We start from the raw sequence: 57,671 nt of genomic DNA on the forward strand, positions 1-57,671 counted from the left end.
CGGACCGTTGGTCCGCACTGCCTTCATATACCTGTGCACCGGCATTGTGCCGACCAACGGTCGGCACCCACCTTGAGAGGATCACCCGAGCCAGCCCTGAAGCGCCTTTGGTGGGTGCGGACCGTTGGTCCGCACTATCCCTCAGGCACCTGAGAACAGCCCCAGGTGAGGTCAGCTCAGCGCTTCCGCCGCTTCCAGGGTGTTCTGCATCAACGTGGCCACGGTCATCGGGCCCACGCCACCCGGCACCGGGGTGATCCAGCTGGCCCGCTGGGCCGCCGCCTCAAACCCGACGTCGCCCACCAGGCGGCCGTCATCCAAGCGATTGATACCCACATCGATCACCACCGCGCCCGGCTTCACCCACTCGCCCGGCACGATGCCCGGGCGACCGACCGCCACCACCAGGATGTCGGCGTTGCGCACGGCCTGTTCCAGCACGTCCTTGGGGGTGAACTTGTGGCAGCTGGTCACGGTGCAGCCGGCGATCAGCAGCTCCAGGCCCATCGGGCGGCCGACGTGGTTGCTGACGCCCACGATGGTGGCGTTGCGGCCGCGCACCGGCTGGTCGGTGTGGCCCAGCAGCGTGGTGATGCCGCGCGGGGTGCACGGGCGCAGGCCGAACTCGCGCAGGGCCAGGTGGCCGACGTTTTCCGGGTGGAAGCCGTCCACGTCCTTGCGCGGGTCGATGCGCTGGATCAGCCGGCGCGCGTCGGGGATGCCCGGCAGGGGCAGCTGGATCAGGATGCCGTTGATCTTCGGATCGGCGTTGAGCTGGTCGATGAGGTCGAGCAGCTCGGCCTCGGTGGTACCGGCCGGCAGATCGTAGTCATGCGCCTCGATGCCGACCTTCTCGGCGGCACGGCGCTTGTTGCGCACGTACACGGTCGAGGCCGGGTCGCCACCGACCAGCACCACGGCCAGGCCCGGACGGCTGCCACCGGCGGCCACGCGGGCGTCGACGCGCACCTTCAGGCTGTCGAGCAGGTCCTCGGCGATACGGCGGCCATCGAGGATGCGGGCAGGATGCGGGGCGGCGGAATCAGTCATCGGAGGCAGGCGTGGGGCGGCGGGGACGCTATTGTCCCTGATTCAGGCCCCCTCGCCCACCGCCACGGCATCGACCGACCCGCCCCTGTAGAGCCGAGCCTGCGCTCGGCTCACGCGCGCAGCGCGGCTTTTTCGCAACCTGACCGAAGAGCGGCCGAGCATGGGCTCGGCTCTACAACCGACCGCCCCGCCCTTGTAGAGCCGAGCCTACGCTCGGCTCTACTCTTCCTCTTCCGGCATATCCTGCGGGTTCAGCGTCTTGCTCTCGCGCTTCGGCGCGGTGAACGGCGTCGGCGTCGGCACGCCCTGGCCGGAGTTGCCGAACACCATCTTGGCCCCGGCATTCAAGCCACCACCGGCAATCTCCAGCTCGAAGCGCTCGGCATCGCGGCGACGGATCTGCTCGGCAATCTCCACCGCATCGTCTTCATCCGCACCCAGTTCCACCAGCGCGGCCTGGCCGAACAGCACCGCCGATTCAAACGTCTCGCGGATCTGGAAATCGACACCGGCATGGATCAGCCGCAGCGAATGCTCGCGGTCGAACGAGCGCACCATCAGCTTGGCCTGCGGGAACTCGTGCGACACCAGCTCAACAATGCGATCAGCCGCCTCGGCCTTGTCCACGCACACCGCAATCGCACGCGCGGTGGCCGCGCCCGAGGCATGCAGCACGTCCAGTCGCGTACCGTCGCCGTAATAGATCTTGAAGCCGAACCGCGCGGCGCTCTGGATCATCTCCACATCGTTGTCGATGATGGTCACGTCCACATCGCGCGCCAGCAGCGACTGGCTGGCAACCTGGCCGAAGCGGCCGAAGCCGATCAGCAGCACACTGCCGGACAGGCCCTCGGCCTCGTCCACGCCGTCCATGTTCACCGTCGGCTTCGGTGCGATGCGCTTGTAGAGCAGCACCACCAGCGGGGTCAGCGCCATCGACAGCACCACCACGGCGGTGAAGTTGGCATTGATCTCCAGGTTGATCACACCGGCCGATGCCGCGGCGGAGAACAGCACGAAGGCGAACTCGCCGCCCTGCGCCATCAGCACGCCGCGGTCCAGCGCCTGTGCGTGGTCGCTGCCCATGATGCGCGCGACCACGTAGATGCACAGCGCCTTGGCCGCCATCAACGCCAGCACCAGGCCAAGGATCAGCTGCCAGTTGCCGGCCACCACGCCCAGGTCCAGCGCCATGCCGACGCTGAGGAAGAACAGGCCGAGCAGGATGCCGCGGAACGGTTCGATGTCCGCTTCGATCTGGTGGCGGAAGGTCGATTCGCTCAGCAGCACGCCGGCCAGGAACGCGCCCATCGCCATCGACAGGCCCGACAGCTGCATCAGCAGCGCCGCACCCAGCACCACCAGCAGCGCGGCGGCGGTCATCACCTCGCGCGCCTTCGATTCGGCCAGCACGCGGAACAACGGGTTGAGCAGGAAGCGGCCGACCAGCACCAGGCCGACGATGGCACCGACGCCGATCGCCACCGACAGCCAGCGCGAACCCTCGCCGTCGGCACTGCCCGCGCTCGGCGCCATCCACGCCACAAGGGCCAGCAACGGCACGATCAGCAGGTCTTCGAAGAGCAGGATCGAAACGATCTTCTGCCCCGACGGCAGCGCGATGTCACCGCGCTCGGCCAGCAGCTGCATCACCACTGCGGTGGAGGTGAGCACGAAGCCGGTGGCACCGATGAAGGCCACCTGCCACGGGAGGCCGAACAGCTTGGCGATGCTGGTCAGCACCAGCGCACAGGTGACGATCTGCAGCGTGCCCAGCCCGAAGATCTCCTTGCGCAGGCTCCACAGGTGCGAGGGCCGCATTTCCAGGCCGATCACGAACAGGAACATCACCACGCCGAGCTCGGCGGTATGCAGGATCGCCTGCGGGTCGGAGAACCAGCCCAGCCCGAACGGTCCGATCGCCAGGCCGGCGGCGAAGTAGCCCAGCACCGAGCCCAGACCGGCCCGGCGGAACAAAGGCACCATCACCACCGCCGCGCCCAGCAGGGCGACGACCTTGACCAGCTCGCTGGTCGCTGCTTCTACCGCCATGCGGTGTTTTCCCCAAGATCCAGAATCGGGTTCAACAATAGAGCAATGCCGATGACGGCAATAGCACGCATGTTGCGTCGGATTGTCTTGGAGGTGGAACGATGCCGGGAGTGAGCCCCGGCATCATCCCGAAACCATGCACATGCTTGGGTGGGCGCCATGACCTGTAGAGCCGAGCCCACGCTCGGCTGCTCTTCGTGCCGAGGCCTGAAGCAGCCGAGCATGGGCTCGGCTCTACAGTAGATCCACGCCATGCGTGGATGACGCACAGCCGCCGCGCCCCGGTAGATCCACGCCATGCGTGGATGAATCCCCGGCCAGCCTCACCCACCCCGGCAGAACGCGGCGTAATCGATATACCCCGGGAACGGCATGCCCGGCGCGCACACCGGGCAGTGCGGGTCCGGCCGGATGCCGGTCTCGCGGAAGCGCATGCCCAGCGCATCGAAGCGCAGCAGCCGACCCACCAGCGGCTCGCCAATGCCCAGCAGCAGCTTCAGCACCTCGGTGGCCTGCAGCACGCCGGCCAGGCCAGGCAGCACGCCCAGCACACCGGCCTCGGAACAGTTCGGCGCAAACTCCGGCGGCGGCGGTTCCGGGAACAGGCAGCGGTAGCACGGCGCCACGCCGCGCTGGCGACCGGCGTCAAACACGCTGACCTGGCCGTCGAAGCGCTCGATGGCGGCATACACCAGCGGCTTGGCGTGCTTGATGCAGGCGTCGTTGAGCAGGTAGCGCAGCGGGAAGTTGTCCGACCCATCCAGCACCACGTCCACGCCCTCGAGCAGCGCATCCACGTTCTCAGAGGTCACCCGCTCCGGCACCGCCTCGACCTCGATGGAGGGATTCAGCGCCAGCAGGCGCTCGCGTGCGGAATCGACCTTGAGCTGGCCGACGCTGGCCTCGGTGTGCACGATCTGCCGGTGAAGGTTGCTGCGCTCCACGCGGTCGTGGTCGGCGAGGCGCAGGTGCCCTACCCCAGCCGCTGCCAGGTAGAAACCAGCCGGTGCGCCCAGCCCGCCCGCGCCCAGTACCAGCACGCGCGCTTGCTGCAGCCGGCGCTGGCCGGCTTCGCCCACCTGCGGCAGCAGCAGGTGCCGCGAATAGCGATCAAAGAAATCGCGGTCGGCGGCGCTGGCGAGCGGCTGCACCAAGGGCAGCGACTGCTCGCGCCAGGCCACGGTACCGCCGGTCACGGAAGCGACCTGGGTGTAGCCGGCCTCCAGCAGGAACTGCGCGGCATCGGCCGAGCGCTTGCCGCTCTGGCAGATCAGCAGGATCTCCTGGTCGCGCCGCGGCAGATGCGCGGCCGGGTCGGCCTGCAGCTCGCCCTTGGCCACGCCGCGCGCGCCCTCGGCCATCCCGCCGGCCCGTTCGTGCGCTTCGCGCACATCGATCAGCACCGCGCCATGGGCCAGGCGCTCACGTGCCTGCGCGGGGGAAAGCTCTTGGATGCTCATGGCGGCATTATCGCGCACGTGGCGGCAGGCCGCGTTGACCAGAATCTGTAGAGGCGAGCCCATGCTCGGCTGGCGCGCGTAGCGCGCCTGCGGCAATGCGCGAAAAGCAGCCGAGCGCAGGCTCGGCTCTACAGGTCCACCGCAAGCCTACGGTAGCGCCAGCCCCGCGCCCGGGATCAGATCCCATTTCCCAACAACGAAAAAGGCGGCCCTGCGGCCGCCTTCCCGTGAATCACTTGCCCTTGACGTGCTTCATCAAGCGCCGCTTGGCCTTGACCTGCCGCTCGGTGAGGACGTTCTTCTTGCCCTCGTACGGGTTGGTACCCTCGCGGAAGATGAAGCTCACTGGCGTGCCGATCAGCTTGAAGCGCTTGCGGAAGAAGTTCTCCAGGTAGCGCTTGTACGACTCCTGCAGTTCCTTCAGGCGGGTGCCGTGCACGATGAAGGTCGGCGGGTTGGAACCGGCCGGATGCACGTAGCGCAGCTTGGAGACATGGCCGCGGATGGTCGGCGGCGGGTTGGTCTCGTAGGCCACTTCCAAGGCCTTGTTCACTTCGCTGGTGGTGAAGGTCTTGTTGGCCGATTCGTGCGCGCGGTGCACCGCACGGAACAGCTCGCGCAGGCCCGAGCCGTGCTTGGCCGAAATGCGCACCGATTCGGCCCAGGGCACGAAGCCCAGCTTGAGCGACAGCATGGTTTCAGCCTGTTCGCGCTGGTACTCGGTCAGGCCATCCCACTTGTTGATGGCGATCACCAGCGCGCGGCCGGCGTCGAGCACGGCACCGAGCACGGTGGCGTCCTGGTCGGTCACGCCTTCGGTGGCGTCGAGCATCAGCACGGCCACCTGGCACTGCTCGATCGACTGCATGGTCTTGACCACCGAGAACTTCTCGACGACCTCGTCCACGCGGGAGCGACGGCGCAGGCCGGCGGTATCGATCAGGCGGTATTCGCGACCGTCGCGCTCCAGGTCCACTGCGATCGAGTCGCGGGTGGTGCCCGGCACGTCGGAGGCGATCATGCGCTCCTCGCCGAGGATGCGGTTGACCAGGGTCGACTTGCCCACGTTCGGGCGGCCGACGAAGGCGATGCGGATGCGGTTCGGATCGTTGTCCAGCTCTTCGCCGCTACCTTCTTCCGGCAGGCGCTGGATCACTTCGTCCAGCAGGTCGTCCAGGCCCTGGCGATGCGCGGCCGAGACGGTCAGCATTTCGCCGAAACCGTAGCGGGCGAACTCGGAGCGGACGCTGTCCTCGTCGGTACCGTCGATCTTGTTGATCAGCAGCAACGTCGGGCGCGACAGCTTGCGCAGCCACGCCAGGATCTCGTCGTCCAGCGCCGAGGTGCCCTCGCGGGCATCGACGACGAACAGGATCAGGTCCGCTTCGGCAGCCGCCGCACGCGCCTGGCGGGTGGTGGCACCGGCCAGGCCTTCGTCCTCACCGGCAATACCGCCGGTATCCACGACGAGGAAATGATTGTCCTCGTCGAGGCGGCAGACGCCGTAGTTGCGATCACGGGTGACGCCGGGCTGGTCATGGACCAGGGCGTCACGGGTGCGGGTCAACGCATTGAAAATGGTCGACTTGCCGACATTCGGCCGTCCAACCAGGGCGACCAAAGGCAGCATCGCGAGTACTCCGTATTAATTTGCCAACCGGAAGGCGGTCAGCTTGCCATCCACGTTCTGCACCAGCAGCACCCCGTCTGCGACGACCGGCTGGGCCAGCAGGGCGTCACCGCCACTCTTTGCCCGTGCCGCCATCGCACCATCGGAGGCCTGCAACCAGTGCACGTATCCCTTGTAGTCGCCGACCACGACGTAGTCGCCATGCAGCGCCGGGCCGGTCAGCGAGCGACGGGCCAGTGCCGTCTGCGACCACATGGCTGCGCCGCTGGCCTTGTCCAGGCCGAACACGCCGCCCTTGTTGTCGGTCACGAACACATTGCCCGACGACACCGCCACGCCACCCGCACCGCCGTGGTCGCGCGCCCACAGCGGGCGACCGGTCGGGCCTTCAATGGCCATCGTCTGGTTCTTGAAGCTGCTCACGAACAGGGTGTTGCCATCCAGCACCGGCGCGCCGTCCACATCGGCCATGCGCTCCAGCTCGGTACGGCCTTCACCGTTGCCCACGTTCTGTTCCCACAGGGTGCGGCCATCCTGCTGGGCCAGGGCGGCAACCGCGCCCTCGTCCTTGCCGATGAACAGCACGCCCGGGCCGGTCACCACCGGTGCGTTGCCACGCACGGTCAGCGCCGGCAGCTCGCTCGGGTTGAACCACTTCTGGGTGCCGTTGCCGGCATCGAACGCAGTGATACGGCCGTCGTTGCTGCGCACGTAGACCGCGCCCTGGGCGATGGCCGGCGCGGCGATGACTTCACCCGGAACACGGGCGCGCCACTTTTCGCTGCCGTCGTTGATGTCCAGCGCGATGACCTGGCCATCGAGCGTGCCGATCACGACCAGGTTCTCACCGACACCCGGGCCACCGGACAGACGCAGCTTGGCCTTCTTCTTTTCCTTCTGCGGCTCCCAGGTCCAGACCTTCTTGCCGGTCTGCAGGTCGATGGCGTGCACGCCACCGGTGATCGCCGCAGCGAACACGTGGCCGTTGGCCACGGCCGGGCCCTGGCGCACGCCGATGCGGCGCTCGCCCTTGCCGAGGTTGACCGACCAGGCCTTGTTGACCTTCAGGGTCGGCTCGAACTTGACCAGCTCAGCCGGTTCCTGTGCCTTCTTCGCGGCCGCGTCCTTGCCGGCGAACCAGCCCTTCATGGTGCTGCAGCCGGTCAGGGCCATGCCCATCAGGAGCACGGTGGCGACGCGGGTGATCATGACCTTCTGACTCATCAAACCGACTCCGCAGGGGCGGCGACGGTGCCGCCGGCGTCCATAACCTTGGTTTCCAGCAGGCGCCGCTGCGGCGCTGCCACGTCCAGCGTCTTCAGCGCCTTCTCGTACTGTGCGCGGGCCTCATCGCGCTTGCCCTGCGCCATCAGCGCATCGCCATGGATTTCCAGGCTGCTGCTGTCGGTGGCGCTGCCCAGCAGCTTGATCGCCTCGTCGCTCTTGCCGGTGGCCACCAGCAGGCGGGCCACGCGCTGGTCGACCACGCGCTGCAGGTCACCTTCAACCTTCACGCCGCGCAGGGTAGCCAGGGCTTCTTCGTTCTTGCCGGCGTCGACCTGGGCCTTGGCCAGCTGCAGCGCCGCCAGGTCGCCGTAGATGCTGGACGGGCCGGCTTCGAGCGCCTTGACCGCCTTGGCGGCGTCGTCGAGCTTGTTCTGCTGCAGGCCAACGAGCGCCTTCTGGTACTCGACATTGGCCGAGGCCAGCTTGCCGCCCTGATCCTTCTGGTACCACTGCCAGCCGGCAATGGCACCGATGGCGATGACCACGCCACCGAGGATGCTGGCGCCATTCTTCCGCAGCCAGCTGCGGACGCGTTCACTTTGTTCGTGCTCGTCGAGCAGATCGTCGATCGCCATGCGTACTCTCGCCCCGCCCATCGGGAGGGACCATTGGAATTAATCGAAGGTGGTGAAACCGCGCCTCAGTGCGAAACCGGGACTACGGAGCCTTCAGAGGATACCTGAAAGCGTGCCACGTTGGCTCGCTGGTAGGGGGTCAGATCGACGATAGCGCCGTTCTGCTGAACCTGGACCGCCGAGGCGTTGCCCAGGGTCACCCGGGTCACCTGGCCCGGCGTGAAGCTGCGGCTCTCGCCGGATTTGATCAGCGCCTTCTCGACAGTGCTGCCGTCCGGGCCGCCGATATCGACCCAGCTGTCGCCACTGAACTGCATGTCCAGCGTATTGGCGGCAGCGGCCGGTGGCGGGGCTGGACGCGGCACCGGGGCCAGCGAGGCCACGTACGGAGTGGCGGCCGGCTTGCTGGCCGGAGCGCTCGCCACGTCCGCCACCGCGGCCGGCTCGACGCCCGCAGCGGACGGGGTTACCGGCACGGCGGCCGGGATGGCGTCCAGCGAGGCGGTATTCGGCGACGGGGTGGCACTGCCATCGAAATGGCCACGGGTGGCAAACCACACCGGCACCGCCAGCACCGCGGTGATGCCGACGTACAGCACGCGACGGCCGAGATTCTCGGCAATGCGGCGCGCACGCGGGGTATGGGTATGGCTGACCAGGGTAGGCGGCACCACCGGGCCGACCTGGGCCTGCTCCAGCAGCTCTCCCACGTCCACGTCCAGAAGCCGCGCATAGCTGCGCAGCTGGCCGCGCACGAACACCGGCGCGCCAAGCTTCTGCCATTGTTCTTCTTCCAGCGACCTGACCACCTGGACCGGCATGCGCAGGCGCGAGCCGACATCTTCGAGGGTCAGTCCGGCCGCCTCGCGGGCCTGGCGCAGGCGGGTGCCGCAGCCGGCCGCAGTCTCGAGAGCGCTCACAGTCTGGTCATCAATCACAATGCATCAACCCTGGAGTTAGGAGCCCGCTTCCTGCGGAAATTCCTGTCGAATCCGCTGAAGATAGCGATCAGATGCCGCCCGATCACCCAGCCGCGCTTCGATTTGAGACGCAAGTTGTAACACGGAACGCGTTGCGGGTGCAGCCGCAATCCTACGTTCGGCGAAGGCCCGCGCCTCCATGAAGCGGCCCTGGCGGAAGCTGAGCTGGGCCATCGCCTCCAGCGCGACCGGGTTTCCCGGCAGCACCGACAGCGCCGCGCGCAGGTCGCCTTCGGCACGTTCAAGTTGGCCAGCGTCCAGTGCACAGCTGCCCGCATTGGCCTGGGATTCGGCCGGTGTGGCGTAGCCCGGCGCCTGCAGCGCTCGATCGAACCACGACAGCGACTCGGCCGGCCGCCCCTGCTGGCACAGCCACGCCCCGTAATTGTTGAGGATGTCACCGCGCTGCGGCGCCTGTTCGGCCGCCCTGCGGAAGCTCTCGCCCGCTTGCTGGCTCCGGCCACGGCGCTCATCGATGCCGGCCAGCAGCACCAGCGCATCCGGCGAGTCGGGCGCCAGCTTCAGCGCCTCGCGCGCCTTGCGTTCGGCCGCATCCAGGTTGCCGACCTGCATGTCACGGGCAGCCAGCGCCAACAGATCCTGCAGGCGCACCTGGCGCCGCACGCTGTCCGGATCGCGCACCGAATAGACCGGCGCTTCGCTGGGGCCCAGCTTGGCCTTGGGTTGGGATTTGCAGCCACCGACCGCAACGGCCAGCACGCCTGCGAGAAGCGCCAGCCAGAGGCGGTCAGGCCGCGGCATCGCTCCCCTTCCCCGCCTGCAGCGTCTTGTTGAACTCCGCCTGGCGGCGGGTGCGGTCCATCACCTGGCCCTTGAGCTGGCCACAGGCGGCGTCGATGTCGTCGCCACGGGTGCGGCGGACCATCGTCAGCACGTTGCTGTCGAGCAGGATCTTCTGGAAGGCGCGGATGTTGGCCTCCTCGGAACGCTCGTAGCGGGTGCCCGGGAACGGATTGAACGGGATCAGGTTGACCTTGCCCGAATCCTTGGCCTGCACCGCGTTGTCGAACTGGCGCATCAGGCGGGCCAGCTCGCGGGCATGCTCGGGCTTGTCGTTGACGCCCTTCATCAGGGTGTATTCAAAGGTGACCGATTCGCGGCGCTTGTTGGCGCGCAGGTAGCGTGCGCACGAGGCCATCAGCTCGGCGATCGGGTACTTCTTGTTGAGCGGCACCAGCGTCTCGCGCAGTGCGTCGTTCGGCGCATGCAGCGACACCGCCAGCGACACGTCGCTTTCGGCAGACAGGCGGTCGATCTGCGGCACCAGGCCGGAGGTCGACAGGGTCACGCGCTTGTTGGCCAGGCCGTAGCCCAGGTCGTCGCGCATCACGCTCATGGCGCGCACGACGTTGTCGAAATTCATCAGCGGCTCGCCCATGCCCATCATCACCACGTTGGTGAGGCGGCGCATCTGGTGCGGCACGTTGCCCAGGTGGCGTGCGGCAACCCACACCTGGCCGATGATCTCGGCGGTGGTCAGGTTACGGTTGAAGCCCTGGGTGGCGGTGGAGCAGAACGTGCAGTTCAGGCCGCAACCGACCTGCGAGGACACGCACAACGTGCCGCGGGTCTTGTCCGGGATGTACACGGTCTCGATGGCGTTCTTGCCATCCACGCCCATCGCCAGCAGCCACTTGTGGGTGCCGTCGGCGGAGGGCTTGTCGAACACGATGTTCGGAACCAGCACCTCGGCATGGGCCTGCAGCTTGGCGCGCAGGACCTTGCCGAGGTCGGTCATTTCATCGAAATCGGTGACGTAGCGATGGTGGATCCACTTCATCACCTGATGGGCACGGAACTTCTTCTCGCCGAGAACCTCGACGAAAAACTTCTCCAGGCCCGCGCGATCGAGGTCGAGCAGGTTCTGCTTGCCAGCCGTGGGTGCCGACTTCGGCAGCGGCTGGATGGCGGGGGACTGTACGACCTCGTTCACGGCATTACTCTCAGCGCGAGACGACTTCGGTGGCGGCGAAGAAGTAGGCGATCTCAATCGCGGCATTCTCGACCGAGTCCGAGCCGTGTGCGGCGTTGGCATCGATGGATTCGGCGAAGTCGGCGCGGATGGTGCCCGGCGCGGCTTCCTTCGGGTTGGTGGCGCCCAGCAGGTCGCGGTGGGCCAGGACGGCGTTCTCGCCTTCCAGGGCCTGGATCATCACCGGGCCGGAGATCATGAACTCGACCAGCGCGTTGAAGAACGGACGCTCGCGGTGCACGGCATAGAAGCCTTCGGCTTCACGGCGCGACAGCTGCTTGTACTTGGCGGCCACGACCTTCAGGCCGGCCTTCTCGAAGCGGGCGTAGATTTCGCCGATGACGTTCTTGGCAACGGCGTCCGGCTTGATGATCGAAAGGGTGCGCTCCAGCGCCATGGGATGTCTCCAATGGAATCGGGCCGCTGATGGCCCGAAGGGTAACATGAAAAAAACCCGCGTCGGGACGCGGGCTTAGCCTGATAAACGTAGGCGAATTGTAAAAGATAACGTGGCCGGGTGGTAGAGGGCCATGTGGCCCTGTTGTAGCGCCGAGCCCATGCTCGGCTGGCCTTTGGGCCGAAGAGCAGCCGAGCGCGGGCTCGGCTCTACAGGTTCAGGTCCACCCATTCACCCACCTGAGTGAAATCTGACCGAGCCCGCCGATTTTGCTGCACTGCAAAATGCCATACGGTACCGTCTGGTCCTAGTATCAAACAATCGTTTGATTAAGGTCTGCCCGCCGATGGCCAAACCCGCCCACTTCTCGACCAAGGACCGGATCCTCGGCGCGGCCGAGGAGCTGTTCGCCCAGCACGGCTTCGCCGGCACCTCGCTGCGCCAGGTGACCAGCCAGGCCGACGTCAACATCGCCGCGGTCAACTACCACTTCGGTTCCAAGGAAAATCTGGTCAATGAGGTCTTCCGCCGCCGCATGGACGAGATGACCGGCGCGCGCCTGGCGCAGCTGGAGCGGGCCCGCAGCGAACACCCCGGCGAACTGCGCCCGGTGCTGGCCGCCTTCGTCGAGCCGGCCCTGGCGCTGGCCCAGGACCGCCAGAACGGCGGCGCCTTCGTGCGCGTGATTGCCCGCGCCTACGCCGAGAAGAACGACAACCTGCGCAAGTTCCTGTCCGACCACTACGGCCACGTGCTGCGTGCGTTCGGCAAGGCCATCGGCGAGTGCGTGCCCGGCCTGAGCAAGGAAGAGCTGTACTGGCGCCTGGACTTCCTGGCCGGCTCGCTCACCTATGCCATGGCCGACTTCGGGCTGATCAAGCGTCCCGCCGGTGTCACCGAAGCGGCGCATCGTGCCCATGCCGCCCACGAACTGATCCATTTCGCCGAAGCCGGGTTCCGCGCCGCCGCACGTGCCAGCGCCCTGCCCGCTTCCCTTTGATTCCACCCAGTAACTGCTGACCAACAAAGGCCCTACACCATGTCCAATTCCCTGCTAGTCCGCCGCGCCGCCGTGCTGGGTGCCGGCGTCATGGGTGCCCAGATCGCCGCCCACCTCACCAACGCCGGCGTCGACACCGTGCTGTTCGACCTGCCTGCGAAGGAAGGTCCGGCCGATGGCATCGTGCTGAAGGCGATCGCCAACCTGGGCAAGCTGAGCCCGGCGCCGCTGGCCAGCAAGTCGCTGGCCGAAGCCATCACCCCGGCCAATTACGACTCCGGCCTGGAGCAGCTGAAGGACTGCGACCTGATCATCGAGGCCATCGCCGAGCGCATGGACTGGAAGCAGGACCTGTACAAGAAGATTGCGCCGTTCGTGGCCGACCACGCGGTGCTGGCCTCCAACACCTCGGGCCTGGGCATCAACAAGCTGGCCGACGTGCTGCCCGAACAGCTGCGCCACCGCTTCTGCGGCGTGCACTTCTTCAACCCGCCGCGCTACATGCACCTGGCCGAGCTGATCCCGGCCACCACCACCGACGCCGCCGTGCTGGAAGGCCTGGAAGCCTTCCTGGTCACCACCCTGGGCAAGGGCGTGGTGTACGCCAAGGACACCCCGAACTTCATCGGCAACCGCATCGGCGTGTTCTCGATCCTGTCCACCATCCACCACACCCAGCAGTTCGGCCTGGGCTTCGATGAAGTGGACGGCCTGACTGGCCCGCTGGTCGGCCGCCCGAAGTCGGCCACCTACCGCACCTCCGACGTGGTCGGCCTGGACACCATGGCCCACGTCATCAAGACCATGGGCGACACCCTGCCGAATGACCCGTGGCATGAATTCTTCAAGTCGCCGAAGTGGCTGGACGCGCTGATTTCCAAGGGCGCGCTGGGCCAGAAGACCGGCGCCGGCATCTTCCGCAAGGTCGGCAAGGACATCGTGGTACTGGATCTGGACAAGCAGGACTACCGTCCGGCCGACCGCACCGCCGCACCGGAAGTGGTGGAGATCCTGAAGATCAAGAACCCGGCCGAGAAGTTCGCCAAGCTGCGCGAGAGCCAGCACCCGCAGGCGCAGTTCCTGTGGGCGACCTTCCGCGACCTGTTCCACTACAGCGCCTACCACCTGGCCGACATCGCCGAGACCGCGCGCGACGTCGATCTGGCCATCCGCTGGGGTTACGGCTGGTCGCTGGGCCCGTTCGAGACCTGGCAGGCTGCCGGCTGGAAGCAGGTGGCACAGTGGATCGCCGATGACATCGTGGCCGGCAAGAGCATGAGCAGCGCCCCGCTGCCGGATTGGGTGTTCGATGGCCGCGACGGCGTGCACGCCGCCGAAGGCAGCTACAGCCCGTCGCGCAACGCCAAGCTGCCGCGTTCGTCGCTGCCGGTGTACCAGCGCCAGCGCTTCCCGGATCCGCTGCTGGGCGAGCAGTTCGCTCCGGGCGAAACCGTGTTCGAGAACGACGGCCTGCGCATGTGGCACGACGGCGATGGCATCGCGGTGGTCAGTTTCAAGACCAAGATGAACACCGTCTCCGACCAGGTGCTGGACGGCCTGCAGGAATGCGTCAGCCGCGCCGAGAAGGACTTCCAGGGCCTGGTGATCTGGCAGCAGAAGGAACCCTTCTCCGCCGGCGCCGACCTGGCCGGTGCGCTCGGCCTGCTGCAGGCCGGCAAGGTCGACCAGTTCGAGGAAATGGTCGCCAACTTCCAGCGCACCAGCCAGCGCATCAAGTACTCGCTGGTGCCGGTGGTGGCAGCGGTGCGTGGCCTGGCCCTGGGCGGCGGCTGCGAGTTCCAGATGCACAGCGCCAAGACCGTGGCCTTCCTGGAAAGCTACATCGGCCTGGTCGAAGCCGGTGTCGGCCTGCTGCCGGCCGGTGGTGGCCTGAAGGAACTGGCCGTGCGTGCCTCGCAGGCCGCGGGCCCGGGCGGCGACGTGTTCGCCGAACTGAAGAAGACCTTCGAGACCGTGGCGATGGCCAAGGTGTCCAACTCGGCGGTCAACGCCAAGGAACTGGGCCTGCTGCGCAGCACCGACAAGGTGGTGTTCAACAGCTACGAGGCCCTGCATATCGCCAAGGCCGAAGCACGCGCCCTGGCAGAAGCGGGCTACCGCCCGCCGCTGCCGGCACGCCGCATCCAGGTCGCCGGTGACGTGGGCATCGCCACCTTCAAGATGATGCTGGTCAACATGCTGGAAGGCCGCTTCATCAGCCCGTACGACTACGAGATCGCCGAGCGCATCGCCACCGTGCTGTGCGGCGGCAAGGTCGACCGCGGCACCCTGGTCGACGAAGAGTGGCTGCTGACCCTGGAGCGCAAGCACTTCGTCGAACTGGCCCAGCAGGAAAAGACCCAGGCCCGCATCGCGCACATGCTGAAGACCGGCAAGCCGCTGCGTAACTGATCGCCCATCCCTGCTTCCGGTGGGTGCCGACCGTTGGTCGGCACTCCGGCTAAAAAATTCAAGAGATCACTGCAATGACCAAGCAAATCCAGGACGCCTACATCGTCGCCGCCACCCGCACCCCGGTGGGCAAGGCGCCCAAGGGCATGTTCCGCAACACCCGCCCCGACGACATGCTTGCGCACGTGCTGCGCAGCGTCGTCGCCCAGGCCCCGGGCGTGGACGTCAACCGCATCGATGACGCGATCATCGGCTGCGCCATGCCGGAAGCCGAGCAGGGCATGAACGTGGCGCGCATCGGCGTGCTGCTGGCTGGCCTGCCAAACACCATCGCCGCGCAGACCGTGAACCGCTTCTGCTCCTCCGGCCTGCAGGCCGTGGCGCAGGCCGCCGACGCGATCCGCCTGGGCAACGCCGACCTGATGCTGGCCGGTGGCACCGAGTCGATGTCGATGGTGCCGATGATGGGCAACAAGATCGCCATGGCGCCGAGCGTGTTCGACAACGACCACGTGGCCATCGCCTACGGCATGGGCATCACTGCCGAGAAGGTCGCCGAAGAGTGGAAGGTCTCGCGCGAAGACCAGGACGCCTTTGCCCTGGCCTCGCACCAGAAGGCCATGGCCGCGATCCAGAACGGCGAGTTCAAGGACGAGATCAGCCCGTACGAGATCGTCTCGCACCTGCCGGACCTGGCCGACGGCCAGCGCATCATCACCCGCAACAAGATCGCCGACACCGACGAAGGCCCGCGCCCGGATTCCTCGGCTGAAGGCCTGGCCAAGCTGCGCCCGGTGTTCCGCAACGGCCAGTTCGGCGGCACCGTCACTGCTGGCAACTCGTCGCAGATGAGCGATGGCGCCGGTGCCGTGCTGCTGGCCTCGGAACAGGCGATCAAGGACTACGGCCTGACCCCGCTGGCCCGTTTCGTCAGCTTCTCGGTGGCCGGGGTGCGCCCGGAAGTGATGGGCATCGGCCCGATCGCCGCGATCCCGAAGGCACTGAAGCAGGCCGGCCTGACCCAGGACCAGCTGGATTGGATCGAGCTCAACGAAGCCTTCGCCGCGCAGTCGCTGGCGGTGATCCGCGATTGCGGCCTGGACCCGGCCAAGGTCAACCCGCTGGGCGGCGCGATTGCCTTGGGCCACCCGCTGGGTGCAACCGGCGCGATCCGTACCGCGACCCTGCTGCACGGCCTGCGTCGTCGCCAGCAGAAGTACGGCATGGTGACCATGTGCATCGGCACCGGCATGGGCGCGGCGGGTATTTTCGAGGCGCTGTAAGGTTCAAAGCGTTGCCGGCGGACGTTTCGGTTTGCTGGGGGGCCCGGGTGGGTGAGGCTGCCCGGGACACGCCGTAAACCCGTCCTGGGGGCTCGATGGCGCCATCCATGGCGCCAACGGTCCCGGTCAGCCTCACCCACCCGCGCCATCCATCATTCCGCGCGGCGGAGGGGTGAGCAAAGGCAGGGCAAGAGCTGGGGTCAGAGCCCTTTGCTACGCAAAGGGATCCGACCCCGACTCGACGCTCGCGGAAACAAAAAAGGCAGCCATCGGCTGCCTTTTTGCTTTTGCTCTTGCCCTTGATTCCGCCCTTCCCGTCCGCGCCCGCAGGAAACCTGACAGGCGGGGCGGGTGGGCCTTTGGCAGGACCGTTCGCCGCATGGATGCGGCGACCGAGCCCCCATGGACGGGTTTACGGCGTGTCCTGCAAAGGCCCGCCCGTCCCGCCCATCACGTATCAATCAAGGCGCTGACGGAGCGCTTGATAAACCCTATTCCGCCAACATCGCCGCCAGCTTCTCCCGCGCCGGCCCTGCCAGCTTCGGGTTATCCAACGCGAAACGGATCGTCGCCTCCACCAGCCCCAGGTGCGTGCCACAGTCGAAGCGGGTGCCCTCGAAACGATAGGCATCGACTTCTTCGGTCTTCAGCAGCTGCGCGATCGCATCGGTCAGCTGGATCTCGCCACCGGCACCGCTGCCGGTCTGCTCCAGCAGCTCGAAGATCTTCGGGCTCAGCACATAGCGGCCGACCACAGCCAGGTCGCTGGGCGCGTCCTCCGGCTTCGGCTTCTCCACGATCTGCGAAATGCGGCCCTTGCGGCCATCGAACGCCTCGGTGGCAACGATGCCGTAGCTGGCGGTCTTGTCATGCGGTACGTCTTCAACAGCGATGACGCTGGCGCCACTGGCCTCGTTGAGGTCGGCCATCTGCTTCAGTGCGCCGTCGCCGCGGTTCCAGATCAGGTCATCCGGCAGCAGCACCGCGAACGGTTCGTCGCCGATCACGGCCTTGGCGCACAGCACCGCGTGGCCCAGGCCCAGTGCTTCGGCCTGGGTCACGAAAATCGCGCGCACGCCATTGGGCAGCACATGACGGATCATCTCCAGCTGCTCCTGCTTGCCGGCGCGCTCGAGCTTCTGCTCCAGCTCGTAAGCCTTGTCGAAGTAGTCGGCCACGGCATGCTTGTAGCGGTTGGTGATGAACACCAGCGTGTCGCAACCAGCTTCGATTGCCTCATCGACCGCGTACTGGATCAGCGGACGATCAATGATCGGCAACATTTCCTTCGGAACCGTCTTGGTTGCCGGCAAGAAGCGCGTCCCGAGCCCTGCCACTGGAAAAACTGCCTTGCGAATTCGCTTGCTCATTGGTGCCTGTTGGCCTCACGTGCCGGAAAGGGCACGACTTTAGCGGATGAAATGTAAGCATCCTGTTCGATTGGCGAGAACTCCGGCATTGTCGCGAATAGGATCTCCTGGATGCTGGTGGTGTCGTAACCAGCCACGGCATCGCGCAGGCGCGGAACATTGCCCAGCACCAGGTCACGTGAGAACGCGCGCACACCGGCCTCGAGAATCTTCGGGTGCGCGGTGGAACGATAGTCCTCGTCCGAATAGAACAGCGTCTCGTGCAGCTTCTCGCCCGGACGCAGCCCGGTGTAGATGATCGGAATGTCCTTGTACGGCTGCTTGCCGGCCAGGCGGATCATCTGCTCGGCCAGTACGCGGATCGGCACCGGCTCGCCCATGTCGAGGGTATAGATCGCACCGTGCGACGCCGAGGCGGCGGCCTGCAGGATCAGCTGGCAGGCCTCCGGGATGGTCATGAAGTAGCGGCTGACTTCCGGGTCGGTGACGGTCACCGGCCCACCCCGCAGGATCTGTTCGCGGAACAGTGGCACCACGCTGCCGGCCGAGGCCAGCACGTTGCCGAAGCGCACCGTGACGAAACGGGTATGCGTGGACTTCTGGTCCAGGCTCTGGCAGATCATTTCCGCATAGCGCTTGCTGGCGCCCAGCGCATTGACCGGGTCGACGGCCTTGTCGGTGGAAATGAACACGAAGTGCTCGACGCGCGCTTCCAGGCAGGCGCGGGCCACGTTCTCTGTGGCCAGGATGTTGTTGCGCACCGCCTCGCGCAGCTGCCGCTCCAGCACCGGTACATGCTTGTAGGCGGCGGCATGGAAGGCGGTGTCGACGGGATGCAGCGACAGCGCATGGCGGATCACCGCCGAGTCGCCGCAATCGCCCAGCACTGCTTCAACCTCGACGTCCGGGAAGCTGCGTCGCAGCTCACCCTCGATGGTCAGCAACAGCAGCTCGCTGATCTCGAGCAGGATGATGCGACCGGCACCGTGACGCGCGCACTGGCGGCACAGCTCGGAGCCGATCGAGCCGCCAGCGCCGGTGACCATCACCGTACGCCCGCCCAACCAGCCACGGATCAGGTTCCAGTCCGGCATGATCGGCTTGCGGCCGAGCAGATCCTCGATCGCCACTTCCTTCAACTGCCCCGGCAGCGACTGGCCCTGCAGGATGTCGCTGAGCTTGGGCACGGTGCGGAACGGCACGCCGGTGCTTTCGCAGATGGCCACGATCCGCTGCATGCCTGCGGCGTCCAGCGAGGGGATGGCGATCACCAGCAGCTTGGCCGCCGTCTCACGGACCACGGTCGGCGCATCGTCCAGGGTGCCGAGGATCGGCAGGCCCTGCAGCTTGGCACCGCGCAGGTGCGGCGCATCGTCCAGCAGGCCGACCGGCTCGAAATTGCCTGAACGGCGCAGGTCACGGACCAGGGTCTCGGCGGCCTGGCCGGCACCCAGGATCAGCACGCGACGCGCGGATGAGTCCGACTGCAGCGCCTGGTAGTCCTTCCAGGCCCGGTACAGCAGGCGCGGCGCGCCCAGCAGCGCCGACAGCGCGAACGGATAGATCACCAGCACCGACATCGGCACGCCATCGAAGCGCTTCCACATCAGCACCAGCACGATGGCCACCATGCCGATGAAGCTGGCCTTGAAGATGTTCAGCAGGTCGCTGACGCTGGCGAACCGCCACAGCCCCCGATAGAGGCCCACGCGCCAGAACACCAGGCCCTGCAGCAGCAGCACCAGCGTGGTGTCGACGTTCCAGAGAGGGAGCTCGGGGGCGTTGGCCAGGATCGAGTACCGCCCTGCATGCAGCAGCTGCCAGCATGCCCAGACCATGAACAGGTCGTGGCAGACGATGGCCGAACGCGGCATCAGGCCGAGGATTCTGTCCCGCCAGGGTGAAGCCATAAGTCAGGTATTTCCTTTTCGGTGGCGCAATCCATTGCGCAGGAGGAGCCAGAGGACGCTCAGCGCAATGAACCACGCGATCGCCACGGCAGCCTCCCACCTCGGCTGCAAGTTGGAGCAGACATTAAGCACTGTAATACTGAACAGGCCCAAAGCAAAGTACATCCCTGTTACCCGGGCGTGACTGGCTCCTGCCTGCACCGCGCGCTGGTAGACATGCTGGGTATGGGGTTCCATCCAGCGTTGTCCTGAAATGATGCGCGCCAGCAGTGTGAAGCCCGCGTCCACAAGGAACGGCGATGCCGACACAAGCAGCAGTATCCAGTTGATGTCGGTCTTGACACTGGCCAGTGCCAGCACCGCCGCAACCGCATAACCCAGCGCGCCACTTCCGACATCGCCCATGAAGATCCGGGCCCGTGGGAAGTTGAACGGCAGGAAGCCCAGGCACGCCAGGCCCAACGCGATGGCCGCCAGCGAGTACGGCCAGGGCAGCAACGGCGCCAGCCCCAGGGCCACCACAACGGCCTGGCTGGCCGCGATGCCGTTGATCCCATCCATGAAATTCCAGATGTTGATCAGAGAGGCAGTGAACAGCAGGACCAACACGGCCAGCAGCCAGCTGCCACCATGCACCCTGACCAGCGCGGCCAGCAGCGCGGCGGCGATGAAATGCACCATCAGGCGGCGCATGGCCGGAAGCGGCCGATGGTCATCCCACCAGCCGATACCCGCCACCAGCGCCAGGCCAAGGGCGGCCACGAGCAGGCTCGGAAGCGCTGCGGGCCAGGCCCACATGGCAACACCGGCGGTCACCAGCAGGCTGATGACGATGGCGATGCCGCCACCTCGAGGGGTCGCTACGCTGTGACTGCGGCGCTCGCCCGGCTGGTCAAACAGTTGCCGGCGCAGCGCATAGCCCCGCGCCGCCCAGGTCAGCGCCGCACTCAGCAGGGCCAGGCCCAGCAGCGCGCCCATCACGAGCCACGGCATGGATCAGAGCACCGCGTAATTCAACAGCGGCTTGACCGTACCCCACTCCTTGCAGCTCGGGCACTGCCAGTGATGGGTGCGCGCCCCGAAACCACAGCGGGTGCAGCGATAGGCCGGGTTGCGTACCAGCAACTGGTCGGTGATGTGCTTGAGGTCGTGCAGGGTCGCCGTGGAATCAGCGCCTTCAGCAAGGGTCAGGTCGATCAGCGCGGACTCGCCACGCACCGACGGGCGGTCCTTGAGCTGGCGGCCCAGGTAGGCACGGGCCGGGGCCACGCCCTCCTGCTCTTCCATCAGGCGGGTCAGCGCCAGCACCGGGGCAATGCCACGGTAATGCTCGGTCATCTCCGACAGGAAAGCGCGCGCGCCTGCCAGATCACCCACCTTGCGGTAGTTCTGCATCAGCGCCGGCAGCAGCTCCGGCAGGTACTCCGGATCATTGCGCGCAGCACGCTCGAACGCGCGTACGGCCGCTTCCGGATTGCCCGCGTCGGTTTCCAGGCGCCCTTCGATGATGCCGGCACGCACCGACATCGCATCGGCCTGGTAGGCCCGGGCGATCGCCGCCCTCGCCTCTTCCAGCTTGCCGGCACCGCGGAAGCGTTCGGCCAGTTCGCACTCGAACTGCCCGATCAGCTTGCCCATCGGCTCGCCGGTGACGTCCTCGAAACGGGTCGCGTTGTCGATCGCCTTTTCCCAGTCACGCTCGGCCTGGTAGATGCCGATCAGGTGCTTGAGTGCCTGCGGGGCACGCTGGTCCAGCTGCGCCAGTTCGGTGAACACGGTCTCGGCACGGTCCAGCAGGCCGGACTTCATGTAGTCCTCGCCCAGCGCCAGCAGCGCCTGCACGCGTTGCGCATCGCTGAGGTCGTGCCGGTTGACCAGGCCCTGGTGCAGGCGGATGGCGCGATCGACTTCGCCGCGGCGGCGGAACAGGTGGCCCAGCGCGACCTGGGTCTCGAAGGTTTCCTTGTCCAGCTCGGCGATGTGCAGGAACAGCTCGATGGCCTTGTCCGGCTGCTCGTTGAGCAGGTAGTTCAGGCCACGGAAGTAGGTGCTGGACAGGCGGCTGACCTGGTTGTCACCGTGGCGTTGACCACCACGCCGTCCGATCACCCACCCGGCCAGTGCGGCCAGCGGAACGAACAGGAAGAACCAGAACCACTCGGTGACGAAATCCATCTTCGATCAGCGTCCATCAAAAGATTGAGGGGAGGCAACCGGTGCCGGCGTGGCGGCAGCGGACTTGCTGGCGCGGCGCAGCTGGCTGTAGAGCGGAATGACCACGCTCACCAGCACCAGGCCAGCACCAACGATGACGCCGATCAGCAACGCGGCAATGATGGCCACGCCGACCGAGGTCTTGAGCTGGGTGAACAGCAGGTTGATGGTCATCTCGTCCATGTTCATGGCACCGATGATCAACCCAACAATGAGTACCGCCAGCAGGACCAGCAGACGAAAAACCTTCATGCGACAGCTCCAGTGGCAGGAGTCCGTAGCTTATCCGACTCGCGGCTGGATTCGCACGCGGTGGCGCGACGGGAGGCTCAGGCCGGATCGGCGTCCAGCGGCAGCACACTGCTGACACGCTCGCGCAGTTCCTTGCCCGGCTTGAAATGTGGGACGTGCTTGCCCGGCAGGGCAACCGACTCGCCGGTCTTCGGGTTGCGACCCAGGCGCGGCGGCCGATAGTGCAGCGAGAAGCTGCCAAAACCACGAATTTCGATGCGATCCCCGGCGGACAGCGATCCGCCCATCATTTCCAGCAACGACTTCACCGCCAGATCGACATCATCGGCCTTCAGGTGCGCCTGGCGGCGCGCAAGGATTTCGATCAGTTCGGATTTGGTCATTACCGGCTCACATCAGGGGTATCTCAGCCTGAAACGGCCCGGGCAAGGCCCGGGCCGTCCAGGAAACAACGAACAGCCTAAGGCCGATTACTCGGACTTGTTGCCGTTCAGCTGTGCACGCAGCAGTGCGCCCAGCTGGGTGGTGCCGCTGGAAGCCGAAGAGGACTGGTATTCCTCCAGCACTTCGCGCATTTCCGCGTCGTCCTTGGCCTTGATCGACAGCTGCAGGGTACGGCCCTTGCGGTCCATGCCCACGAACTTGGCTTCGACCTTGTCGCCGACCTTCAGGTGCTGGGTGGCGTCGTCAACGCGCTCGTTGGCGATGTCGCGGGCCGAGACGTAACCTTCGATGCCGTCAGCCAGCTCGATGATCGCGCCCTTGGCGTCGACTTCCTTCACCACGCCTTCGACCTTGGAGCCCTTCGGATTGGCAGCCATGTACTGGCCGAACGGATCCTGCTCCAGCTGCTTCACGCCCAGGGAGATGCGCTCGCGCTCCGGATCGACAGCCAGGACGACGGCGTCCAGGGTATCGCCCTTCTTGAAGTTGCGAACGACGTCTTCGCCGGTGGTGTTCCAGCTGATGTCGGACAGGTGGACCAGGCCGTCGATGCCGCCGTCCAGGCCGATGAAGATGCCGAAGTCGGTGATCGACTTGATCTGGCCCGACACCTTGTCACCCTTCTTGTGGGTGGCAGCGAAGGTTTCCCACGGGTTGGCGGCAACCTGCTTCATGCCCAGCGAGATGCGGCGACGCTCTTCATCGACGTCCAGCACCATCACTTCGACTTCATCACCAACCTGCACAACCTTCGACGGGTTGACGTTCTTGTTGGTCCAATCCATCTCCGAGACGTGCACCAGGCCTTCGACGCCCGGCTCGATCTCAACGAACGCACCGTAATCGGTGACGTTGGAGACCTTGCCGAAGACGCGGCTGTTGGCCGGGTAACGACGGCCGATGTTGTCCCACGGATCCTCGCCCAGCTGCTTCAGGCCCAGCGAAACGCGGTTGCGCTCGCGGTCGAACTTCAGCACGCGAACGTCCAGCTCGTCGCCAACGTTCACGACTTCCGACGGGTGACGCACGCGCTTCCACGCCATGTCGGTGATGTGCAGCAGGCCGTCGATACCGCCCAGGTCCACGAACGCGCCGTAATCGGTCAGGTTCTTGACGACACCCTTCAGGATCGCGCCTTCCTGCAGCTTGTCCATCAGCTGCTCGCGCTCTTCCGAGTGCTCGCTTTCGACGACAGCGCGGCGCGAGACCACGACGTTGTTACGCTTGCGGTCCAGCTTGATGAGCTTGAACTCGAGCTCCTTGCCTTCCAGGTAGGCCGGATCGCGCACCGGGCGCACATCGACCAGGGAACCCGGCAGGAAGGCGCGGACATCCTTGATGTCCACGGTGAAACCACCCTTGACCTTGCCGCTGATGCGGCCGGTGATGGTTTCGTTCTTTTCCAACGCTTCTTCCAGCTCGTCCCACACCATCGCGCGCTTGGCCTTCTCGCGCGACAGGACGGTTTCGCCGAAGCCGTTCTCGATCGAGTCGAGGGCGACCTTGACGATGTCGCCTTCGGCGACGTCGATTTCGCCAGCGTCGTTACGGAACTGTTCGATCGGCACGATGCCTTCGGACTTCAGGCCAGCGTTGATCACCACGACGTCGCCGCGGACTTCAACAACGGTACCGCTGACGATGGCGCCCGGCTTCAGCTTGGCCAGGTTGGCCTGGCTGGCTTCAAACAGTTCGGCAAATGATTCGGTCATTAGATTTACTCTGTTGGACACATGGGTCGGTGGCGTCCCCTTCAGGGGAATGGCGACCGCCCGCCTGTTGGTCGACCCCGGAAACGCAGGTCGTGTGTAGTAGGAAAACCGCCACGCATCAGTGCGCGACGGAGCGGGTACAGCACTGCTTTGCGCGACCACTGCCGATGCGGCTGGCAGTGCTCCCGCGCGAACGGATCAGGCAGCCGGAACCGGAAGCAGATCCATCACTCGGGCAACGACATCATCGATGCCGATGCCTGTGGTGTCGATGAGGACAGCATCGTCTGCCGGCTTCAGGGGCGCCACGGTACGCTGGGCATCACGGGCGTCGCGGGCCATGATCTCGCGCAGGAGGTCATCAAAGTTAACAGAAACCCCCTTGTCTTTCAACTGCTTATGCCGGCGCTCGGCGCGCTCCTCGGCGCTGGCGGTCAGGAAGACCTTGTGGGGGGCATCCGGGAAGATCACCGTGCCCATGTCGCGGCCGTCGGCGACCAGGCCCGGCAGCTCCCTGAATGCGCGCTGCCGCTCCTTCAGGGCGGCCCGGACCTCGGGGATGGCGGCGATGGCAGAGGCCAGGGCGCCGGTGGTCTCCAGGCGCAGCTCGTCGGTGGCATCGGTGCCGTTGACCATGACCCGCATGGTATCGCCCTGCTCGACAAACTGAACATGGGTATCGAAGGTGCAGCGCACCAGCGCCGAGGCGTCGGAGGTGTCGATGTCGGCCCAGCTTGCGGCCACGCCCACCGCCCGGTACAGCGCACCCGAATCCAGGTAATGCCAGCCCATGCGGCGCGCGATGATGCGGCTGATGGTACCCTTGCCGGCCCCGGATGGGCCGTCGATGGTCAGGACGGGAGCGAGTGGATTCATGGGGGTCCCAGAGCGTGTGAAGGGGTCATTCTAGCCCCTGCCAGACGCCCCCAGCGGAGTCTTTTGTGCAACCACTTGAAACCACGAGGAAAAGCCCGGTAGAATGGCGGGCTTGAACGAGCGTCAACTGCCGATTGTCTTTCGCATATCGCGGCCACGCTCCACCCGAACAACTACTGTTTACGCCGAGGTATGCCATGAAAGTCCTGTCCTCCCTGAAGTCGGCGAAGGCCCGTCACCGCGACTGCAAGGTCGTCCGTCGTCGCGGCAAGATCTTCGTCATCTGCAAGTCGAACCCGCGTTTCAAGGCGCGTCAGCGCTAAGCCTCACAGCCTTCCGGCTGCGGCTGGCCCTACGCGGGGCCGACCCGATGCAAGAAACCGCCTTCGGGCGGTTTTTTGTTTATGCGGCTTTTTCCTGCCGTTTTTGCTGTAATCGCCTTTCTTGACCACTGGGGAGTAGATCGAGATGAAGCGTTACCTGTCCGCCCTGGCCGTGATGGCCACCCTGGCCGCCGCCACGCCGGCGCTGGCCGATACCCTGCTTGTCGACCGCGCCCGCGAGAAGCCGGCCGGTGCCCTGCCCGTGCGCGGCCAGAGCATGCAGCAGGTGCAGGCGCAGTTCGGCGCGCCGAGCGAGCAGCTGCAGCCGCGTGGCGGGCAGAAGCGGCAATGGCCGACCATCAACCGCTGGGTGTACCCGCAGTTCACCGTCTACTTCGAGAAGCAGAAGGTGATCGACGTGGTGGCCAACCAGGCGGACCCGAACGAAATCGGCCCGAAACCGCCGATCCGCTGATCCCCTTACCCGCCGTGGGCGGGCCTGTGTAGCGAGACCATGAACCAGACCCTTCGTTTTCCTGCCGAGTGGGAAGCCCAGAGCGGCGTCCTGATTGCCTGGCCCACCGCCGATACCGACTGGGCTGACCGCCTGGGCCAGGTGGAAGAGACCTACATCGCCCTGGTCGCGGCCATCACCCGCTTCCAGCCGGTGCTGATCTGCGTGGCCGACGACGATGTGGAGACCTACGCCGAGATGCGGCTGCGCTCCAACCGCATCGACATGGACAAGGTCCACTTCACCACGGCGGCCTACGACGATACCTGGCTGCGTGACTCCGGCCCGATCACCCTGCGCCGTGCCGATGGCGGTTTCCAGCTGCTGGATTTCCGCTTCACCGGCTGGGGCGGCAAGTTCGACGCCACCCTGGATGACCAGCTGGTGGGCGTGCTGGACCAGGCCGGCGTGTTCAACGACGCGCCGGTGCGCAGCATCCCGTTCGCGCTGGAAGGCGGCGGCATCGAGACCGATGGCGAAGGCACCCTGTTGACCACCTGGAAGTGCCTGCACGAGCGCCACCCGGACCGCGACCGTGCAAGCCTGAGCGCCGACCTGGCCAACTGGCTGCAGCAGGACCGCGTGCTGTGGCTGGACCACGGCTACCTGGAAGGCGACGACACCGACGCCCACATCGACACCCTGGCCCGTTTCGCCTCGCCTGACAGCATCGTCTACCAGGCCTGCGACGACGCGAGCGACTCGCACTACGCCGAACTGCAGGCGATGGGCAACGAACTGGCCGCGCTGCGCACCAAGGATGGGAAGCCGTACCGCCTGTTCCCGCTGCCGTGGGCGCAGCCGGTGATCGACGAAGGCCGCCGCCTGGCGGCGTCGTACGCCAATTACCTGATCATCAACGGCGCGGTGCTGATGCCGGCCTACGGCGATCCGGCTGATGACCTGGCCCGCGACGTGCTGGCCCAGGCCCATCCGGGCCGCGAGATCGTGCAGGTGCCCTGCCGCTCGCTGATCTGGCAGAACGGCAGCCTGCACTGCATCACCATGCAGCTGCCGGAAGGGCTGTTGAAGGCGTAACGGTAGTGCCGGCCGCTGGCCGGCAACCAGGTAGCGCCTGATGGATTCGCGGATTGCCGGCCAGCGGCCGGCACTACCGATCGCACCCATTCAGCGCGCGACACGCCGTCGCCGCCCATCCGCGCTAACATGCAGGTTTTCTCCCGCAGGAACGCCCCGCATGAACTCGCGCAGCCCCCTTACCGTCGCCCTGGTCCAGGAGCGCAACCACGGTGACGCCGCCGCCAACCTGGCGGTGATCGAAGCACGCGTGGCCGAGGCGGCTGCGCAGGGTGCCAAGCTGGTGCTGCTGCAGGAACTGCACAATGGTCCGTACTTCTGCCAGCACGAGTCGGTGGACGAGTTCGACCTGGCCGAGCCGATTCCCGGACCGAGCACCGAGCGCCTGGGCGCGCTGGCGAAGCAGCATGGCGTGGTGCTGGTCGGCTCGCTGTTCGAGCGCCGCGCCGCCGGCCTGTACCACAACACCGCCGTGGTGTTCGAGAAGGACGGTACGCTGCTGGGCAAGTACCGCAAGATGCACATCCCGGACGACCCGGGCTTCTACGAGAAGTTCTACTTCACCCCGGGCGACATCGGCTTCAAGCCGATCGACACTTCGGTGGGCCGCCTGGGCGTGCTGGTGTGCTGGGACCAGTGGTACCCGGAAGCGGCACGCCTGATGGCGCTGGCCGGTGCCGAACTGCTGCTCTACCCGACCGCGATCGGCTGGGACCCGGACGACGTGCAGGACGAGAAGACCCGCCAGCGTGACGCTTGGGTGCTGAGCCACCGCGGCCATGCCGTGGCCAACGGCCTGCCGGTGCTGAGCTGCAACCGCGTCGGCCACGAAGCCTCGCCGCTGGGTGCCTCGGGCATCCAGTTCTGGGGCAACAGCCACGTGCTCGGCCCGCAGGGCGAGTTCCTGGCCGAGGCCGGCACGGACGCCACCGTGCTGCTGTGCGATGTCGACCTGCAGCGCAGCGAGCACGTGCGCCGCATCTGGCCGTTCCTGCGCGACCGTCGCATCGACGCGTACGGTGACCTGCTCAAGCGCTACATCGACTGAGCCGGAGCCGCGCATGGCCGTCCTCATCCGTGATGCCGGCCCGGCCGACATCGACGCGATCACCGCGATCTATGCGGTGGAAGTGACCGACTTCGTCAACACCTACGAGTACGACATTCCGGACGCGACCGAGATGCTGCGCCGCATGCGCGACATTGTCGATCGCGGCTTTCCCTACCTGGTCGCCGAAATCGACGGCCAGGTGGCCGGCTACGCCTACGCCAACACCTACCGCACCCGCATTGCCTACCAGTGGACCGTGGAGAACTCGGTCTACGTCGATGCCGCGTTCCAGGGCAAGGGCGTCGGCACCAGCCTGCTGCAGGCCCTGATCGATGCCTGCGTGGCGCGTGGCTACCGGCAGATGGTGGCCGTGATCGGCGAACCGACCAACACCGCCTCGATCAAGCTGCACGAACGCTTCGGCTTCGAGCTGGTGGGCGTGTTCCGTGGCCTCGGCCGCAAGCATGGCCGCTGGCTGGACACCGTGCAGATGCAGCGCGCGCTCGGCGATGGCGCCGAAACCGCACCTTTCAATGAATGAACCCATGACCGAAACCCTTCCCGAGACCGGCGACGATCTGTTCGCCGGCCAGCCGGTGCGCGTCGTCGAACGCGACGGCGTGCGCTACACCCTGCTGGGCACCGCCCACGTTTCACGCGCCAGCGTCGAAGCAGTGGAGAAAGCCATCGACAGCGGCCGCTTCGATGCCGTTGCCGTTGAACTGGACCCGCAGCGCCTGCAGGCGCTGAGCGACCCGGATACGCTGGCCAAGCTCGACCTGGTCGAGGTGATCCGCAAGGGCCGCGTCGCCCTGTTCGCCGCCAACCTGGCCCTGTCCGCCTACCAGCGCCGCTTGGCCGAACAGCTCGACATCGAGCCCGGTGCCGAGCTGAAGCGCGCGGTGGACCTGGCGCGCGAGCGCAACCTGCCGGTGCACCTGATCGACCGCGAGGTCGGCCTGACTTTCCGCCGCGCCTCGCAGCGGCTGGGCTTCTTCGGCAAGCTGAAGCTGGTTGCCGGTCTCGGCGCCGGCCTGTTCTCGTCCGAGGAAGTGGGCGAGAACGAGATCGAGAAGCTCAAGCAGGGCGACATGCTGGAATCGAGCTTCGGCGAGTTCGCCAGCGAGAGCCCGGCACTGTACGAGACCATCATCGGCGAGCGCGACCGCTACATGGCCACGCGCCTGCGCGAGGAACACGACCCGCAGCAGCGTGAAGTGCTGGCGGTTGTCGGTGCGGGTCATCTGGCAGGCCTGGCGCGTTACCTGGAAACCGACACCGAGGCACCGGCACCGCTGCGCGCCGAGCTGGAGGCGGTACCGAAGAAGCGCAACATTCCGTGGTTCACGCTGGGCATCCTGGCCATCGTGGCGACCGGCATCGGCGTGGGCTTCTACCGCGGCGGGCTGGGCGTGGGTACCGAACTGCTGGCGACCTGGGCGATGTTTACCGGCGGCTTGGCGGGCCTGGGCTGCCTGCTGGCAGGCGGTCACCCGCTGAGCATCCTCACTGCCATCGCGGTGGCCCCGTTCAAGCCGTTCCGCCTGAGCATCCCGACCGGCGCATTCTCGGCGCTGGTGGAAGCGCGCCTGCGCAAGCCGGCGTACGAAGACTTCCTCAAGCTGCGCGACGACGCGCAGAGCCTGAAGGGCTGGTATCGCAATCGGGTCACGCGCGTGGTGCTGACGTTCATGCTGACCAACATCGGCAGCATGCTCGGCCTGTGGCTGACCACGTTCAAGGTGTGGGGCAAGGTGGCGGGGTAACGTCCCGCCACACGTAGCTATACTCCGCATTTAAGGAAGGAACAGTCCAATGGATGCATACGATGCGCTGATGCGCGATGGCTTCGTGGTGGTGCGACAGGCCATCGCACCCGCACTGGTCAGGGACATCAACGAGCGCATCTCGCGCTTCAAACAGCGCAATCCAAAGGCGGTCTCGCGCAACCTGGACGACCACCAGCGCATGTATCGGGTCGTCAACCTGCACCTGGCGGTGGATGCGATGACCCGCCTGCTCACTGACAACCCGGCCATCGACGTCTGCGATCGCTTTCTCGGCGAACCGACCACGCTCTACACCAGCCTCTACTACGAGCGCGGATCGGAGCAGTCATTGCATCGCGATACGCCAGTGTTCTGCACGTCCCCGGGCGAGCGCTACATGGGGGTATGGACCGCGCTGGATGCGGTTGACGAAAGCAATGGCCCCCTGCGCGTGGTTCCGGGCAGCCACCTGTTGCCGCCCATCGATGTGCAGGCACTGCGACGCGAAGTCCTCGGCGACGGCCCGATCAGCGCCATGTCGCCGGAGGGCTGGGCCGCCTATCAGGATGCGGTGGCGCGCCAATGCGAAGACGCTGGCCTGAAGCCGCAGTCGGTGCACGTGCAGCCAGGCGATGTGATCGTCTGGCACCCGCAGCTGTTCCATGGCGGCGCCCCGCATCCCTCTGCCGGAACCCGCCGCAGCGTGGTCATGCACGTGACCCCGAAGTCGATGCCCGTGGGTCACATGGATGTTTTCTACGGGCAAACCCCTCCGCTGGCCAAAGCGCCTTGGCGCTATTACAGGCGTGGTCAGCGTGAGATCGCGCGATTCGGGCAGGTGGATTTCGGTCACGAGTACACGCGCCGGACCTGGTTCCTGCGCAAAGCCTGACTCAAGCCAAAAAAAGGGGGAGGCCGCCCCACTACGACCGGCCTCCCCCACACCACAACACGTTGTCGCGCATTACAGCCCGGCAGCGCCCGGCTCTACCCTCTCCACACCTCGCGCGCGGCGGATCAGCCGCGTCACCGCACTGCGCAGGTCATCCAGCACTGCATAGATGGTCGGCAGGAACAGGAGGCTGACCACGGTCGAGAACGCCAGGCCGCCGGCAATCGCGCGCGCCATCGGCGCGTACTCCGGACCATTGCCGAACATCTGCGTGTTGGTCAGCGAGATCGGCACCATCGCCAGGATCGCCGTGCCCATCGTCATCATGATCGGGCGCAATCGCTCGCGTGAGCCCTCAACCAGCGCCTGCGTGCGTCCCATGCCGCCGCGCCGCAGGTTGTTGATGTGCTCGATCATCACGATGCCGTTGTTCACCACCACGCCCATCAGCACCAGGATGCCGATGAAGGACATGATCCCGAACGAGGTACCGGTGATCCAGAACAGCCAGAACACACCGAAGATCGAGAACAGCACGCCACTCATGATCGCCGCCGGGAAAAGCAGCGACTCGAACACCGCCGCCATCACCACGTAGATCATCACCAGCGCGATCAGCAGGTTGAACACCATCTGCTGCATCGCTTCGTCGTCGTTGCCGTAGTCGCCGCCATCGAAGGTGAAGCCATAGCCGGCCGGGAAGTTCATCGGCTTGAGCACCGACTCCATCGCCTTGCGGCCATCCGGTGCGGTGACCTTCTCGGCCAGGTTGGCCTTGATGGTCAGCGTGGTCTGGCGGTTGGTGCGACCGATCTGGGTCGCCGATGAACCGACGTCAACGGTGACCAGGCTCAGCAGTGGCACGCTGCGACCGTCGCCGGTGCGCACGCTGAAGCCGGCCAGGTCTTCCGGGCTGCTCTGCTCGGCGCCAGCGAAGCGCACCCACACCGGTACTTCATTGTCGCCGCGGCGGAACTCGCGCATCGGCGCACCGCGCAGGGCCAGGCCGACGAAGCTGGCGACCTGCTCGGCATTGAAGCCGAATGCGGCGGCACGCTCGCGGTCGACGCGCACCTTCAGCTCGCCGCCCTTCTCGCCGTTGTCGATGCGCACGTCGCGCAGCTCGGCACGCTGGGCCAGCAGCGGCACCACTTCCTGGCCGATCTCCTGCAGCATCGAACTGGAGTCGCCCACCAGCTGCACCTGCACGCCCTGGTTGCCGCCACCGCCGCCATCACCGCCCTGGTTGCCGACGAAGTAGTCGGTGCGGGCCGACTTCGGCAGGCCCTTGCGCAGCTCTTCCTGCAGCGCCTTGATGTCCTTGGCGTACTTCTCGTCCAGGGTGACCACGGTCGAGCTGCCTTCCTGCTCGCTGTACCAGGAGTACACCTGCTTGACGTGCAGGCGCTCGCGGTTGGCGTCGATCCAGTTCTCCACGCGCGCCACCTCCTCGGACATCTGCCGATAGGTATAGGCGCCCTTCCACATGTAGCCGATGAAGATGTCCTTGCCGCCATCACCGCCGAACATGTCGACCTTGGTCAGCTTCATCGGCACCAGGCTGACCAGCACCACCAGCACGATGCCGAGCAGGCTCCAGCCGCGATGGTGCAGCGACCAGTCCAGCAGCCTGGCGTAGCGGCGCTGCAGCCGCGCGATCAGGCCGGTCTGCGAGTGCACCAGCTTGGGCGTGGCCATGCGCGCGGACAGCATCGGGATCAGGCTGACCGCGACCAGCCACGAGGCCAGCAGCGAGACCGAGATGGTGATCGCGATCTGCGCCATGAAGATGCTGATGTTGTTGGTCTCGCCGAACAGGTTCGGCACGAACACGATGCAGTGGCACAAGGTGCCAGCGCTGAGCGCGATGGCCACGTTGCGGGTGCCGATGATCGAGGCCAGGCGCGGCTGTCCCGGCATGCGCTCGCGCTCCTGGTAGATGCTCTCCACCACCACCACGGCGTTGTCGACCAGCATGCCCACCGCCAACAGCAGGCCCATCATGGTCAGGATGTTCAGCGTCACCCCGACGAAGTACATGAAACCCAGGGTGATGGTGAAGCAGATCGGAATGGCCAGGGTCACCATCAGCGTGGACGGCCAATGGCGCAGGAAGAAGAACAGCACCGTCACCGACAGGATCAGGCCGACCGCACCGGCCTCGGCCAGTTCCAGCAGCGAGGAGGTCACCGCCCTGCCCTGATTGTCGATCACCTTGATCTGCACGTCGCGCATCGATGCTTCGGCACGGATCGACTCGACTTCAGCCAGCGCCGCGCGCGACACCTCTACCAGGTTGGCGCTGCGCTCCTTGAAGATGTCCAGGCCGACGGCCGGGTTGCCGTCCAGGCGGCGCCCGTAGTTCATCCGCGCCGGCTTCAGGCGCACGTCGGCGATGTCGCCCAGGCGCAGGCCCTTGGCGTTGATCACCAGGTCGCGCATTTCCTGCAGGTCGGTGATCTCGCCCACCGGCTGCACGCGCACGCGCTGGCCGTTGTCGTCGATCTGCCCGGCCGAGATCGAGAAGTTCAGCGTGCGCAGGCGCTCGCTCAGCTCGTTGATGCTCAACCCATGCGCGTTGAGCCGGTTCGGATCGATGGCGATCTCCACCTCGTTCGGCGGCGCGCCGGTGATGTCGACGCGGGCCACGCCGGGGATGCGCTCGATGCGCCGCTTGAACTCGCGGTCGAGCATGTCGTAAGCGGTGGTCAGGTCGGTGGTGCTGGCCAGGCGCACCTTCAGCACCGGCTGGTCGCTGCTGGACCACTTGAACACGTTGTAGCGCTGCAGGTCATCGGGCAGGTCGCTGCGGATCGCATCGATGCGCTCGCGTGCATCGGACGCGGCGATGGCGATGTCCCGGTCCCAGTCGCTGAACTCGATGAAGATCAGCGCCGCCTCGGAGGTCGCCGACGAGCGCATCCGCTTGATGCCGGTCATCGTCGCCAGCGATTCCTCCACCGGGCGGATGATGGTCCGCTCCACTTCCTCCGGGGTTGAACCGGTGTACGGAATCTGCACGAACAGGAACGGCGCGGAGATGTCCGGCAGCGCTTCCAGCGGCAGCCGGAACGAGGCGATCAGGCCGATCACCACCAGTGACACGAAACACATGATGGTGGTGACCGGACGGCGGATGGAGAACTCGGCAACACTCATGCCGGTTCCTCCGCACCCGCCGCGCTGCCTGCTGCACCCGGCTCGATCTCGCCGGCATGCTTGCGACCACGCTCGCGGTAGTAGGCGTCACCACGGCGGTCCATCAGGTCGTAGACCACCGGGATCACCAGCAGGGTGAGCAGGGTCGACACCAGCAGGCCACCGATCACGGTGATCGCCATCGGCGCGCGCACTTCGGCACCCTCGCCCATCGCCACCGCCAGGGGCAGGAAGCCGAACAGCGTGCACAGGGTGGTCATGATGATCGGCCGCAGGCGCGAGCGTGCCCCTTCCACCAAGGCCTCGTGCTTGGCCACGCCGGCCTCGCGCAGCTGGTTGACCTTGTCGATCAGGATGATCGCGTTCTTGGTGACCAGCCCGACCAGCAGGATCAGGCCGATGAACACCACCACCGAGATGGGCTTGCCGGTCAGTGCCAGCGCCAGGATGGCACCGACCAGCGCCAGCGGAATGGTGAACAGGATCACGAACGGGTGCAGGAGCGATTCGAACTGCGAGGCCATCACAAGGTAGACCAGGAAGATGGCCAGGCCGAAGGCGAAGATCAGCGACTTCGCCGCCTGCGCCAGCTCCTCACCCTGGCCACCGATGTGCATGCCGACACCCGCGCCCAGCGGCTGCTCGGCCACCATCTGCTGCACTTCGCGCATGGCCGCGCCCAGATCGATATCGCGCAGGTTGGCCGACACGACGGCCACCCGGGTCTGGTCAGCGCGATGGATCTCGCTGGGACCAGTGGTGGCGACCACGTCGGCCACCGCGTCCAGCGTCACCGGACGGGTACTGCCCGGATTGACGATCAGCCGGCGGATGCTCTCCACGCTGGCACGGTCGCCTTCCTGCGCACGCACCAGCACGTCGATCTTGCGGTCGCGGAAGCTGTAGCGGGTCGCCACGTCGCCGCGCACCTTCTTCACCACCACGTCGGCGATCTGGCGGGTGGTCAGGCCCAGCGCACCGGCACGTTCCTGGTCGAAGCGGATCTGGATTTCCGGGAAGCCCTCTTCAACCGTGGACTTCACGTCGGCGTAGTGCGCGTTGCCGCGCAGCATTGCCGCCAGGCGCTGGCCGGCCACTTCCAGCGTCGCCATGTCCTGCCCACGCAGCTCGATTTCCAGCGGCGTGGAGAAGCTGAACAACGCCGGGCGCGCGAAGTCGACCTGTGCACCCGGATGCTGGCCCATGGTGTCACGCAGGCGCTCGGTGATCTCCGCCTCGGTACGCGCGTTGCCGCCGCCTTCCATCACCACGGTCAGCTTGCCGATGTTCTCGCCGCTCTCGGTTGGGCTGGCATCCAGGCGGGTGCCGCTGCCGCTGACGCCATACAGCGAGGCCACGCCCTCGCCGTTGCCGTGGGCCAGCTGCAGCTCGCGCACCAGCGCATCGGTCTGCTTCAGCGGCGTGCCGGCCGGCAGCTTCACCGTCATTTCGAAACGGTCCTGCGCCAGCTGCGGGATCAGGTCGGCACCGAGCATCGGCACCAGTGCCATGGTCGCCACGAAGATGATCGTGGCCACGCCCAGCACCTTGCCGGGATGCGCCAGCGCGCTCGGCAGCAGGCGCAGGTAGCCGCGCTCGGCACCGGCATAGGGCTTCATCGCCAGATCGCTGGCCTTGCGCATCACCGGGCCAACCACCGCCACCACGCCACGCCACGCCCGCACGACCAGCCAGGCCAGTGCATAGAAGCTCCAGCGCGCGGTCGCCACGGCACCACGGCGCCCCAGCGCCACCGGCTTCTGCCAACGGTTCTGCGGCTGCCACGGTTCGTTCGGTGCCTCTTCCGGGAACGCCAGCGGCGGCCGTCCCTTCAGCGAGCTCAGCATCGGGATCAGGGTCATCGACACCAGCAGCGAGATCGCAATGGCGATCGCCACGGTCATTGCCTGGTCGCGGAACAGCTGGCCGGCGATGCCATCGACGAACACCAGCGGCAGGAACACCGCGATGGTGGTCAGGGTCGAGGCGACCACGGCCATGCTCACTTCGCGGGTACCGACGATCGCCGCCTGCAGGATGCCCAGGCCGCGTTCGCGCGCCTTGGCAATGCTCTCCAGCACCACGATCGAGTCGTCCACCACCAGGCCGGTGGCCAGCGCCAGGCCGCCCAGCGACATCACGTTCAAGCTGAGGCCGAGCTGGCCCATGAAGAAGAACGTGGCGATGATCGAGACCGGCAACGACAGGCTGATCACGAAGGTGCTCCAGCCATCGCGCAGGAACAGGAAGATGATCAGGATCGCCAGCAGGCCACCGATCACCGCATCCTTCTTGACGTCGGCGATGGCGTGCTCGATGAAGCGCGACTGGTCCTCGATGGTGGTCATCTCGACATCGGACGGGAACGTGCCCTTGATCTGCTCCAGGCGCTTGCGCAGCGCTTCGGCGGTGGACACGGTATTGGCGTCGCCTTCCTTGTAGATCGCCAGTTCCACCGATTCCTTGCCGCCCAGGCGGATCACCGCTTCACGCTCCTTGTAGCCCTGGCGCACGGTGGCCACGTCCTTCAGGCGCACCGGCACGCCGTTGGCGACCACGCTGGAGCCACTACCGGACGATGCGCTCTGTGCCGCCGAGGCCGCCGCGATGGCGGCCGCCGACCCGGTCGACGCGGCGATGTTGAACATCTGCTGCAACGCCGAGTCGGCCGCGCTGCCGTTCGAGCCCTGGGTGGTGACCAGCAGGTTGCGGATTTCCTCCAGGTCGGCGAACTGGTTGACGGTACGCACCAGGAAGCGCTGCGAGCCCTCCTCCAGGCGGCCACCGGAGATGTTGATGTTCTCGTCCTTCAGGCGCTTGATGACGGTGTCGATCGGCAGGTTCAGCTGGGCCAGCTTCTGCTGGTCGATGTCGACCTGGATCTCGTCCTCGAGGCCGCCACCGACCTTGACCGCTGCCACGCCGGTGACCGGCTCCAGCTTCTTCTTCAGGTCTTCATCGGCATAGCGGCGCAGGCCGGTCAGCTCGCGGATCGCATCGGCATCGGTGGCTGGCGCGTCCTTGCTCGACAGCACCAGACGCATGATCGGCTCGGTGGATGGATTGAACCGCAGCAGTACCGGGGCCTTGGCCTCCAGCGGCAGGTTCAGCGCTTCCATCTTGTCGCGCACCTCCAGGCTGGCCTGGTCCATGTTGGTGCCCCAGGCGAACTCCAGCACCACATCGCTCTGGCCGGTGCGCGAGACCGACTTCAGCTTGCGCAGGTTCTTGACCACGCCCACCGCTTCTTCGACCGGCTGGGTGATCAGGGTTTCGATTTCGGTCGGCGCCGCACCGGTGTACTCGGTGCGTACGGTCAGCGTCGGGTAGCTCAGGTCGGGCAGCAGGTTGACCTTGAGGTTGCCCAGCGCGATCAGGCCGAACAGCAGCAGGGTGACCGTGCACATGGCGATGGTCACGCGGCGGCGGGTGGCGAATTCCACCAGGCCGCCGCGCATGCCGGCGGCGGCGCCGTCGCTCGCCGGCGAGGCACCGTGGTCGTGGCCCGGGGCGGTCATTGCTTGCTCCCGGCCTTGTCTGCCGGCTTGGCTGCCGCTGCGACCGTCTTCGACTTTGCCTTCGGATCGGCGATCACCTGCACTGCGGTGCCGTCGCGCAGCGCGACCTTGCCGGCGGTGACCACCTGATCACCGGCCGCCAGGCCATCACGGATCTCCACCCACGGGCCCTCGGCGTAACCCAGCTTGACCGGAACGCGTGCGACCTTGCCTTCGCGCACCCGGAACACCGCCGGCTCACCGTCGTCGAGCAGCGCCAGGCGCGGCACCACCAGCGCATCGGCACGCTGGTCGTAATCGATGCGGATGCGCCCGAACATGCCGGGCTGCAGCGCGTGCGCGGCGCCATCGAAGGCACTGACCACGCGAAACGTGCCGCTGCCCGAATCCACCACCGGCGCGATGCGGTCGACGGTGCCGGTGAAGCTCTGGCCCGGCAACGCGTCGGCGGCCAGGGTTACCGGCTGACCGGCGCGCAACGTGGCCAGCTCGCGCTCGGGCACGTTGAGGGTGGCTTCCAGGCGCGAGTTGTCGACGATGCGGAAGATCGGCGTGTTGATCTGGACGAAGTTGCCGGTCTTGATCGAGCGCGAGGCGATCACGCCGGAGATCGGCGCCACCACCGTGGTATAGGACAGTTCCAGCGTGGCCAGGCGGTACTGCGCGCGGACGTTCTCCAGGTCGAAACGCAGCTGGTCGACATCGGCCGCACTGACCATCTGCTGGCCGACCAGCTTCTGCGCGCGCTGGTAGTTGTTCTCCAGCTTGCGCATCTGCGCTTCGCTCTGGGCAACGGCCAGGCGTGCGCGGTCCGGGTCCAGGCGCACCAGCGGCTGGCCGGCGGTCACCCGCTGGCCTTCCTCGACCAGCACCGCCAGCGCCACGCCGGAGGTCTTGGCGACCACCTGCGATTCGGCGCGTGGTTCCAACGCGGCGGTACCGGTGTAGCTGGCCGCGACGGCACGGTGGCTGGCCACGGCCACTTCGACCGGGACCGCGTCGACCTTCTTCTCCTCCTTGGTGTCGGCGGCCTTGGCTTCGGAATTGGGCCCTGCGGCGCAACCGCCCAGCAGCAGGGAGGTGGAGATCAGCAGTGCGGCAGCGCAGATTCCGCTGCGACGGCCGGACAGGAAGGTTGGGTGCGACATCGTCAGGTCCCTGGAGGATGCGTGGACAGGTGTGGTAGCAAAGTAATGCACCACTTCACGGCAACACCATATCCCAAAGGTCATGGTGTCTTCACGCCGCTGGTCGGCCCGACCCCATTTCAGCTAGATGAAACCTGAGGCTATACTCGGGGCGTTCCGTACCCCACGCCGGAACGACCAGACCCGAATCCCCGGAAACGACACCATGCGCCCGCAGCCGCTCGCCGCTTGTCTCGCTCTGGCCGTCCTCCTGCCCCTTGGGGCCGCCGCACAGCCCGCTCCTGCTCCTGCCACACCCGCTCCGGCCCCGGCTCCTGCCGCCGCGCCGGCGCCTGCCGCGCCCACCGGCAACTTCGACAATGGCCGCGTGCTGGCCTACACCTGCCAGGGCTGCCACGGCATCACCGGCTACAAGAACGCCTACCCCAGCTACCGGGTGCCGAAGATCGGCGGCCAGACCCAGCAGTACCTGGCCCAGGCCCTGGCCGAGTACCGCCAGGGCAAGCGCCGGCATCCGACGATGCAGGCGCAGTCGATGAGCTTCAGCGAACAGGAGATCGCCGATCTCTCTGTTTACCTGTCCACCGTCAAGTAAGGCCCGCCCATGTCGAAAGCCGCGCATCCGATGCGTCACGCCATCGCCCTGTCCGTTGCCCTGCTGCTGGCGGCCTGTTCGCAGTCGCAGGTGGAAAACAGCGAGAAATCCGCCGCCGACCCGGGCCACGCCAGCGGCGAACACGGCTCTTCGTCTTCGGCCGGCCTGCCCGCAGGCCGCGAGGCCGCCGGTGAAGCCCGCGCCAAGGTGAAGGGCAAGGCCACCAACCAGAGCTGCATCGACTGCCACGGGGCCGACGGCAATGCGCCGATCGATCCGACCTACCCGAAGCTGGGTGGGCAGTACGGCGACTACCTGGCGCATGCACTGCAGGCCTACCGCGCCGGTGACCGCCAGCATGCGCTGATGACGCCGCAGGCGAAGGACCTCAGCGATCAGGACATCGCCGATCTGGCGGCGTATTTCGGCAGCCGGCCGAGCCAGCTGCGGGATCTGCACGGCGTCAAATGACGGCCGGCCCCCCGGTCGGTGCGGACCGTCGGTTGGTAGGTGCGGACCGTTGGTCCGCACAGATTCCGGATATCCACGCATGGCGTGGATCTGCTGAGCCGAGTGTGGGCTCGGCTCTACATCAATCGGCGCGATCGCTGGCGCCGGTCAACGCTCAGCCTTCCAGCTCTTCCCAGCGCGCGTACGCGGCATCCAGTTCGGCCTGCACCTTGGCCAGCTGCTGGGTGTGCGCCGTCACTTCAGCACTGCTGCGGGTGTAGAACGACGGGTCGTTCATCGCCGAGGTCAGGCCTTCGACATCGCCTTCCAGCTTCTCGATGGTCTTCGGCAGCTGCTCCAGTTCGCGCGCTTCCTTGTAGGCCAGCTTGCGCTTGGGTGCGGCCGGAGCTGCGGTAGCCGGGGTGGCCGGCGCAGCGGCCGCCGGCTTGGCCGCAGGGGCCGCGGCAGGCGCTGCGATGCTGGCCGCATAACGCTGCCAGTCGCTGTAACCGCCCACGTACTCGCCGATCACGCCGTCGCCTTCCATCACCAGCGTGGAGGTGACCACGTTGTCGATGAAGTCACGGTCGTGGCTGACCAGCAGCAGGGTGCCGGTGTATTCGCCCAGCAGCTCTTCCAGCAGCTCCAGGGTTTCCACGTCCAGGTCGTTGGTCGGTTCGTCCATCACCAGCAGGTTGGACGGCTGCGCGAACAGCTTGGCCAGCAGCAGGCGGTTGCGCTCGCCACCGGACAGGCGGGTAATCGGCGCACGCGCACGTTCCGGGGTGAACATGAAGTCCTGCAGGTAGGCATGCACGTGCTTGCGCTTGCCGTTGAACTCGAGGAAATCGCGGCCTTCGGCGACGTTCTCGATCGCGCTCCAGTCTTCGCGGAGCACCGCGCGGTACTGGTCGAAATACGCGATCTGCAGGTTGGTGCCGGCGTTGACTTCGCCCTTGGCCGGCTGCAGCTCGCCCAGCAGGAGCTTCAACAGCGTGGTCTTGCCGCTGCCGTTGGGGCCGATCAGGCCGATGCGGTCGCCGCGCAGAATGGTCGTGGTGAAATCGCGGACCATGGTGCGCTCGCCGAAGGCGAACGAAATGTCCTTGACGTCGATGACCTTCTTGCCGGAGCTGATGCCCTGCGCGGCTTCCATCTTGACGTTGCCGCTGAGATCACGGCGCTGCGAACGCTCCACGCGCATTGCCTTCAGGCGGCGCACGCGGCCTTCGTCGCGGGTGCGACGGGCCTTGATGCCCTGCCGGATCCAGACTTCTTCCTGCGCCAGCAGCTTGTCGAAGCGGGCGTTTTCCTGCGCCTGCGCGTTGAGGCGTTCCTCGCGGCGGCGCTCGTAGTTGGCCCAGTCGCCTGGCCAGCTGGTGACCTGGCCGCGGTCGATCTCGACGATGCGGGTGGCCAGGGCACGCAGGAATCGACGGTCATGGGTGACGAACACCACGCTGCCGCTCCAGCCCTTCAGGAACGCTTCGAGCCAGTCGATGGCCTCGATGTCCAGGTGGTTGGTCGGTTCGTCCAGCAGCAGCACATCGGGGCTGGACACCAGCGCGCGGGCGAGCAGCACGCGGCGCTTCATGCCGCCGGACAGGCGGCCGAACTCGGCCTCGCCATCCAGGTCGAGCTTGGTCAGAGTTTCGCTGACGCGCTGGTCCAGGCCCCAGCCGTTGGCGGCATCGATCTTGGCCTGCACGTTGCCGAGGGCTTCGCCATCGAAGACTTCGGCATGGCTGAGGTGGTGGAATTCGGCCAGCCACTGGCCCAGCTCGCCGAGGCCATCGGCGACGACGTCGAACACCGAGCCGGCGGCGCCGTGCGGCACTTCCTGCTCCAGGCGGGTGACGCGCACGCCCTGCTGCACGCGGACTTCGCCGTCATCGGGCTTGTGGTCGCCGGACAGCAGCTTGAGCAGGGTGGATTTGCCGGCGCCGTTGCGGCCGATCAGGGCGATGCGTTCGCCCGGCTCGATCGACAGTTCGGCTTTTTCCAGCAACAACGGGCCGCCGACGCTGAAGTCGACGTTCTGCAGAGTAATCAGAGGCATCCGGATATTGTACGGGTTGGGGGCGTCGGCCGGGTTGCACCCGGCACCCGCGGTAGTGCCGGCCGCTGGCCGGCAACTTCAACGGCAACGTCAAAAGCTGGTTTCCTGTGGGATGCCGGGGCGGTGCGGGTCTGCAGGACACGCCGTAAACCCCTCCTTGGGGGCTCGATGGCGCCATCCATGGCGCCAACGGTCCTGCAGACCCACACCGCCCCGCCTCTGACAGTTTCCCGCGATCTGTCGGAACGGCATTCTGCGCGGGTGGGTGTCGACCTTGGTCGACACGGCAGATCCAGGCCACGCGTGGATGAGCGCTGCAAGGCCTGTCGATCTGTCGGGGTCGGATCCCGTTGCTGCGCAACGGGCTCTGACCCCTTCGTGGAATTCGCGCAGTGCAAGACCGATCCCTGCTACTCCACCTCCCCCAGCAACGCCTGCAACCCCGGCAACCATTGCTTGCCCGGGTGGCGTACCAACCACAGGGTGCGCTGCAGGGCCGGCAGCGGAGTCTCGAGCACGCGCAGGCGACCCAGGGCCAGCGGCTCTTCCAGCGCGTGGCGCGATAGGCAGGCCAGGCCGAGGCCGGCGATGGCGGCCTGCTTGACCGCTTCGGTATTGCCCAGCTGCAGGGTCTGGGCGAAGCCGCGCAGGTGCGGCAACAACGCCTGCTCCACCGCTTCGCGGGTACCCGAGCCGGGCTCGCGCAACAGCCAGCGTGTACGGCGCAGTTCGTCCAGCGACCAGCGTGCGGGGGCATTGGCGGCAGCCACGATCACCAGCGGGTCCTCCTGCCAGGCCGTGACCTGGAGGCCGCGCTCGTGGCACGGGCCTTCGATCAGGCCGGCGTCCACATCCAGGCGCTGCACGGCGGCGACCACGCCGGCGCTGTTGTCGATGCGCAGGTCGACCTCGGCCTGTGGTGCCTGCCGCAACAGCTCGGCGATGCGCGGTGGAAGCAGGTAGTTGCCGATGGTGGTACTGGCGGCCAGCACCAGCCGCAGCGGCGCGCCCTGCCCCGGATCGCCGCCGGCGGCCAGCTGCCGCTCCAGGTCGGCGGCGTTGACCAGCAGCGTGCGGGCCGGCTCCAGCAGCGCGCGGCCGTGGCCGTTCAGGGCCAAGCGGCGGCCGATGCGGTCGAACAACGGGGTACCGAAGTGTGCCTCCAGTTCCTGCAACGCAGCACTGCTGGCCGACTGCGATAGCGCGATGGCTTGGCCAGCGGCGGTGGTGCTGCCGTGATCGGCGATGGCGACGAAGACCTGAAGCTGGCGCAAGGTCAGGCGCATGTCATTTACCCGCTTAATAGGTAGATTTCACCCATATTATTCGTTTTACAGGTCAGCCATGCAGGCGCACGCTTGCCTGGCCATTCCAGACCTGCCGTTGCCATGAACGCCCCCGCTCTCTCCCCCTGGTCCCTGCCCGCTCTGCGCCAACGCTGGCAGCCACGCCTGCCCGGCCTCTTGCTGGTGGGCCTGATCGCGGCGGCATCCCTGTACCTGGCCGAGCTTCCCTGGTTGCAGGCGCATGGTCTGAGTGCACTGACCGTCGCCATCGTCGCCGGCATCGTGGTCGGCAACACCTTCTACCCGCGGCTGGCGCCGAGCAGCGCGGCCGGTGTCGGCTTCTCCAAGCACTGGCTGCTGCGCGCCGGCATCGTGCTGTACGGCCTGCGCCTGACCTTCCAGGACATCGGCCACGTCGGCGTCAGCGGCGTGCTGATGGACGTACTGGTGGTCGCCAGCACCTTCGGCCTGGCCTGCTGGCTGGGCGTGCGCGTGTTCAAGATGGAACGCGAGGCAGCAATGCTGATCGGTGCCGGCAGCGCGATCTGCGGTGCGGCAGCGGTGATGGCCGCCGAACCGGTGGTGCGCGGCCGCGCGGCGCAGGTCACGGTCGCGGTCTCTACGGTGGTGGTGTTCGGCACGCTGGCGATGTTCCTGTACCCGGCGCTCTATGCACTGGCGCAGTCGCACGGCTGGCTGGCAATGGACGCACGGCAGTATGGCCTGTTCACCGGTGCGACGGTGCATGAAGTGGCGCAGGTGGTAGCCGCCGGCCGCGCGGTCAGCGAAGCCGCCGCCGATACCGCGGTGATCACCAAGATGGTGCGGGTGATGCTGCTGGCGCCGTTTCTGGTCGTGTTGTCGTTGTGGCTGGCGCGTGGCGGCAAGGCCAGCGCCGGCGGCAGCAAGGCCCGCATCGTGGTGCCGTGGTTTGCGTTCGGTTTCGTGGCGGTGGCCGGTTTCAACTCGCTGCACCTGCTACCGGCCGGCCTGCAGGCCGGGCTGGTGCAGCTGGATACCGTGCTGCTGGCGATGGCGATGGCCGCACTGGGCCTGACCACCCACGTCTCGGCGCTGCGCCAGGCGGGCCTGAAGCCGCTGCTGCTGGCGCTGATCCTGTTCGCCTGGCTGCTCTTCGGTGGCCTGGCGATCCACCAGGGCGTGCTGGCGGTGCTGGGCTGAGCAAGAGCGTGCCGACCGGCGGTCGGCACCCACCCGTAGATCCACGCCATGCGTGGATGACCCTACCCCATCAGGCGGGACCGGCCTCGCGGACGGGTACAATGCGCCATGACTGACTTCTCGACCCTGCCGCTGAGCCCGGCCCTGCAGCCCGGCCTGGATGCCCTCGGCTACACCACTCTTACCCCTGTGCAGGCGCAGAGCCTGCCGGCCATCCTCGATGGCCGCGATGTGATCGCACAGGCGCCGACCGGCAGCGGCAAGACCGCCGCCTTCGGCCTGGGCCTGCTGCAGGCCATCGACCCCAGCCTGATCCGCGTGCAGGCGCTGGTGCTGTGCCCGACCCGCGAACTGGCTGACCAGGTCGGCAAGCAGATCCGCAAGCTGGCTACCGGCATCCCCAACCTGAAGCTGTTGCTGCTGGTGGGCGGCGTGCCGCTGGGCCCGCAGCTGGCGTCGCTGGAAGGCCACGACCCGCACGTGGTGGTCGGCACGCCCGGCCGCGTGCAGGAGCTGGCGCGCAAGCGCGCGCTGAATCTTGGCGCGGTGCGCACGCTGGTGCTGGACGAAGCCGACCGCATGCTCGACATGGGCTTCGAGGAACCGATCCGCGAGATCGCCGGCCGTACCCACAAGGATCGACAGAGCCTGCTGTTCTCGGCCACCTTCCCCGACAGCATCCGTGCCATGGCACGCGACCTGCTGCGCGACGCGGTGGAAGTGACCGTCGAAGGCGCTGACCAGGCCCCGGCCATCCGCCATATGTTCTGCGAAGTGGAACCGGCGCACCGGCAGAAGGCGCTGGCCGGCCTGCTGCTGAAGTACACGCCGGAATCGGCGGTGGTGTTCTGCAACACCCGCAAGGACGTGGACGAAGTGGCGAACTCGCTGCAGCAGTTCGGCTTCTCGGCACTGGCCCTGCACGGCGACATGGAGCAGCGCGACCGCGAGGAAGTGCTGCTGCTGCTGGCCAACCGCAGCTGCAACGTGCTGGTCGCCAGCGACGTGGCCGCACGTGGCCTGGACGTGGAAGAGCTGGCCGCGGTGATCAACTACGAGCTGCCGACCGACGTGGAGAGCTACCAGCACCGCGTGGGCCGTACCGGCCGTGCCGGTGCCAGTGGCCTGGCGATCAGCCTGGTGGCCGGCCGCGAGAAGACCCGCGCCGAAGCGATCGAAGCACAGATGGGGCAACCGCTGGATTGGCAGAAGACGCCGCTGGCGACGGCGCGCCCGGCCGAGCTGCCGCAGGCGGCGATGCGTACGCTGCGCATCGATGGTGGCAAGACCGACAAGCTGCGCCCGGGTGACATCCTCGGCGCACTGACCGGCGACGCCGGCCTGTCAGCCAAGTTCATCGGCAAGATCGCGATCTTCCCGACCCGCTCCTACGTGGCGATCGCCCGTGAGCAGGCCAACAAGGCCGTGGCCAGGCTGGAAGCCGGCAAGATCAAGGGCCGTCGTTTCCGCGTGCGGATGATGTAAGGAACAGGGTGGTCGCCGGGCGTGGCCCGGCGCTACCGGCATGCCGTGTGTAGCGCCGGGCCACGCCCGGCGACACGCTCAGAACACCAGTTCGGTGTGCAGTGGCAGGTCCGCTTCCCAGCGTGCGCGGCCGCCGAGTCCGTCCAGTTCGACCAACACGCCGGCACCCACCACCTCGACACCCAGGCGGCGCACCAGCGACAAGGCAGCGACCAGCGTACCGCCGGTGGCCAGCACGTCATCGATGATTGCTACGCGGGCACCGGCCGGCAGCGCATCGGCGTGCACTTCGATGCAGTCGCTGCGGTATTCGAGCGTGTATTCCTCGCGCAGCACCTGGCCCGGCAGCTTGCCCGGCTTGCGCACCGGCACGAAGCCCACGCCCAGTTCCAGCGCCATGGCGGCACCGAGGATGAAACCACGCGATTCGATACCGATCACCGCGTCCAGCTTCTGGTCGCGCCAACGGTCGGCCATCGCGGTGATGGCACCGCGGAAGTCCTCGCCATGGGCGAGCAGCGGCATGATGTCCTTGAAGAGGATGCCGGGCTTGGGGAAGTCGGCGATGTCGCGCAGGCGGGAGGCCCACTGCGGAGCGACGAGGGCGTCGGTCATGTCACGTTGGCTATCTGATGGCGGCATAGGGTACCTGTTCCGGGCGCCGGCTGCCTGTTGGGGTGTTCGGCCGGGCTGCGCCCGGCACCTGCAGAGGCCACCGCGCAAGCAAAAGCGAAAACAAAAGCCGCATTCCGAGGGATGGCGGGGTGGGTCCGGTTGCGGGGGGCGCTGCAAGTACGTCCGTCTAGGCTTGGCAGCCGCTTGCTCGTGTGCGCTTTCCTGCGCACACGGCAAGACCGGGGTTGGGCGTCCTGCCCAACCCGCCCGAGGCATGCCTCGGGCCCATGCGGCTCACGCCCCCGCAACCGGACCCACCCCGCCTTCGACAGATTCCTGCGATCTGTCGTAGATCCACGCCATGCGTGGATGAACTTTCATCGAAATCGAATATTTCGAGAATTGAACGAAAAGCATCCACGCATGGCGTGGATCGACCGTGTCGACCAAGGTCGACACCTACCCACAGCAGCGGGAATCTGTCGGAGGTGGGGCGGTGTGGGGCTGCAGGACCGTTGGCGCCATGAATGGCGCCATCGAGCCCCCATGGACGGGTTTACGGCGTGTCCTGCAGCCCCACACCGCCCCGCCAGACCATCAGCAATCCAGAGCCGCTTTGGCTTTGGCCGTTGCTTGCGCGGTGGCCTCTGCAGGTGCAGGGCGCAGCCCCGCCGAAACCCACCCTCAGGAACTGCAGGACAGCATCGAGCAGCCGGCGCGGTTGTCGGCCCACGCCGGGCGCTTGCCGGCAAAGTGCTCCAGCCCGGCGCGTTCGGTATACGGGTCACGCAGTACGTCCTGCAATGCGTGAACACCGCCCAGGTCGCCCTGCTCGGCGCGATCGATGGCCTCCTGGGCCAGCCAGTTGCGCAGCACGTACAGCGGATTGGCCGCGGCCATTTTCGCCGTGCGCTCGCTGGCCGACAGCGGATCCACGCGCAGTCGCGCCGCGTAGTCCTGCAACCACTGCTGCAGCGGTGCCTGCACCGACTGCTGGCGCGCCTCGTCGTAGTACACCGCGTCAAGCACGCCCACATCGGGCGACGTTGGATCAACGCGCATCAGCGCGCGCCAGGCCAGCGTCATGTCCATGCTGCCGTCCTGCATCAGCTGCTGCCAGCGCAGGTAGAGCTGCAGGTCCTCATCATCCGCCGCTGCCAGGCCGAGCTTGGCCGCTGCATCGCGACGGGTGCAGGCAACGAACGTGGACTGGTACGCCGCCAGTCCCGCTTGCAACGGTTCGACATCGGCAAACAATGGCGACAACGCCTGCGTCAGTCGGCTCAGGTTCCAGTACGCCACCTGCGGTTGGGTGCCGAAACGATAGCGCCGGCCTTGGGCATCGGTGGTATTCGGCGTCCAGTCCGGATCGAAGTCCTCGACCCATCCATAGGGACCGTAATCCAGCGTCAGGCCTAGCACGGACAGGTTGTCGGTGTTCATCACGCCATGCACGAAGCCGACGCGCATCCAGTGCGCGATCATCTCGGCAGTGCGCACCGCGATCTGCGCGAACCAGTCACCGTACAGCGCCTCGCCCTGCCCTTCGAGCTCCGGAAAGTCGCGGGCGATGCACGCGTGGACCAGCTGCCGCAACAAGCCAGTTTCACCACGCGAGGCCGGCAGTTCGAATGAGCCGAAGCGCAGGAACGACGGCGATACACGGCACACGATGGCGCCGGGTTCGGCGCGGGGATGACCGTCGTAGAACATGTCACGCACCACGTCTTCGCCGGTGCCGACCAGCGACAACGCGCGCGTGGTCGGCACGCCCAGGTGATGCATCGCCTCGCTGCACAGGAATTCGCGGATGGACGAGCGCAGCACCGCGCGGCCATCGGCGCCCCGCGAATACGGGGTGGGGCCGGCACCCTTCAGCTGCAGCTCCCAATGACCGCCATCCGGCGCGACCAGTTCGCCCAGCGAGATCGCGCGGCCATCACCCAGCTGCCCCGCCCAGTGGCCGAACTGATGCCCGCCATAATTGGCCGCCCACGGCTGCATGCCGGGGTACAGCGCATTGCCACCGAACACATCGGCGAAGCCATCGCTCTCCACTTCATCGGCATCGAAGCCGAGCATCGCCGCCACCTCCGGCGACCAGGCCAACAGCGTGGGCGCCGCCACGGGCGTCGGCATCACCGGCGACCAGGCGGCGCCCAGCACTTCACGCCTGCGCGGGCCGGACTCTGGGTCACCCGGCAGGGCATTCAGCAGGCGATTGTCGAAACGGGGGCTGTCGTTATCCATGGTGTAGAAGATGGGGGCGACGGCCGACGGCCTCAATTGCCGCTCAGCGCCTGCAGATGTCCACCGTGGGCCTCGGCGCGCTGGTAGGCCGGGCGCTCGCCAATGCGCTTGAGGAAGCCGCGCAGCGCCGGCTTGTCGTCGAGGCCACCGCCGCGCGCGGCCGCAGCCTGGATCGGAAAGCTCATCTGGATGTCGGCTGCGCTGAACCGCTCACCCGCGAACCAGGGGCTTTCGGCCAGGCGGCGCTCCATCCAGTCCAGGTGCAGGCGCCGCTGCGGACCAATGAAGCCGCGTTCGGCCTTGTCGGCGATGCTGCGCGCGATCGGGCGGGCGAAGAACGGCATCGGCGCGTTGCGGATGCGGCCCATCACCAGGGTCAACAGCAGCGGCGGCATCGCTGAGCCTTCGGCGTAGTGCAGCCAGTAACGGTAGGCGATGCGCTCGGCGCCATCGGCCGGTGTCGGGGACGGCGACAGCTGGCGTTGGGTGTCATAGCGATCCGCGAGGTAGTCGAGGATCGCGCCGGACTCGGCCAGTACCAGCTCACCGTCCTGCAGCACGGGGGACTTGCCGAGCGGATGCACCCTGCGCAGCTCGGGCGGTGCCAGCAGCGTCTTCGGATCACGGGGATAACGGCGCAGTTCGTAGTCCAGCCCCAGCTCCTCCAGCATCCACAGCACGCGCAGGGAACGGGAGTTTTCCAGGTGATGGACAATGCGCATGGGGATGATCCTTGGGGAGGCCCACATCGTACCGCGCGCAGTGCATGCCCTTTGTAGAGTCGAGCCATGCTCGAGTGGCTTTGAGAGCAGTCGAGCGTGGCTCGACTCTACAAAAAAACAACGGGCAATAAAAAACGCCGGAAGCTCTCGCTTCCGGCGTTCTGGCTACCAAACGGCAGCAGACGGATTAGACCGCCTGCACCTGGTCAGCCTGCATACCCTTCTGACCCTGGACGGCGATGAAGGTAACCTTCTGGCCTTCCTGCAGGGTCTTGAAGCCGGTGCCCTGGATGGCACGGAAGTGCACGAACAGGTCCGGGCCGCTTTCCGGGGTGATGAAGCCGAAGCCCTTGGCGTCGTTGAACCACTTGACGGTGCCGGTCTGACGATCAGACATTTGACTAACTCCTGAAACACATGTTGAAAAAATCGCAGCCACCGGGTATCGGGGCCGAGACTGAGTTGCAGGCGTTGGTAAAGCGGATCGATGAGCGGATCGTGAGATCAACTGCACCAGGCCACGATTCACGGTGACCCTAGCAAACACAGTGGGGCCAACGATACGCGTGTTTTCTGCAAAAAGCGATAGCCGGGGCGTTCATGGGCTGGCCCCGCCCGCTAGACGTGGCAAGGGTTGGCAGCCGGTCGAGGCTAACCCTGAGCCCCCATTCAGGATTTTCCTACCCTACACTGGGTAAATGACTGAAGCTGAAACCCAAGCTGAACTGGCCCTCCCCCGTATCTGGGTGGACGCGGACGCCTGCCCCGCCGTCATTCGCGACATCCTGTTCCGGGCCGCTGAACGGGTCGGGATCGAACTGACCCTGGTTGCCAACCAGTGGATCCGCACCCCGCCGTCGCGCTGGTTGCGCTCGATCCAGGTCCCCCAAGGCCTGGACGTGGCCGACAGCGCCATCGTCGAACGGGTCGCCGCTGGAGACCTGGTCGTCACCCAGGACATTCCGCTGGCCGCGCTGGTGCTGGAGAAGAAGGCCGTGGCGCTGAACCCGCGCGGTCAGCTGTACACCCCGAACAACATGGCCGAGCGGCTGTCGATGCGCAATTTCATGGAAGAACTGCGCGGCGCCGGGGTCCAGACCGGCGGCCCGCCACCACTGGGCCAGCGCGACCGGCAGCTGTTCGCCGCCGAGCTGGACCGCTGGCTGGCGCGGCGCCCGGCCCGCTGAACGGGCCTAGTCGCCCTGACCCGGCAGCACCAAGCGGTGCTGGCTGCGGAAGCGCCGTCGCTCCCCGCTCAACGGATCATTGAAGGCCAAGCCCTGCGCCAGCAGCTGCAGGGGCGGCTCGTCCGCCCCCTCCGGGCGCACTCTGAGCTGCGGATACAGGTCGTCGCCCACGATGGGCGCACCCAGCATCGCCATGTGCACCCGCAGCTGGTGCTTGCGGCCGGTTTCCGGCAGCAGCCGGTAGCGCCAGATCGCCCCCTCGGCTTCGACCAGTTCGACCCGGCTGCGCGCATTGGGCTCGCCCGGCACTTCAGCCATGCGGAAGAACGGCTCGTCTGGCGCCAGCCGGCTGTGCCGCAGCAGCGGGAACGCCAGCCCAGGCAGCGCCGGTGCCAGCGCCTCGTAGGTCTTTTCAATGCGGCGCTCGCGGAACAAGCGCTGATAGGCATCGCGTGTCGCCGGCTGGGTCGAAAACAACACCAGCCCCGCCGTGAGCCGGTCCAGGCGGTGCAGTGGTACCAGATCCGTGTTGCCGGTGCGGGCGACCAGGCGCGACAGCAGGGTTTCGCGCACATACCCACCGGCCGGCGTTACCGGCAGGAAGTGCGGCTTGTCGGCCACCAGCAGGTGCTCATCCAGATGCAGGAGGGTCTCGGCGAAGGGAATCACCGGCTCGTCGGCAACCTCGCGGAAGTACTGGATTTCCAGCCCCACCTGCCAGGGCATGTCCGGCGCCAGTGCCCTGCCCTGCGCATCCTGCACACGGCCTCGGGCGAAGCGGTCCTGCCATTGCGCGCGACCGATGCGCGGGAAACGCGCGCACAGGCCATCGAGCAGGCTGGGCCAGTGGCCGGGGGGCAGCTGCAGGTGGCTGGGCAGGGTCATGGCGTCCATTCCGGCCACGGGAAAGAGCGCCAAGAGTGCCACCGTTGACGCTGCGCAGACAGCCCGGCAACGGACACCCTTCGAGCAAACCTCTATCATTGACGTCTTTAGTCCACGGATCCCCCATGGCTCTTACCGCCACCATCCGCAAGGCCGAACTGCAGATCAGCGACATGGATCGCGGCTACTACGCGACCCACAACCTGACCCTGGCCCAGCACCCGTCCGAGACCGACGAACGATTGATGGTGCGCCTGCTCGCCTTCGCTCTCAATGCCAGCGATCGCCTGGAGTTCGGCCGCGGCCTGAGCACCGACGATGAGCCGGACCTGTGGGAACACGACTACACCGGCGACATCCTGCAGTGGATCGACCTGGGCCATCCGGACGAATCGCGCATCCGCAAGGCCAGCAACCGCAGCCGCCAAGTGCAGGTGATCAATTACGGCGGCAACGCCTCGGAGATCTGGTGGGGCAAGCAGGGCAAGGGTCTGGCGCGCTTCGACAACCTGTCGGTGGTCGACCTCGACGGTGCCTTCGTAGAACTGTGGGGCCAGCAGATCCAGCGCGCGATGCGCTGGAGCGTGCTGATCCAGGACGGTGAAGTGCAGCTGCTCAACGATCAGATGCAGCTTGACGTGATCCCGGACTGGCGCAAGCGCGCCAAGGCATGAGCACGATCCGCTGCGACGTGGTGGTCATCGGCGCCGGCGCGGCCGGGCTGATGACCGCGATCACGGCTGGCCAGCGCGGTCGCCAGGTGCAGGTGATCGACCATGCCAACAAGGTCGGCAAGAAGATCCTGATGTCCGGCGGCGGCCGCTGCAATTTCACCAACACCGGCACCACCCCGGCCAACTTCCTGTCGGCCAACCCGCACTTCTGCAAGTCCGCGCTGGCGCGCTACACGCCCTGGCACTTCATCGAGCTGGTCAGCAAGCACGGCATCGCCTATCACGAAAAGGAACTGGGCCAGCTGTTCTGCGACATCTCGTCCAAGCAGATCGTGAAGATGCTGGTGGACGAATGCCAGGCGGCCGGTGCCCAGATCCGCACCGAATGCAGCGTGCAGCGCATCGAGCACGGCAGCGATGGTTTCCGCGTGCACACCACGCAGGGCCTGTTCCATTGCGCCTCGCTGGTGGTTGCCACCGGCGGCCTGTCGATTCCGAGCATGGGCGCCACCGGCTTCGGCTACGAAATTGCCCGCCAGTTCGGCCACCAGGTGCTGCCGACCCGCGCCGGGCTGGTCCCGCTGACGCTGAGCGGCAAGCACCAGGAGCGGCTGGCCGACCTCAGCGGCGTCGCACTGCCGGTCGAGGCGCGCTGCAACGGAAAGAGTTTCCAGAACTTCATGCTGCTGACCCACCGCGGCGTGAGCGGCCCGGCCATCCTGCAGATTTCGTCGTTCTGGCAGCCCGGCGATGCGCTGGAGCTGGACTTGTTGCCCGGCCAGGATGCGGGCGAGTGGCTGCGCCAGATGAAGCGCGAGCGGCCCGCCGCCGAGCTGCGCACCGTGCTGGGCGACGTGATGCCCAAGCGGCTGGCGCAGCGCCTGTGCGAGCACTGGCTGCCGGACCGCCCGGTGCGTCAGCTGGACGAGCCGGTGCTGCGCCAGGCCGCGCAGCTGCTGGGCGCGTTCCCGCTGGTGGCCAGCGGCACCGAGGGCTATCGCACCGCCGAAGTCACCCTGGGCGGCGTGGATACCGCCGAGGTGTCGTCCTCGACAATGGAATCCAAGCGCGTACCCGGCCTGCATTTCGTCGGCGAGGTGCTGGATGTGACCGGCTGGCTGGGCGGCTACAACTTCCAGTGGGCCTGGGCCAGCGGCCACGCGGCCGGTGGCGTGGTGTGAACCACATCGCCGTTCGTTGCGCGCAAGGGGTGCGCGCATGGACGGTTCGGCGCGCATCGTGTATCTAGATTTGCAGATTGGGGAGCAGTGCATGCAGAACGCGAACGACATCACCATCCGCCTGCTGATCGTCGATGACAGCGGCGAGAATGCCGAAGCCATCGTCAGCACCCTGCGCAACAGCGGCATCGCGGTGCGTCCGTGGCGCCCGCAGGATGCTGCCGAGCTGGCCCAGGTGCTGGCCAGCCAGGCCATCGACCTGGTGCTGGCCTCGCCTTCGCAGGGCATTCCGCTGCCGCTGGTGGCCCAGCATATTGCCGCCAGCGGCAAGGACATCCCGCTGGTACTGCTGGCCGAGCGCATCGACGAAGACGAACTGGTACAGGCCAGCAGCCATGGCATCCGTGCCCTCGCCCTGCGCCAGCGTTCCGAGCACCTGCTGGCCGTGGTCCGTGACCAGTGGGTGGACCTGCAGGCACGGCGTGGCCTGCGCCGCATCGAGGCGCAGATGCGTGAGACCGAGCGCCGCTGCGATGCGCTGATTGCCTCCTCGCGCGATCCCATCGCCTACGTGCATGAAGGCATGCACATCCGTGCCAACGACGCTTACCTGGAGATGTTCGGTTACGAGCATTTCGACGATATCGAAGGCATCTCGCTGCTGGACATGGTTGCCGCGCAGCACGTGGAAGGCTTCAAGCAGCTGCTGAAGGGCCTCAGCCGCGGCGAAGCGCCGCCGCCGCAGTACCAGCTCGACGCGCGCCACCAGGATGGCAGTGCGTTCCCGGCGACGATGGAATTCACCGCCGCCACCTACGAGGGCGAATCCTGCCTGCAGGTGGTGCTCCGCCGCCGCATGGAGTTCGATCCCGAGTTGGCACGCGAGGTCGAGGACCTGCGCCAGCGTGACCAGGTGACCGGCCTGCTCAACCGACCGACCTTCATGCTGCAGTTGGAAAGCGCAGTGGCCCAGGCCGGGCGCAGCGAGGGCCAGTTCGGACTGCTGCTGATCGAGCCGGACCACTATGCGCGCCTGCTGCCGGACATCGGCCTGGCCTCGGCCGATACGCTGATCGGCGCCCTCGCCGGCCTGCTGGCCGAAGTAGTTGGCGCGGACGCGCAACTGGCCCGCTTCGGCGAACACAATTTCGCCGTGTTGCAGGCCGGGCCCTACGCGCAGACCGTGGCGCTGGCCGAGCGCATCCGCGAAGCCTACGCCGCACACGTCTTCAGCATCGGCGCGCGTTCGGCCACGGTAACGGTCAGCATCGGTGGCGTGCAGGTGGGCGAGAAGATCGCCAGCATCGGCCAGGTGCTGGCACGCGCGAGCGAATGCACGCAGGCCGCCGCCGAACTGGGCAACACCTGCCGCATCTTCGACCCGGCCGCCGCCGACCGGGTCGAGGAAGAGCGCGTGCTGCGCTGGGTCGCCCGCATCCGCGAGGCGCTGGCTGGCGACGGCTTCCAGCTGCACTACCAGCCGGTGCTGAACCTGCAGGGCGAGCCACTGGAGCTTTACGAGGCCTACCTGCGCCTGGAACACAATGGCGAACTGCTGAGCCCGACCGCGTTCCTGGGCATCGCCGAAGAGCACGGGCTGCTGGCCGACATCAACCGCTGGGTGGTCTCGCAGGCGATCGCGGTGCTGGGTGAACGCGCGCGTGCGGGTCATGCCACCCAGGTGCTGGTGAAGGTCACGCCGGAATCGTTCGATGACCCGCAGATGATCGCCACCCTGCGCCGCGAGCTGCAGGCGCAGGGTTTACCCGGCGAACGGCTGTGGCTGCATGCGCCGGAAGCCAAGGTGTTCACCCACCTGCGCAGTGCGCAGCAGTTCCTTGCTGAAGTGGCGCCCCTGGGCTGCCGCATCGGCCTGGAACAGTTCGGTTCCGGACTGGATTCGTTCCAGCTGCTCGCCCACTTCCAGCCGCAGTTCCTCAAGCTGGACCGCGGTTTCACCAGCGATCTGGCGGCCACCCGCGAGAACATCGATCGCATCAGCCAGATCACCGCACGCGCGCAGGAGGCCGGTATACGCACCATCGCCGAGTTCGTCAGCGACGCCAATTCGATGACCCTGCTGTTCAGTGCCGGCGTGGATTACGTGCAGGGCGATTTCGTCGGCCCGGCGTTGCCGGAGATGGGGTTCGAGTTTGGGTGATGCCTCTCTGTAGAGCCGAGCCATGCTCGGCTGCGGGACTCAAGCGAAGAGCAGCCGAGCATGGCTCGGCTCTACACAAAGAGAAGGCCGGCTTTCGCCGGCCTTTTCGTTGATCAGGTCATGTCGACCAGGTTGTCGATCTTCACGTCCGGATTGACGTCGGCCTCGTAGTCGACACCCTCCACGCCAAAACCGAACAGGCGCAGGAAGTCGGCCTTGTAACCGGCCAGGTCGCTGATTTCGTACAGGTTCTCGTTGGTCACCTGCGGCCACAGCGCGACCACCTTGCCCTGCACGTCCGCCGCCATTTCCTTGTAGTCGGCACGCAGGCGGCCTTCCTCGTCGACCAGCGCAACGGTGTGGCCATCGCCATCGACCAGATCGTGGCGCAGGCGGTCGACCGCCGTGCCATCGGCCCTGCCGCCGTAAAGGATGTCGTACAGCACGTCGAGCTGCTCGATGCAGCCTTCGTGAGTACCCTTTTCCTTCATCACCTTGAACAGCAGCGACAGGTACAGCGGCATGGTCGGAATGGCCGAGCTGGCCTGGGTCACCACGGCCTTCAGCACCGACACGCGCGCGTCGCCGCCGATTTTCGCCAGCTTCTCGCGCAGGCCCAGCACCTTGGTGTCCAGGTCCTTCTTGGCGGCGCCGATCGAGCCGTTCCAGTAAATCGCCTGGGTGATCTCTTCGCCCACGTAGGTGAAGGCCGTGGTGGTGCAGCCGTTGGCCAGCACGCCGGCATCGGCCAGCGCGTCGATCCACATCTGCCAGTCTTCGCCACCCATCACCGCAACGGTGCCGGCGATCTCTTCCTGCGTGGCAGGCTGCAGAGTGGTCTCGGTGATCACTTCCTTGTCGGTATCCAGACCACGCAGGGTGATCGGCTCGCCGATCGGCTTCAGCGTGGAGCTGATGATCTCGCCGGTCTTGGGGTGCTTGCGGCGCGGCGCCGCCAGGCTGTACACGACCTGGTCGACCTGGCCGAGATCGGCCTTGATCATCTCGATGGTTTTCGCCTTCACCTCATCGGAGAAGGCATCGCCGTTGATGCTCTTGGCATACAGGCCGGCTTCGTCGGCGTACTTGTGGAACGCGGCCGAGTTGTACCAGCCGGCGGTACCCGGCTTGGATTCACTGCCCGGGCGTTCGAAGAAGATGCCCAGCGTTGCCGCGCCACTGCCGAACGCGGCGGTGATGCGTGCGGCCAGGCCGTAGCCGGTGGAGGCGCCGATCACCAGCACGCGCTTGGGGCCGTTCTGGATCGGCGGGCGCGCGCGGATGTAGTCGATCTGCTGCTTGACCGCGGCTTCGCAGCCAGTCGGGTGGGTAGTGACGCAGATGAAGCCGCGGACACGCGGTTTGATGACCATGGATACCTCGGGTTGGCAGATGCGGCGCACGGGGCGCTCAGCAGGAATACGGGCGCGCGCCTGTGCGCGCGAACCGCAGGATCGTAGTGTGCGGGGGCCGAATGCACAACCGACGCTGGCGTAGGGTGGGGTTTCTTTGCAGGGTTGCACCCTGCACCTGCGGTAGTGCCGGCCGCTGGCCGGCAACCTCAACAGCAACGTCAAAAGCCGGGCTACTGAGGGATGCCGGGGTGGGTCCGGTTGCGGGGGACGCCGTTAACCCGTCCATGGGGGCTTGGCCGCGCATCCATGCCGCGGACACCCCCGCAACCGGACCCACCCCGCCTTTGACAGTCTTCCGCGATCTGTCGGAACAGCTCTTGGGGTCAGATCCGTTTTTCGAAGGAAAACGGATCTGACCCCAGAATTGTTTCGATATCTGACAAATGTGTCGACCAAGGTCGACACCTACCCACAGCCGTGGGGATCTGTCAGAGGCGGGGCGGTGTCGGAGTGCGGGGTGTCAGCCGCATGGGCCCGAGGCATGCCTCGGGCGGGTTGGGCAGGACGCCCAACCCCGGTCTTGCCGTGCGCGCAGGACTGCGCGCACGAGCAAGCGGCTGCCAAGCCTACAGGGACGTACTTGCGGCGCCCCCGCACTCCGACACCGCCCCACCAATCCACGGAATGCCCGCTGTTGCTGTTGCTGTTGCTGTTGCCTCTGCAGGTGCAGGGCTGCAAGCCCTGCCAACAAAAAACCCCGCTTGCGCGGGGTTCTCTGCGTGTTGCGTGCAGCGGGACGCTTACGGACGACGGGCCAGGGCCTCGACGTCCTTCGCCTTCGGCAGCAGGTCCTGCTTGCTGACGCGCAGGAAACCGATCGTCAGCATCGGCACCGCCACCAGGATCGAGGACAGCACCACGATCACTGCACCGATCATGTGCGTCTCGGCCAGGCCTTCCATCGAGCTGCCACCGTACAGGTACAGGGCCAGCGCGGACAGGAAGAACATCACCGCGGTGATCACCGTACGCGACAGCGTCTGGTTGATCGAGCGGTTCAGCACTTCCATCGAGTCCACGCGCAGGCTGCGGAAGTTCTCGCGGACGCGGTCGAAGACCACGATGATGTCGTTGATCGCAAAGCCCATCACCGAGAGCAGGCCGGCCAGCACGGTCAGGTCGAACTCACGGCCCAGCAGGGACACGTAAGCCACCGTCACGATCAGGTCGAACATCGCCACGATGCTGGCGGTGACCGCGAACTTCCATTCGAAG

48 protein-coding genes (1 of these 48 running past the window's edge) are annotated in these 57,671 nt (G+C 66.6%); 18 read left to right on the forward strand and 30 right to left on the reverse strand.

What is annotated here, in order from left to right:
• Positions 1-171: 171 nt before the first annotated feature.
• The 10 genes from folD to ndk form a co-directional block, all read right to left on the reverse strand.
• Entirely contained in the window at positions 172-1,050 is an 879-nt protein-coding gene (gene folD, locus AC5P9W_RS14805) for a bifunctional methylenetetrahydrofolate dehydrogenase/methenyltetrahydrofolate cyclohydrolase FolD (protein WP_005416247.1), read from the reverse strand.
• 219 nt (positions 1,051-1,269) lie between these two features.
• A complete protein-coding gene (locus AC5P9W_RS14810; protein ID WP_111103161.1) occupies positions 1,270-3,102 on the reverse strand; it encodes a monovalent cation:proton antiporter-2 (CPA2) family protein in 1,833 nt (610 codons plus the stop codon).
• A gap of 323 nt (positions 3,103-3,425) precedes the next feature.
• On the reverse strand, positions 3,426-4,562 hold the full coding sequence (gene moeB / locus AC5P9W_RS14815) for a molybdopterin-synthase adenylyltransferase MoeB (protein WP_111103187.1): 1,137 nt from the start codon (positions 4,560-4,562) through the stop codon (positions 3,426-3,428).
• A 232-nt stretch (positions 4,563-4,794) separates the two neighbouring features.
• On the reverse strand, positions 4,795-6,192 hold the full coding sequence (gene der / locus AC5P9W_RS14820) for a ribosome biogenesis GTPase Der (RefSeq protein ID WP_005413118.1): 1,398 nt from the start codon (positions 6,190-6,192) through the stop codon (positions 4,795-4,797).
• A gap of 15 nt (positions 6,193-6,207) precedes the next feature.
• Complete coding sequence (bamB, locus tag AC5P9W_RS14825) at positions 6,208-7,416, reverse strand: outer membrane protein assembly factor BamB (protein ID WP_019661311.1); 1,209 nt, start codon at positions 7,414-7,416, stop codon at positions 6,208-6,210.
• Positions 7,416-8,054 carry a YfgM family protein gene (locus AC5P9W_RS14830; protein ID WP_019661310.1) on the reverse strand — a complete coding sequence of 213 codons (639 nt, stop codon included), beginning with the start codon at positions 8,052-8,054 and terminating at the stop codon, positions 7,416-7,418. The genes bamB and AC5P9W_RS14830 overlap by 1 nt, the downstream gene beginning before the upstream one ends.
• 65 nt (positions 8,055-8,119) lie before the next feature.
• Entirely contained in the window at positions 8,120-8,992 is an 873-nt protein-coding gene (locus AC5P9W_RS14835) for a RodZ domain-containing protein (RefSeq protein ID WP_495219341.1), read from the reverse strand.
• A gap of 18 nt (positions 8,993-9,010) precedes the next feature.
• The gene (gene pilW / locus AC5P9W_RS14840; protein ID WP_478419499.1) at positions 9,011-9,796 is read right to left on the reverse strand and encodes a type IV pilus biogenesis/stability protein PilW; all 786 of its coding nucleotides are present in this window, start codon (positions 9,794-9,796) and stop codon (positions 9,011-9,013) included.
• The gene (gene rlmN, locus AC5P9W_RS14845) at positions 9,783-10,988 is read right to left on the reverse strand and encodes a dual-specificity RNA methyltransferase RlmN (RefSeq protein WP_111103165.1); all 1,206 of its coding nucleotides are present in this window, start codon (positions 10,986-10,988) and stop codon (positions 9,783-9,785) included. Before rlmN ends, pilW begins: the two co-directional genes overlap by 14 nt.
• A gap of 10 nt (positions 10,989-10,998) precedes the next feature.
• Complete coding sequence (gene ndk / locus AC5P9W_RS14850) at positions 10,999-11,424, reverse strand: nucleoside-diphosphate kinase (protein WP_005409295.1); 426 nt, start codon at positions 11,422-11,424, stop codon at positions 10,999-11,001.
• A gap of 346 nt (positions 11,425-11,770) precedes the next feature.
• On the opposite strand from ndk, the gene AC5P9W_RS14855 reads away from it, so the two are divergent.
• The 3 genes from AC5P9W_RS14855 (at position 11,771) to AC5P9W_RS14865 (ending at position 16,119) form a co-directional block, all read left to right on the forward strand.
• The gene (locus tag AC5P9W_RS14855) at positions 11,771-12,424 is read left to right on the forward strand and encodes a TetR/AcrR family transcriptional regulator (protein ID WP_049453251.1); all 654 of its coding nucleotides are present in this window, start codon (positions 11,771-11,773) and stop codon (positions 12,422-12,424) included.
• A gap of 39 nt (positions 12,425-12,463) precedes the next feature.
• On the forward strand, positions 12,464-14,836 hold the full coding sequence (locus AC5P9W_RS14860; protein WP_206621935.1) for a 3-hydroxyacyl-CoA dehydrogenase/enoyl-CoA hydratase family protein: 2,373 nt from the start codon (positions 12,464-12,466) through the stop codon (positions 14,834-14,836).
• A 74-nt stretch (positions 14,837-14,910) separates the two neighbouring features.
• Positions 14,911-16,119 carry an acetyl-CoA C-acyltransferase gene (locus AC5P9W_RS14865; RefSeq protein WP_019661304.1) on the forward strand — a complete coding sequence of 403 codons (1,209 nt, stop codon included), beginning with the start codon at positions 14,911-14,913 and terminating at the stop codon, positions 16,117-16,119.
• Positions 16,120-16,610: 491 nt separating this feature from the next.
• On the opposite strand, the gene galU is transcribed toward AC5P9W_RS14865, so the two are convergent.
• The 8 genes from galU to cmk form a co-directional block, all read right to left on the reverse strand.
• Positions 16,611-17,489, reverse strand: coding sequence for a UTP--glucose-1-phosphate uridylyltransferase GalU (gene galU / locus AC5P9W_RS14870; protein ID WP_057498118.1), 879 nt, complete (start codon positions 17,487-17,489; stop codon positions 16,611-16,613).
• On the reverse strand, positions 17,486-19,399 hold the full coding sequence (locus AC5P9W_RS14875; protein WP_495219342.1) for a polysaccharide biosynthesis protein: 1,914 nt from the start codon (positions 19,397-19,399) through the stop codon (positions 17,486-17,488). Before AC5P9W_RS14875 ends, galU begins: the two co-directional genes overlap by 4 nt.
• Positions 19,400-19,402: 3 nt before the next feature.
• The gene (locus tag AC5P9W_RS14880; RefSeq protein ID WP_021204149.1) at positions 19,403-20,392 is read right to left on the reverse strand and encodes an MraY family glycosyltransferase; all 990 of its coding nucleotides are present in this window, start codon (positions 20,390-20,392) and stop codon (positions 19,403-19,405) included.
• Positions 20,393-20,395: 3 nt separating this feature from the next.
• Positions 20,396-21,574, reverse strand: coding sequence for a lipopolysaccharide assembly protein LapB (lapB, locus tag AC5P9W_RS14885; RefSeq protein WP_019661300.1), 1,179 nt, complete (start codon positions 21,572-21,574; stop codon positions 20,396-20,398).
• Positions 21,575-21,580: 6 nt separating this feature from the next.
• Complete coding sequence (locus AC5P9W_RS14890; RefSeq protein ID WP_111098942.1) at positions 21,581-21,865, reverse strand: LapA family protein; 285 nt, start codon at positions 21,863-21,865, stop codon at positions 21,581-21,583.
• Positions 21,866-21,942: 77 nt separating this feature from the next.
• Positions 21,943-22,248, reverse strand: a complete 306-nt coding sequence (locus tag AC5P9W_RS14895; protein ID WP_005409286.1) for an integration host factor subunit beta — start codon at positions 22,246-22,248, stop codon at positions 21,943-21,945.
• Positions 22,249-22,335: 87 nt separating this feature from the next.
• Positions 22,336-24,021 carry a 30S ribosomal protein S1 gene (gene rpsA, locus AC5P9W_RS14900; protein ID WP_005416230.1) on the reverse strand — a complete coding sequence of 562 codons (1,686 nt, stop codon included), beginning with the start codon at positions 24,019-24,021 and terminating at the stop codon, positions 22,336-22,338.
• A gap of 198 nt (positions 24,022-24,219) precedes the next feature.
• A complete protein-coding gene (cmk, locus tag AC5P9W_RS14905) occupies positions 24,220-24,897 on the reverse strand; it encodes a (d)CMP kinase (RefSeq protein ID WP_478434614.1) in 678 nt (225 codons plus the stop codon).
• Between the two features lie 197 nt (positions 24,898-25,094).
• Between cmk and ykgO the strand changes: the two genes are divergently transcribed.
• The 7 genes from ykgO (at position 25,095) to AC5P9W_RS14940 (ending at position 30,484) form a co-directional block, all read left to right on the forward strand.
• Positions 25,095-25,220: a type B 50S ribosomal protein L36 gene (gene ykgO / locus AC5P9W_RS14910; RefSeq protein ID WP_005409283.1), complete on the forward strand. Its 126-nt coding sequence runs from the start codon at positions 25,095-25,097 to the stop codon at positions 25,218-25,220.
• Between the two features lie 175 nt (positions 25,221-25,395).
• Positions 25,396-25,695 carry a hypothetical protein gene (locus AC5P9W_RS14915; protein ID WP_227837998.1) on the forward strand — a complete coding sequence of 100 codons (300 nt, stop codon included), beginning with the start codon at positions 25,396-25,398 and terminating at the stop codon, positions 25,693-25,695.
• A gap of 39 nt (positions 25,696-25,734) precedes the next feature.
• The gene (locus AC5P9W_RS14920; RefSeq protein ID WP_019661297.1) at positions 25,735-26,772 is read left to right on the forward strand and encodes an agmatine deiminase family protein; all 1,038 of its coding nucleotides are present in this window, start codon (positions 25,735-25,737) and stop codon (positions 26,770-26,772) included.
• A gap of 160 nt (positions 26,773-26,932) precedes the next feature.
• Positions 26,933-27,820, forward strand: coding sequence for a carbon-nitrogen hydrolase (locus tag AC5P9W_RS14925; protein ID WP_021204151.1), 888 nt, complete (start codon positions 26,933-26,935; stop codon positions 27,818-27,820).
• A 13-nt stretch (positions 27,821-27,833) separates the two neighbouring features.
• Positions 27,834-28,364 carry a GNAT family N-acetyltransferase gene (locus AC5P9W_RS14930; protein ID WP_021204152.1) on the forward strand — a complete coding sequence of 177 codons (531 nt, stop codon included), beginning with the start codon at positions 27,834-27,836 and terminating at the stop codon, positions 28,362-28,364.
• A gap of 4 nt (positions 28,365-28,368) precedes the next feature.
• Complete coding sequence (locus AC5P9W_RS14935) at positions 28,369-29,589, forward strand: TraB/GumN family protein (RefSeq protein WP_111104631.1); 1,221 nt, start codon at positions 28,369-28,371, stop codon at positions 29,587-29,589.
• 49 nt (positions 29,590-29,638) lie between these two features.
• Positions 29,639-30,484 (forward strand): phytanoyl-CoA dioxygenase family protein, encoded by an 846-nt coding sequence (locus AC5P9W_RS14940; protein ID WP_495219343.1) that lies wholly within the window; start codon positions 29,639-29,641, stop codon positions 30,482-30,484.
• A 72-nt stretch (positions 30,485-30,556) separates the two neighbouring features.
• Here the strand turns inward: AC5P9W_RS14940 and AC5P9W_RS14945 are convergent, their stop codons facing one another.
• Genes AC5P9W_RS14945 through AC5P9W_RS14955 form a run of 3 tightly spaced genes read right to left on the reverse strand, consistent with a single transcriptional unit; the run spans position 30,557 to position 38,309 of the window.
• Positions 30,557-33,643 (reverse strand): efflux RND transporter permease subunit, encoded by a 3,087-nt coding sequence (locus AC5P9W_RS14945; RefSeq protein WP_495219344.1) that lies wholly within the window; start codon positions 33,641-33,643, stop codon positions 30,557-30,559.
• Complete coding sequence (locus AC5P9W_RS14950) at positions 33,640-37,161, reverse strand: efflux RND transporter permease subunit (RefSeq protein ID WP_495219345.1); 3,522 nt, start codon at positions 37,159-37,161, stop codon at positions 33,640-33,642. The genes AC5P9W_RS14945 and AC5P9W_RS14950 overlap by 4 nt, the downstream gene beginning before the upstream one ends.
• Positions 37,158-38,309 (reverse strand): efflux RND transporter periplasmic adaptor subunit, encoded by a 1,152-nt coding sequence (locus AC5P9W_RS14955; protein WP_329859279.1) that lies wholly within the window; start codon positions 38,307-38,309, stop codon positions 37,158-37,160. The genes AC5P9W_RS14950 and AC5P9W_RS14955 overlap by 4 nt, the downstream gene beginning before the upstream one ends.
• Positions 38,310-38,514: 205 nt before the next feature.
• On the opposite strand from AC5P9W_RS14955, the gene AC5P9W_RS14960 reads away from it, so the two are divergent.
• Both AC5P9W_RS14960 and AC5P9W_RS14965 read left to right on the forward strand, forming a co-directional pair.
• Positions 38,515-38,904, forward strand: a complete 390-nt coding sequence (locus AC5P9W_RS14960) for a c-type cytochrome (RefSeq protein ID WP_134735397.1) — start codon at positions 38,515-38,517, stop codon at positions 38,902-38,904.
• Positions 38,905-38,913: 9 nt separating this feature from the next.
• Positions 38,914-39,375 carry a c-type cytochrome gene (locus AC5P9W_RS14965; protein WP_005416218.1) on the forward strand — a complete coding sequence of 154 codons (462 nt, stop codon included), beginning with the start codon at positions 38,914-38,916 and terminating at the stop codon, positions 39,373-39,375.
• A 154-nt stretch (positions 39,376-39,529) separates the two neighbouring features.
• On the opposite strand, the gene AC5P9W_RS14970 is transcribed toward AC5P9W_RS14965, so the two are convergent.
• Complete coding sequence (locus AC5P9W_RS14970; protein ID WP_019661288.1) at positions 39,530-41,413, reverse strand: ATP-binding cassette domain-containing protein; 1,884 nt, start codon at positions 41,411-41,413, stop codon at positions 39,530-39,532.
• Positions 41,414-41,823: 410 nt separating this feature from the next.
• Positions 41,824-42,699, reverse strand: a complete 876-nt coding sequence (locus AC5P9W_RS14975; protein ID WP_495219346.1) for a LysR substrate-binding domain-containing protein — start codon at positions 42,697-42,699, stop codon at positions 41,824-41,826.
• Between the two features lie 102 nt (positions 42,700-42,801).
• On the opposite strand from AC5P9W_RS14975, the gene AC5P9W_RS14980 reads away from it, so the two are divergent.
• The gene (locus tag AC5P9W_RS14980; protein ID WP_111099034.1) at positions 42,802-43,881 is read left to right on the forward strand and encodes a YeiH family protein; all 1,080 of its coding nucleotides are present in this window, start codon (positions 42,802-42,804) and stop codon (positions 43,879-43,881) included.
• 108 nt (positions 43,882-43,989) lie between these two features.
• Positions 43,990-45,366, forward strand: a complete 1,377-nt coding sequence (gene dbpA, locus AC5P9W_RS14985; RefSeq protein ID WP_134730497.1) for an ATP-dependent RNA helicase DbpA — start codon at positions 43,990-43,992, stop codon at positions 45,364-45,366.
• Between the two features lie 78 nt (positions 45,367-45,444).
• On the opposite strand, the gene AC5P9W_RS14990 is transcribed toward dbpA, so the two are convergent.
• The 4 genes from AC5P9W_RS14990 to AC5P9W_RS15005 all read right to left on the reverse strand — a co-directional run bounded on the left by AC5P9W_RS14990 (position 45,445) and on the right by AC5P9W_RS15005 (position 49,350).
• Positions 45,445-45,981, reverse strand: coding sequence for an adenine phosphoribosyltransferase (locus tag AC5P9W_RS14990; protein WP_019338396.1), 537 nt, complete (start codon positions 45,979-45,981; stop codon positions 45,445-45,447).
• A 684-nt stretch (positions 45,982-46,665) separates the two neighbouring features.
• On the reverse strand, positions 46,666-48,231 hold the full coding sequence (locus AC5P9W_RS14995; protein ID WP_111099178.1) for a protein adenylyltransferase SelO: 1,566 nt from the start codon (positions 48,229-48,231) through the stop codon (positions 46,666-46,668).
• 32 nt (positions 48,232-48,263) lie between these two features.
• Positions 48,264-48,953, reverse strand: coding sequence for a glutathione S-transferase family protein (locus AC5P9W_RS15000; protein ID WP_021204709.1), 690 nt, complete (start codon positions 48,951-48,953; stop codon positions 48,264-48,266).
• 187 nt (positions 48,954-49,140) lie between these two features.
• Positions 49,141-49,350 carry a cold-shock protein gene (locus AC5P9W_RS15005; protein WP_004153307.1) on the reverse strand — a complete coding sequence of 70 codons (210 nt, stop codon included), beginning with the start codon at positions 49,348-49,350 and terminating at the stop codon, positions 49,141-49,143.
• Between the two features lie 301 nt (positions 49,351-49,651).
• Between AC5P9W_RS15005 and AC5P9W_RS15010 the strand changes: the two genes are divergently transcribed.
• Complete coding sequence (locus tag AC5P9W_RS15010) at positions 49,652-50,140, forward strand: YaiI/YqxD family protein (protein ID WP_021204710.1); 489 nt, start codon at positions 49,652-49,654, stop codon at positions 50,138-50,140.
• Positions 50,141-50,146: 6 nt separating this feature from the next.
• Here the strand turns inward: AC5P9W_RS15010 and AC5P9W_RS15015 are convergent, their stop codons facing one another.
• Positions 50,147-51,025, reverse strand: a complete 879-nt coding sequence (locus AC5P9W_RS15015; RefSeq protein WP_021204711.1) for a pseudouridine synthase — start codon at positions 51,023-51,025, stop codon at positions 50,147-50,149.
• Positions 51,026-51,150: 125 nt separating this feature from the next.
• Between AC5P9W_RS15015 and AC5P9W_RS15020 the strand changes: the two genes are divergently transcribed.
• The 3 genes from AC5P9W_RS15020 (at position 51,151) to AC5P9W_RS15030 (ending at position 55,041) form a co-directional block, all read left to right on the forward strand.
• Positions 51,151-51,699, forward strand: coding sequence for a YaeQ family protein (locus AC5P9W_RS15020; RefSeq protein ID WP_111099176.1), 549 nt, complete (start codon positions 51,151-51,153; stop codon positions 51,697-51,699).
• Positions 51,696-52,880 carry a BaiN/RdsA family NAD(P)/FAD-dependent oxidoreductase gene (locus AC5P9W_RS15025; protein WP_019661264.1) on the forward strand — a complete coding sequence of 395 codons (1,185 nt, stop codon included), beginning with the start codon at positions 51,696-51,698 and terminating at the stop codon, positions 52,878-52,880. The genes AC5P9W_RS15020 and AC5P9W_RS15025 overlap by 4 nt, the downstream gene beginning before the upstream one ends.
• A gap of 91 nt (positions 52,881-52,971) precedes the next feature.
• Positions 52,972-55,041, forward strand: a complete 2,070-nt coding sequence (locus AC5P9W_RS15030; protein ID WP_111104613.1) for an EAL domain-containing response regulator — start codon at positions 52,972-52,974, stop codon at positions 55,039-55,041.
• Between the two features lie 113 nt (positions 55,042-55,154).
• Here the strand turns inward: AC5P9W_RS15030 and fabV are convergent, their stop codons facing one another.
• Both fabV and secF read right to left on the reverse strand, forming a co-directional pair.
• Entirely contained in the window at positions 55,155-56,414 is a 1,260-nt protein-coding gene (fabV, locus tag AC5P9W_RS15035; protein ID WP_021204715.1) for an enoyl-ACP reductase FabV, read from the reverse strand.
• Between the two features lie 782 nt (positions 56,415-57,196).
• Positions 57,197-57,671, reverse strand: partial view of a protein translocase subunit SecF gene (gene secF / locus AC5P9W_RS15040; RefSeq protein WP_021202635.1) — the 3' portion only. The gene runs 506 nt beyond the window's last position; only the last 475 of its 981 coding nucleotides appear in the window; its start codon lies off the right edge, out of view — the gene reads right to left on this strand; the stop codon is at positions 57,197-57,199.

The organism is Stenotrophomonas sp. YJH_SMC_33, assembly GCF_059372295.1.

Coding starts and splice junctions, on each gene's coding strand:
- AC5P9W_RS14995 (WP_111099178.1), bottom strand. CDS start 48,231: ATGGATAACGACAGCCCCCGTTTCGACAATCGCCTGCTGAATGCCCTG.
- AC5P9W_RS14920 (WP_019661297.1), top strand. CDS start 25,735: ATGAACCAGACCCTTCGTTTTCCTGCCGAGTGGGAAGCCCAGAGCGGC.
- dbpA (WP_134730497.1), top strand. CDS start 43,990: ATGACTGACTTCTCGACCCTGCCGCTGAGCCCGGCCCTGCAGCCCGGC.
- AC5P9W_RS14970 (WP_019661288.1), bottom strand. CDS start 41,413: ATGCCTCTGATTACTCTGCAGAACGTCGACTTCAGCGTCGGCGGCCCG.
- AC5P9W_RS14955 (WP_329859279.1), bottom strand. CDS start 38,309: ATGTCGCACCCAACCTTCCTGTCCGGCCGTCGCAGCGGAATCTGCGCT.
- AC5P9W_RS15000 (WP_021204709.1), bottom strand. CDS start 48,953: ATGCGCATTGTCCATCACCTGGAAAACTCCCGTTCCCTGCGCGTGCTG.
- AC5P9W_RS14930 (WP_021204152.1), top strand. CDS start 27,834: ATGGCCGTCCTCATCCGTGATGCCGGCCCGGCCGACATCGACGCGATC.
- ykgO (WP_005409283.1), top strand. CDS start 25,095: ATGAAAGTCCTGTCCTCCCTGAAGTCGGCGAAGGCCCGTCACCGCGAC.
- AC5P9W_RS15010 (WP_021204710.1), top strand. CDS start 49,652: ATGACTGAAGCTGAAACCCAAGCTGAACTGGCCCTCCCCCGTATCTGG.
- der (WP_005413118.1), bottom strand. CDS start 6,192: ATGCTGCCTTTGGTCGCCCTGGTTGGACGGCCGAATGTCGGCAAGTCG.
- fabV (WP_021204715.1), bottom strand. CDS start 56,414: ATGGTCATCAAACCGCGTGTCCGCGGCTTCATCTGCGTCACTACCCAC.
- AC5P9W_RS14865 (WP_019661304.1), top strand. CDS start 14,911: ATGACCAAGCAAATCCAGGACGCCTACATCGTCGCCGCCACCCGCACC.
- AC5P9W_RS14915 (WP_227837998.1), top strand. CDS start 25,396: ATGGCCACCCTGGCCGCCGCCACGCCGGCGCTGGCCGATACCCTGCTT.
- pilW (WP_478419499.1), bottom strand. CDS start 9,796: ATGCCGCGGCCTGACCGCCTCTGGCTGGCGCTTCTCGCAGGCGTGCTG.
- ndk (WP_005409295.1), bottom strand. CDS start 11,424: ATGGCGCTGGAGCGCACCCTTTCGATCATCAAGCCGGACGCCGTTGCC.
- AC5P9W_RS14880 (WP_021204149.1), bottom strand. CDS start 20,392: ATGCCGTGGCTCGTGATGGGCGCGCTGCTGGGCCTGGCCCTGCTGAGT.
- AC5P9W_RS14830 (WP_019661310.1), bottom strand. CDS start 8,054: ATGGCGATCGACGATCTGCTCGACGAGCACGAACAAAGTGAACGCGTC.
- AC5P9W_RS14960 (WP_134735397.1), top strand. CDS start 38,515: ATGCGCCCGCAGCCGCTCGCCGCTTGTCTCGCTCTGGCCGTCCTCCTG.
- AC5P9W_RS14925 (WP_021204151.1), top strand. CDS start 26,933: ATGAACTCGCGCAGCCCCCTTACCGTCGCCCTGGTCCAGGAGCGCAAC.
- AC5P9W_RS14980 (WP_111099034.1), top strand. CDS start 42,802: ATGAACGCCCCCGCTCTCTCCCCCTGGTCCCTGCCCGCTCTGCGCCAA.
- AC5P9W_RS14875 (WP_495219342.1), bottom strand. CDS start 19,399: ATGGCTTCACCCTGGCGGGACAGAATCCTCGGCCTGATGCCGCGTTCG.
- AC5P9W_RS14860 (WP_206621935.1), top strand. CDS start 12,464: ATGTCCAATTCCCTGCTAGTCCGCCGCGCCGCCGTGCTGGGTGCCGGC.
- AC5P9W_RS14990 (WP_019338396.1), bottom strand. CDS start 45,981: ATGACCGACGCCCTCGTCGCTCCGCAGTGGGCCTCCCGCCTGCGCGAC.
- AC5P9W_RS15030 (WP_111104613.1), top strand. CDS start 52,972: ATGCAGAACGCGAACGACATCACCATCCGCCTGCTGATCGTCGATGAC.
- AC5P9W_RS14895 (WP_005409286.1), bottom strand. CDS start 22,248: ATGACCAAATCCGAACTGATCGAAATCCTTGCGCGCCGCCAGGCGCAC.
- AC5P9W_RS14945 (WP_495219344.1), bottom strand. CDS start 33,643: ATGAGTGTTGCCGAGTTCTCCATCCGCCGTCCGGTCACCACCATCATG.
- AC5P9W_RS15025 (WP_019661264.1), top strand. CDS start 51,696: ATGAGCACGATCCGCTGCGACGTGGTGGTCATCGGCGCCGGCGCGGCC.
- AC5P9W_RS14975 (WP_495219346.1), bottom strand. CDS start 42,699: ATGCGCCTGACCTTGCGCCAGCTTCAGGTCTTCGTCGCCATCGCCGAT.
- cmk (WP_478434614.1), bottom strand. CDS start 24,897: ATGAATCCACTCGCTCCCGTCCTGACCATCGACGGCCCATCCGGGGCC.
- bamB (WP_019661311.1), bottom strand. CDS start 7,416: ATGAGTCAGAAGGTCATGATCACCCGCGTCGCCACCGTGCTCCTGATG.
- AC5P9W_RS15015 (WP_021204711.1), bottom strand. CDS start 51,025: ATGACCCTGCCCAGCCACCTGCAGCTGCCCCCCGGCCACTGGCCCAGC.
- AC5P9W_RS14935 (WP_111104631.1), top strand. CDS start 28,369: ATGACCGAAACCCTTCCCGAGACCGGCGACGATCTGTTCGCCGGCCAG.
- galU (WP_057498118.1), bottom strand. CDS start 17,489: ATGAGCAAGCGAATTCGCAAGGCAGTTTTTCCAGTGGCAGGGCTCGGG.
- moeB (WP_111103187.1), bottom strand. CDS start 4,562: ATGAGCATCCAAGAGCTTTCCCCCGCGCAGGCACGTGAGCGCCTGGCC.
- folD (WP_005416247.1), bottom strand. CDS start 1,050: ATGACTGATTCCGCCGCCCCGCATCCTGCCCGCATCCTCGATGGCCGC.
- AC5P9W_RS14950 (WP_495219345.1), bottom strand. CDS start 37,161: ATGACCGCCCCGGGCCACGACCACGGTGCCTCGCCGGCGAGCGACGGC.
- lapB (WP_019661300.1), bottom strand. CDS start 21,574: ATGGATTTCGTCACCGAGTGGTTCTGGTTCTTCCTGTTCGTTCCGCTG.
- AC5P9W_RS15020 (WP_111099176.1), top strand. CDS start 51,151: ATGGCTCTTACCGCCACCATCCGCAAGGCCGAACTGCAGATCAGCGAC.
- AC5P9W_RS14810 (WP_111103161.1), bottom strand. CDS start 3,102: ATGGCGGTAGAAGCAGCGACCAGCGAGCTGGTCAAGGTCGTCGCCCTG.
- AC5P9W_RS14940 (WP_495219343.1), top strand. CDS start 29,639: ATGGATGCATACGATGCGCTGATGCGCGATGGCTTCGTGGTGGTGCGA.
- rpsA (WP_005416230.1), bottom strand. CDS start 24,021: ATGACCGAATCATTTGCCGAACTGTTTGAAGCCAGCCAGGCCAACCTG.
- AC5P9W_RS14890 (WP_111098942.1), bottom strand. CDS start 21,865: ATGAAGGTTTTTCGTCTGCTGGTCCTGCTGGCGGTACTCATTGTTGGG.
- AC5P9W_RS14965 (WP_005416218.1), top strand. CDS start 38,914: ATGTCGAAAGCCGCGCATCCGATGCGTCACGCCATCGCCCTGTCCGTT.
- AC5P9W_RS15005 (WP_004153307.1), bottom strand. CDS start 49,350: ATGTCTGATCGTCAGACCGGCACCGTCAAGTGGTTCAACGACGCCAAG.
- AC5P9W_RS14855 (WP_049453251.1), top strand. CDS start 11,771: ATGGCCAAACCCGCCCACTTCTCGACCAAGGACCGGATCCTCGGCGCG.